Raw genomic sequence first — 57,671 nt, 5'->3', positions numbered from 1 at the left:
TGCGGCATGGCCGATTCGGCTTCTGCCACGAAGCGCATGTGCCACCCCTCCGCTTCCCCTCGTTCGGCCAAGATCGGATAATTTTGCCGAAAAGTATCGACTTCATGATCGGACACTCTCGTCTCGTACACTTTCCCTGCCAGCATGGCGCAAATGGCTTCCGGCTTGTCTTTGGCAAATACGCGACCGTTTTTCAGCAAAACGATCTCATTCGCCGCCGATTCCACATCCGACACCACATGCGTGGACAAAATAACGATCCGTTCGCGGCCAAGCTTGGTCAGCAGACTCCGAAACCTCGCACGTTCTTTTGGATCAAGACCGCCTGTCGGTTCGTCCAAAATCAGCACACGCGGATCGTTCAACAGCGCCTGCGCGATGCCAACCCGTTGGATCATGCCGCCGGAGAACGTCTTCATCTTTTTACGTTTGACCTCGCCGAGCGCTACCGCTTCAAGCAGAAGTTCGGACCGCTCCAGTGCTTCTTTCCGGCCCATCCCTTTGATTGCGGCGAGGTACTGCATATATTTGCGAGGCGTATCGTTGGGATAATAACCGAAGCGCTGCGGCAAATAGCCCAGTCGCATCCGATACTTCTCGTCTAACGCCGCGATAGATTCTCCTTCATACAAAATCTCGCCTTCCGATGGGGGAAGCAGTCCGGCCAACATCTTCAGCAGCGTCGTTTTTCCCGCTCCGTTCGGTGCAAGCAGTCCATAGACTCCATTTTCAAAAGCCAGATCTATTCCTTCCAGCGCAGGGTCGTTGCCGTAGCGTCTAGTTACAGCATGTACAGTCAGCATGGTGATTCAACTCCTTTTCTTTTGCTTTTTCCGGACTCAGGTCAGCTTTGGTTTAAAATAAAGCAAGCGTCGGGTCTGACTCACGTAAGCGGCGGCTCCCAGCACGATCAGCATCGCATACGCATATAGGGGAATGCCCGACAGCAAACTCAAATACCCATGCGGCTGCGCAATCCATAATCCGGCGTTGAGCAGCGGCCATAGACCGACCAGCCCGTAACGGCTTGCAGCCGTTCGTCCGCGCAGTTGTCCATACAGGAACATAGCGGCGAACAAAAATAGCGACGATACCGACAGCAGCACTCCGCGCAAAAGTTCGACCTGCTGCGAAGCGATCGCGATCCAACATACGAATCCGATATTCACAACCAGCGCTACGGCGGCAAAAATCAACATACGAAGCGACGCAAGTTGATACACGTTATAGCGGCAGGACATCTCCACCTGATACGTATCTCGCCTGCGCAAATCGGCAAAAAAAATAACAGCCACGGCGAGATAAAGCAAAGGCGATACGATAAAAATAAACGCGTAAATTCCGTCCGTATTGGCGTTGGACAGTACGAATAAAGCCATAAAGACCAGGATTCCCAAGCCCAGCACTAACACAAACACAATCTCCGTCAAATCCCGGAACAAATGGCGAAACCCGAGTTGACGATACATTTTGCCTAACTCGCTTGAAAAGAAAGGCGTGACCGGCAGCGCTTCGTCCACGATGGATGCGATGTGCAGACGGATTTCGGATTCGTCCGGATAATCGATATCGTCAAACGCCGGCCGTTCGCCGCTTCGAAGCTGTGTTTCCCGATGATTCTTCATGCCGCTCCTCCTTGAATTTTTGTTTGATTTTACGAATCGCCGCGTAATAGTGAGTTTTGACCGTCGAATCCGGCAAGCCCATAATCTGCGAAATCTCGGCAAAGGTCTGCTCCGCAAACAACTTCAGCCTGACGATCTCCTGGGCGCGCCATTCGAATGTCCGCAACAGCTCCAGCACACGCCCCACTTCATCGCGTTGTTCCAGCTCCAGCGTGAAATCTTCGTTCGTTGGAAATTCAAAATCGTTGATCGGATCGGTCAACTTGGCGTCCCGGTACGCTCTGGAGCGAAAATGATCAATCACCCGATTGGTAGCGATCCGGTATAACCAGGTGCGCAGCGACGCCACTTTGCCTTCAAACGAACCGATACTGCGCAGCATGCTGACGAAAATATCCTGCGTCAGATCCAAACTCTGCTCGCGCTCCTGAAGCTGACGATACACAAAAGCATAAATCTCGCGATAATAGATCGAAACCAACTCGTCGGCGGCCGCACGGTCGCCTTTCTGCTGAATCCGCCGAACTAACCGCGCCTCGTGCGCCGCAATTTTGGTTTGACTGTTTCCTTGTGTATTCTCTTTTTCATTTCTTTTTCCGTTTCTTTTCGTATTCTGCATCAAGACTTTCCCCCGACCTCCTCCCGCCGATTGCCCCAACACGTATCATCCGTCTAATCATATATGCGTGAAGCACAAGCAAAAAGTCGGAAATTTCTAATTTTATTTTTAAACCCATCAAAAAAGCCCCGACAGATCTTCGTCGGGGCTTTTAGCCAACATCATATGTGTCTCTATAAGGGACCCGCTCGCCCCCGGCGCTAGGGCATGTCTTCAAACCTCGACGGAAGCAGATTTTGCCGAATTTTCGTGCTGACCAAGGAACTTTTCTGAAGGCGTGCCGGGGCACGTCAAGGGAAAGTGACGTAGGGCAGGACGAAAAGGCGGTAAAAGATGCACGTTGGTAGGTTTGAAGACACGCCCTAGGCCGGGAAAGTCCGTAAACCAATCGAATCCCCGGAAACTTTTGTTTTTAAACGAAAGTCTCGATTAGATGCCTTTCGTTTGCGGATTAAGCCGCATGCCTTTGCCGTCTTTGCCTTGAGCTTCTTTGCCACGGGTATCTTTTCCGATCGCATCTTCGCCTGCTTCCGTCGCTTCCGAAGAAGTTTCCGAGACAACCGCCGCAGCCGTTGGCGCTTTGACCCACACCGCGATCAGGAACGAGATGGCGCACAGCACGCCGATCACCAGGAACGTAGGTTTGAATCCGCCGAGCAGCGCCGCGATAAACGAAGCGGACAAAGCGCCGAGGCCGAAGCCCTGATAGATCACGCCATAGTTTTTCCCTTGGTTTTTCAAACCGAAGAAGTCGCTGACAATCGCCGGGAACACGGTGATGTTGCCGCCGAAACAGAACGCGATCGCAGCTACGCTGGCGAAGAACAACGGATACGTCAGTGTCGCGAAGCTAAGCACCATGACCGCCGCGAAGGTGACCAGCAGTGCGCCGGAGACGACTTTCAGACGGCCGACTTTATCGGACAGCGGGCCGAGGATCAGACGTCCGGCCGTATTGAAGATCGCGATCATGGCAACCGCGTTGGCGGCTGTAGCAACGTCCAGTCCCGCGAGACGCACGCCGATGTCTTTGACGCTGCCGATCAGGTACAATCCGCTCATGCAGGCCGTGAAGAACACGACGAACAGCAGATAGGCCTGTTTGGTTTTGAGCATTTCTTTGACCGTAAAGTCTTTGACGCGAATGCCGGACGCCGAAGCGAGAGTCGCCGCAACGACCGCTTCGCGAATCAGGAACGATCCGAACACCACCATAGCCAGCACGATAATTCCCCAGATCAGGAACGCTTGCGATACGCCGTGCGATTCGATCATGGCACCGTTGATGTATTTGAAAATCAAGCTGCCCGTACCGTACGCGCCGACCGATACGCCGGACATCAGACCTTTGTGTTTAGGGAACCATTTGATCAGATTGGATAACGAACTCATATACGCCGTACCGTCCGCGTAACCGACCAGTACGCCAGCCACCAGATACAGCAGCCCGAGCGATGTAACCTGCGAAGAAAGCATCAGTCCGACGCCGAGTACGATACCCGAGGCGGCGATCAGCTTGCGAATACCGAATTTATCTTGCAGCTTACCGGAAAACAAAGTCGCAAACGCAAGGGCGAAGCTGGTGATCGAGAACGTCATCGCCGTACCGCCCAGTTCCCAACCGAATTTGTCCGCAAGCGGTTGGTTAAACAGGCTCCACGTGTAGATCGTACCCAGTCCCATCTGTACGATAATGGTGCCGATCACGATCCATAGGCGATTGACCTGCATCGAAGGGTTGTCGTTGGCTTTCGAAATGGCTGTCATCTCTATTCCTTCTCTCATTCGTTTTACGTTTCATTTGAACTTCTCTTATGGCTTAATTATAAGCTTGAGCGTTCTGTTGAAAGCGTTTTTGGAATGAGATGCCGGAAATACGGAATGAAATGCGCATCATGTGTCTTGAACGTTTTGAAACCTTTTGGTACTACTAAATCCGCATCAGTTGCCGGAATTCTTTGGCTTTGCTACGGCTGACCGGAACCTCCGCGTTCACGTCGCGCAGTCGCAGCAGATACGTGTTGTTGAACCACGGCACGATCTCGCGGATCTTCGACAGATTGACCGTATACGAGCGATGGCAGCGGAAGAACTTGTCCTGCGGCAGATTCGCTTGAAAGTCGGAAATGCTCATGTGCATCGTGTACTCTTCTTTTCTCGTGTAAACGAGCGTTGTTTTTTCCTGGGCCGAAGCATAATAAATATCGTCCGCGTCGACTACGATGATTTTGTCGTCTTTGTACAGATTGACCCGATGATTGACCGCCGCAAGAGAAGCCGGAGCTTCCGTACTTGCCGGGGACGCCTCACGGATCGCTCCGTTATGCGCGGAGATCGCTGCCGCTTCGGCTTCCTCCCGCTGCTTTTTCGCCGCAAATGCCGCTTCCAGCTTCGACAGCATCGCCGCGATGCGCGGTTCGTGATACGGCTTCAGGATATAGTCGAACGCCTCGATCTCGAACGCTTCCGCCGCATGCTCCTTGTACGCCGTCGTAAACACGATATAGGGTTTGTTCGCGAACTTGCTGACGCTTTTGGCAAGCAGCACCCCATCGAGCGACGGAATATTGATATCGAGAAAAATGACGTCCACATCGCTCGTTTGCAAAAACTTCAGCACGTCGATCCCGTCTTCGAATTTGCCGACGATCTCTACCGAGCTGTTTTTGCCAACCAGATAATCCAGTTCTTCCATCGCCAAAAATTCGTCTTCCACGATGATCCCTCTCATGCTCATTCATATTGCCCCTTTCCGACCGTAAAACCGATCACCGTACCTTTATCCGCTCTGCGAATATTCACGCCTTCTCCGTAAATCAGCTTGAGTCGCTCATGTACGTTCGACAGCCCGATTTTGTTGGACGGCATGCTGCCGCTTTGAATTCGTTCAATCACGGAGGGATCGATTCCCACGCCCGTATCTGCGATTTCGAAGCGGACTTGATTCCCTTCGTTTTTGACACGGATCGTGACGGTGCCTTTGCCTTTGTCTTTTAAAATGCCATGCACGATCGCGTTCTCGACCAGCGGCTGGATGATGAGGCTCGGAATCTTCACGTCCGTCTCGTCGTCGATATCGTACTCCACCTGAAGCCGGTTGCCGAAGCGGGCTTTTTCGATCTCCACGTAATCCTTCACCTGCTGAAGCTCGCGATGCACCTCGATCAACTCGTCGTTGAGTTCCAGATTGTAACGCAGATACCCGGACAGATTGATAATCAACTCGCGCGCTTTGTCGGGATTGAGACGGATCGACGAAGCGATCGCGTTCAGCGCGTTAAACAGGAAATGCGGGCTAATCTTCGTTTGAAGCGCTTTGATCTCGGCTTTGTCCGCCATCGCTTTGATCTGCTCGACCCGCGACACTTCCATCAACGTGGAAATGATCTGCGACAAGCCGACCGCAAGCTCGCGCAGCGAATACGTGATCTGATGGGCATGCCGATAGTAAATTTTGAGCGCACCGGTCACGATCCCTTTTTCCTGAAGCGGGATAATAATCATCGACTTGATCCATTCGTTGCGATGATCGGCATCATTGTTGCGTATCGTGATACTGCCGCTTCGGATCGACTGTTTCGTTTCCTCCGTCATGATCTCGTGCCCGATATTGTAGCGCTCCTGCCCGAAGCCCGAATACGCCAAAATGTGGCTGGTATCCGTAATCGCTACCGCGTCCGCGCCGATTTTCTGCTCGATGATCTCGCAAATTCGCAGCAGGGAGACGCTATCCACTTTACGAAAATACGGTAGCGTCTCGTTGGCGATATCCAGCGCAAGTTTTGCCTGTTTGGCGGCTACGTTTTCTTTTTCCTCCTCGACGCTTTGCACCAGCATCACGATCAACCCAATCATGACCTGGGCCAAAATCATCGGAGCCGCGATTTTGGACACGATATCCAGACCCAGCGCATACGGTTCGGCCATCCACAAAATCAACAGCATCGTCAACGCTTCGCACAACATGCCCGCGATAATGCCGTACAGCCAGCGTTTACGCTTGGCTACGCGCAAATGGATCACGCCGGAGACGCACCCCGCCACGATGCTGGTAATCAGACAGGGCAATGCGGTCACGCCTCCGATATCGATCAGGTAACGGTGAACCCCCGCAACGATGCCTGTCACGATGCCGACCCAAGGACCGAACAGCAATCCTCCCGACATGATCGCCACGATGCGGACATTCACCAGCGAACCTTCCACGCTGATGCCCATGTAAGTTCCGAAAATAGCAAATAACCCGAAGATCGCGGTAACGGTAACGAGATCTTGCGGGCGATACTCTTCTTTTTGAAACACGGCTTTAAAGCGCGGAATGCGCGTGAGCACGAATAAACACATCAACAGCAACGATCCCCGTTCAAATAACTGCAAAAAAATAGCCAGCGGATGCGTCGGGTCCATAAGAAATTTCCTCCTTTCCGTTTTCCGAAAACAAAACCGCCGGCTTGCTTGCCGACGGTTGATCAAGTAATCGTTTCAAGACTTGTACGTCCAGTCAGCTTCCTTCCGGTTTGCACATAAGCCCAGTACCTTGTCAACGTTAGAGATACTGGATTTAGTCGATCAGTTCGCCGCGGAACTTCTCTTCCTTTTCCAAATTGGCGCGCAAGCTTTCGTAAGCGGGCGATGTCCAGAAGAATGAATCTTCGACCAGCTTTGCCGCATCGTCGCGTGCCTGTTCCAACACTTTGAAGTCGGCAACCATATCGGCGACTTTGAACTCCGGCAGACCGCTTTGTTTCGTGCCGAAGAAATCGCCGGGACCGCGCAGTTCAAGGTCGCGGCGCGATACTTCGAAGCCGTCGTTGGTATCGGTCATGACGCCCATGCGCTGACGGCCCAGCTCGGACTTCGGATCGGCGATCAGTACGCAATAAGACGCATGTTCGCCCCGTCCGACGCGTCCGCGAAGCTGGTGCAGCTGTGACAGACCGAAACGATCGGCATCCATAATGACCATCAAGGTCGCATTCGGTACATCGACGCCGACTTCGACCACGGTCGTGGATACGAGCAGCTGCGTTTCCCCGGCATAAAATTCACGCATGGTTTCTTCTTTCTCCGCCGCGCTCATTCGACCGTGCAGCAGCCCGACTTTGTACTCGGGCAAAGACTCGCTCATCTGCATATGCAGATCGATCGCGTTTTGCACATCAAGCTTTTCGGACTCTTCAATCAACGGACAAATCATATAGGCTTGGCGTCCTTGGGCGACTTCGCGGCGAATAAAGCCCAGCACACGTTCCATCATTTCGTGCTTCACCCAATACGTTTCGATCGGCACGCGGCCTTTCGGACGTTCGGCAATTGTCGAGACATCCATATCGCCGAACGCCGTGATGGCCAAGGTTCGCGGAATCGGGGTAGCGGTCATCGTTAATACATCGGGATTATAGCCTTTTCGACGCAAAACGCTGCGCTGATTAACGCCGAAACGATGCTGCTCGTCCGTGACGACAAGACCCAGCGAACGGAAATTCACTTCATCTTGGATCAAAGCATGCGTGCCGATCAGAATATCGATCATGCCCATTTGCAGATCCGCGAGCAGATCTTTGCGTTTGCGTCCGGTGACGCTGCTTGTCAGCAAGCCGACGGTGATCCCGAACGGTTCGAACATTTTTTGCATCGAGCGCGTATGTTGTTCGGCCAGGATCTCGGTCGGCACCATCAATGCGCCCTGGAAGCCTGAACGAACGGTCGTGAACAGTCCGATCGCGGCGACCGCCGTTTTGCCGGAACCGACATCGCCTTGAAGCAGCCGATTCATGCACGCCTCGGAACGCATATCTTTTAAAATTTCCAATTCGACGTTCTTCTGCGCATCCGTCAATTCGAACGGCAAACTGCGCACGAACTCGCGAATCACCGAGTTCGGCGTCGTATGCACCACGCCGTCACGGCGCTCGCGATTCAGAGAACGGTATGCTTGCAGCTTAAGCTGGAACAGAAATAACTCTTCGTAAACCATCCGTTTGCGTGCTTCCTGGCCTTCGGTGAGATCACCGGGCTGATGAAGCAAACGGATCGCTTGCGGACGCGGCATCAGATCGTATTTTTTCACCAAATCTTCGGGCAGCACTTCTTCAAGCTGGCCGCCGTACTGATCAAGCGCATTTCCGATAGCTTTTCGCAACGAATTCTGTGTCAGATCGCCGCCGACCGAATAGACCGGCTGAAGCGAACCGCTGCGAATAACGCCGCGATCCGGAAACTCCGACTGCGTCACGTTCATCTGCAACCGGCGTCCGTCCCATTTGCCGGTCAGAATGATTTCGCGATCCAGCTCCAGTTGATCCTTCAAATAATTGCGGTTAAACCATACAGCGGTGAACATCGAATAATCGGCCAACACTTTACAGCTCAGTTTGGTCTTTTTGCCAAAACGCTGCACGATCGGCATCCCGACGATTTTGGCCTGTACGGTAGCTTTATCTCCGTCTTTGACATCGCCAAGCGACTTTTGACGGTAATCTTCGTAACGAAACGGGAAATATTCAATTAGGTCTTTGACGGTAAAAATGCCAACGGCGTGAAGCTCCTCCACTTTGCGAGCGCCCACACCGTTGACTTCTTTCACCGGGATTTGATCCAGGTGTATATTCATTGCGCTCTCCCTTATTTAACGGAAGGCCAGATATAGATCGCGTTGCAGCCCGGTCCGACATGCGTACCGACCACGGAACCGATATGCGAGTAGACGACATTGCCGACCTCGAAATGCTGACGCAGCAGTTCAAGGATTTCGTCGGCGGATTCAGGTTTTACCGTATGGCCGATCGCCACGTCGACTTTACCCGTATTGCCGAGCTCCTGTTTGAACAGTTCCACAACCAGAGCCAGCGCTTTTTTGCGTCCTCTGACCTTCTCTACCGCGTAAATGACGCCTTCCTTGTCAATCGACAGGATGGGCTTGATATTCAGCAAAGTACCCAGTACAGCTGCTGCACGTCCGATACGGCCGCCCTTTTGCAAATACTCCAGCGTATCGACGAGGAAGTACAAGCTTCTCGCCGACTGGAGACGCTCCACTTCGGTTTGAATATCCTGCGGCGAAGCGCCGCCCTGCGCCATCTCCGCCGCACGAACCACCATTAGACCGAACCCGTACGAAGCGGATCGCGAGTCGATCAGCGTGATATCGGCATCCTCATTTTCCAGCATCGACTTTCCGAGCGTCGCCGATTGGAAGGTTCCGCTCATGCCCGTTGAGATATGAATCGAAACGATCGGCGCTCCTGGATGCTGATCCAGCACACGCTGATACGCCTCCGTGAATTCGATCGGAGAAGGCTGCGATGTCGTCGGCAGCTTGTCTGCGGCCACAAGGCGTTGGTAGAACCCCGGCGCTTGGATATCAACGCCGTCCAGCAGCGCTTTATCACCGAACATGACTTTAAGCGGTACGACGATAATGCCGAGACGTTCGATCAGTTCTTCGGGAATATCGGATGTGCTGTCGGTTACGATAATCGGATTCATGAGGGTCACCGTCCTTTAAGTTAGGGGCAGCGGCCTAAGGCTGGCCGGAGTTCTTTTTGAAAGTCCTGTCCGATCGGTTTGAAGCCACGGCGGCTTCAATGAATCGAAAAGACTTTCAAAGCAATTCCGGCCTTTTACGGCCGATTAGGGTGTAGCGGGAAAAACGAAAGAATATGGATGCGCTGAATACGGCGCGACTCAAGCTTTATTGACTCAAGCTTCGACCGAGAACATATAATCGTACACCGGTTGGCCGCCGGTGTGGAATTCGACTTCGGCGTCCGGGTACTGTTCGGTCAGCCATTCGGCCAACTCGGCGGTTTCGGATTCGGAAGCGTCCTGGCCGGTAAGCAAGGTGATCACTTCGTCGCCGCTTTCGACCATGGCTGCCAGCAGGTTTTTGCTGGTCGTCAGGCGGTCTTCGGCCGTGGCGACGATCTTGGAGTTGAAGATGCCGATATAATGGCCGGCCGTGATGTCCAGATCGTCGAACGTGGTATCGCGTACGGCGTGCGTGATCTGGCCTGTTTTCACGTGTTTGATCGCTTCGTTCATCTGCTCCGCATTGGCTTCCGGGGAATCTTCTTCCTGGAAAGCCAACGCCGCGGCGATGCCTTGCGGAATGCTTTTGCATGGAACGACAGTAATCTGGCGTTCGCCTTCGAGCAAATCGCGGGCCTGCTGCGCGGCAAGCACGATGTTGGAGTTATTCGGCAACAGGAAGATATGTTGCGCGGACAGTTGCCCGATGGCATTCACGAAATCTTCGGTACTCGGATTCATCGTTTGTCCGCCGGACAATACAATATCTACGCCGAGGCTTTTGAAGATTTCTTCGATGCCCGCTCCGCTTGCTACCGCGATAAAGCCGTAAGGAGCCACTTCGTCAGCCGGCAAAGCCGAAAGCTCTTCAGGAGCCGGTGCCGGTGCCGGAATATCGGCGAACAGTTCCGGAGGAGCCGCTCCGTCCATGCCCGCGTGGAGCAGGTCGCGGTGCTGCTCGCGCATGTTCAAGATATGGATTTGCGTAATTTCGCCGTAACGCAGCGCGAGTGTCATGACTTCGCCAGGCGTTTTGGAATGCACATGGACTTTGACGATATCGTCGTCCGCAATAATAATAATAGAATCTCCATTGACGGACAGCGCTTTCCGGAAAGCTTCGTCATCGAAGAAATCCCGGGGCCCGTCGCCTAGTCCTCGGTTGATGAAAAATTCCATGTCATACAGGAATTCGATGTTTTCCGTTTCCAGTTGAGCCTGCGCGGACGCTTGAACATGCGAAGCTTGAGCTGCGGCAGCAGCTGCCGGAACCGCAGGCTTGGCATCCGTAGAAGCACTCGTGGCAGACGGACGAGCCGATTCTGCCGATGCCCCATTTTCCAGATAATCCAGGAAGCCTTCGTAAATATAAACAAGGCCTTGACCGCCCGAATCCACAACGCCGACCTGCTTCAACACAGGAAGCTGTTCCGGCGTGCGATCAAGCGCATATTGGGCTTTGGCAAGCACTTCGCGCATCAATTCCACAACATCCGTCGTACGGCGCGCATAGGTAGCCGCATGCTTGGCCGCTTCTTTGGCGACGGTCAGAATCGTCCCTTCGACCGGCTTCACGACCGCTTTGTAAGCCGTTTCCACCCCGATTTGAAGCGCCGCCGCAAATTGAATCGCATTCAATTCTTGGTGCGAAGCCGCATAACGGCCGAATCCGCGGAACAACTGCGACAAAATAACGCCGGAATTGCCGCGTGCTCCCATCAATAGCCCTTTGGACAAAACGGTAGCCGATTGGCCGATCGAAGCCGAGCTTCGCTCGCGAAGTTCGTTTACCCCCGCCGTCATCGTCAAATTCATGTTCGTGCCCGTGTCGCCGTCCGGCACCGGGAATACGTTCAACGCATTAACATGCTCCGCCTGACGCGAAAGTTTCTCCGCCCCGGCCAATACCATGCCTGTAAAATCAGTTCCGTTAATCGAACGCCTGCTCAATGAAAATTCCCCTTCCTAAAACCTACTGGATACGCAAACGCCGAAATTTCGGAAACGTCCGCTCTCTATTCGATGTCTAAACCTGTACGTTCACTCGCTTATGCTCGCTTGCCCATGCTTATCATGCGTGCACCGGAAACCGGGTTTCCGTCCCCCGCGATGATGTACAGGCCCTTCAAACGGTATTACCCACCCTTTGCCGGATACATACAGGTAACTCCGTTTATACTCCCACACATCATGAGCCTTTTGCAAAATCCGGGCAACGTTTCAAAGCAGATTTTGCAAAAGGCCCCACCTAATATTGTACTATAAGCTTACGTAGAAATAAATAAAGTTTTTAGAACCGTTGACGGAGCTTTTTTTGTTGTGTTATGATGTTTGAAGTGTTGTTTGATCTAAGCAAGGAGGTGTCATTCATGGCTCGCAGATGTTTTGTATCGGGTAAAAAACCAAGCACCGGCAACAACGTTTCCCACGCTAACAACCGCAACCGTCGTACTTGGGGAGTTAACGTCCAAAAGGTTCGCATCCTCGTAAACGGCAAACCGAAACGCGTATACGTTAGCACCCGTGCTCTTAAATCGGGTAAAGTAACTCGCGTTTAATCCAGATATAGACGAGAAAGCACCTTCTTTCGGAAGGTGTTTTTTAGTTTGTATCGCCCTATGTGGCATCAATGCCATAAGACTGCTTCGGAGCGCCGCACGACGTTCCTTGCACAAAATAAGCCGCAACGTTCCTGCAATGCAGAACGTTGCGGCTTATTTGCATATCAGGAAAGGTGCCACTCCCACCCAATCCCGATTCATGCCGTTCGTTTAGATCAAGCCCATCCGGTAGCGGATCGATGCGATCAATACCGTGAAGAACAAGAAATACACGACTGCAAAAACGATAAACATAATCTTCGGTCCCCGCTCTTCAAGCTTCCGGAAATACCAGACCACCAGCCCTGCGGCAAGCAGACCCACCAATGCGTTAAAAGGCACCGGCAGAAAAGCAAAAACAGCGATCAGCAGTCCGACAACCGAAGTAATCAACGCAAGCATCAGCGTGGATTTAAAATTGTTCATACGCTTTGCTCCGCACTCTCACGGATCGTTCGAATCGCTCCGGCACGGTCTGCGGCGCCGTATACGGCACTGCCCGCAACCAGTACGTCTGCGCCTGCCGCGACCACCTTCGCCGCCGTATCTGCCGCAATGCCCCCGTCTACTTCGATATGCAATCCGGTCAAGCCGAGCGAATTCGCCAGTTCACGGGTTTCGCGAATCTTTTGCACGGTGCGTTCGATGAACGCCTGGCCGCCAAAGCCTGGATTAACCGTCATAATCAGGACCAGATCCAGATCTTCCAGCACTTCGCGAATCGCCGATACCGGCGTACCCGGATTGAGCGCAACACCCGCTTTGGCACCTTGTTCCTTAATCAAATGCACGACCCGGTGCAAATGCACACAAGCTTCAGCATGCACGGTAATGATCGAAGCTCCTGCTTTGGCGAATTCCGGTATGTAATTTTCCGGATTTTCGATCATTAAGTGAACGTCGAGAGGCAGTTGGGTCAACGGTGCGATCGAACGCATAATCGGCGCGCCAAATGAAATATTCGGAACGAAATGTCCGTCCATGACGTCGACATGCAGCCAATCCGCACCGCCGTTTTCTACTTCTTGAACGTCAGCCCCAAGCTTCGAGAAATCCGCGGACAAGATCGAAGGAGCAATCAATACCATATTCAGTACCTCCGTTTTTTATCTTTCATCTCCTGGTAAAAAGCAGCGTAATGCTTATAACGGCTCTCGGCGACCTCGCCTGCTTCCAGTGCTTCGCGTACCTTGCAGCCCGGTTCATGCAGATGCGTGCAGCCCCGGAATTTACAGCCTTCCGACAGCTCGGCGAACTCCCGGAAGCAGCTTCCCAGTTCCTCTACGCCCAGCTCCAGAAAATCGAGTTGGCTGAATCCCGGCGTATCGGCGATATAGCCGCCGTTGCCCAACTCCACCAGTTCGACGTGTCTTGTGGTATGTCGGCCGCGGCCCAACCGTAAGCTAATTTCGCTTGTGAGCAAATCGAGATTAGGGAACATGGCGTTTAACAACGAAGACTTGCCGACGCCCGATTGACCGGAAAAGACGCTGATTTCGCCTTGCAGACGCTCCCGCAGCTGATCGGCTCCTACCCCCTGGGGAGAACTCGTCTCCAGCACTTCGTAACCGATCGACGCGTACAACGCCTTGGCTCGTTCGACAGATTCGCGCGTGGCGATATCGTCTTCAGCGATCAGATCCATCTTGGTCAGACAGATCAATGCGTCCAGACCTTCATGTTCGATATGCACCAGGAATTTATCGAGCAGATTGAGATTCAAGTCCGGCTCCTTGACCGAGAACACCAGTACGGCCAGATTGACGTTAGCCACAGGCGGACGAATCAATTCCGTCGAGCGGGGCTTGATCTCCGTTACCGTACCTTCTCCGTTCTCCGTTAGCGCATAGACTACCCGATCCCCAACCAGCGGCGACTTGCCTTTGATCCGAAACACACCTCTGGCCCGACACTGAATCGCAGCCGCTCCAGGCGATGCTTCGTCGTCCTTCACATAATAATAGCCGCTTAATGCTTTGACAATCAAACCTTCCGGCATGCTTCACCTTCCTTTGTCTTAAAGCGGAAGCGGGCCGGACTTTCGTCCGGCCTCGCCTGTCCGTTTGTGTATAAAAGCTTCATGATCTACCGTTCACGCGAGTCGAGACGCTTACTACCGCTCCGGCAACAACGGGCTTGCCCGAAGGAGCGAATGCCGACGGATCGCCGCCTTCTTCTCCTTCAGTCTGCCCATCGCCTTCCTGCTGCGTATCGTCAGGCGGTGTCTCCACCTGCGAACCGTCTCCATCTCCGGCTTCTGTTCCGTCACCTGTGTTACCGCCGTCCGTACTACCCGCGTCACCGCCGTTATCAGCCGGAGGATCTACAGGCGTCTGCTCTTCCGAAGGAGGCGTTTGTTCAGGCTGCTGTTCTTCCGGGAACTGCGGTTGAACGAACGAGCCGTTTTGAACGTCCGAGTAATTGACCGTATACGAAGTCACAAACTGTCCGTCACGGTATACCGACACCGCCCCGTTTCGATTAGGCGCAAGCACAAGAGATACCGGGAAAATCCGACGCGATGAGATTGTATCGGTTCCCCACTCGATTCGGTCTCCGCGTGCGTCGCTATACTCCAAACGGATTTTCGTAGCTACGCCTTCCTGCGAAGGTTCTACCGGAACCTGCAAGATAAAGGTGGTCGCATCACCCGGGATACCCGAGCTGACGACAAACTTCACGACTTCGCCCGGTTTCAGTTCGGTTCCGGCTTCCGGACTTTGACTCATAACGTTGCCTTTTTCGACCGTGAAGCTTGCTTCTTCCGTCGACGACGGCGCCAGCGCCTGACCATTGATAAGATCGAGCGCCTGTTGACGTGTCTTGCCCACGACATCCGGCACCGACTTCTCTTCAACGCCTTTGCTTACTGTCAATGTCACTGTGGCTTGATCCGGATCAAAGTCTTCACCTTGCTCCGGGGACTGCTTAATGACGGTTTCCGGGTTGGCATCGTCGAAAACTTCTTCGCGTACAATCCGGTCTTCCGTCACGCCAAGCGCTACCAAATCCCGACGCGCTTCATCGTAATTCGATTCCGTCAGTTTTGGCATCGCCGTTAACGGCTTTTCGGACCCTACGGTCAACAGCAAGGAAGCTCCTTCCTTAACCGTGTACCCTTCCAGTTTACTCTGGCGGAACACGATTCCGGCTTCGGTGGAAGGATCATACTCGTACTTCACACCTTCAACTTCCAAATTGCGTGCAGCGAGTGTGCTTCGGGCTTCTTCCTCCGTCATTCCAATCACGTTCGGAACGGTTGTTTCCGGCACGACGAATTGCGCTCGAACGTACAACACCACGATCAACACGGTTGCCAAAAACAGCAGCGTCGCACCGATAATGATCGCAGGCTTTTTCCAATTCTTTTTACCGGCCGGCTTCTTCTTGTCCGTCTTGTCTCCTCGGTGCATCTCCGAAACGGGAGGCTCGTACGAAGAAGAACGGATTGCAGGCACGACCAGCGTACGATCCGTATCGTCCACATCATCGAACTGTACTTTCTGCTCTTCACGGCGCGAAGGCAGCAGGCAGGTGTCAAGATCGCTCTGCATCTCGGCCGCCGAAGCATAACGCTCCGACGGGTTTTTGCGCATCGCTCTCACGATAATATTTTCCACGCTTTGCGGGATGGTTGGATTGAGCTTGCGCGGCTCTTCATATTCATCCTGCAAATGCTTCAAGGCTACGCTGATCGGACTTTCGCCCTCGTAAGGCAGCGCGCTCGTCAGCATCTGATACAGCACGATACCGAGCGAGTACAGGTCCGACTTTTCGCCCGCAGTCACGCCCTTGGCATGCTCAGGCGAGAAATAGTGAACCGAACCGACAACGGAGCCGGTCTGTGTGATCGTTGTCGACGTAACCGCGCGGGCGATCCCGAAGTCTGTCACTTTAACCCGACCGTTGCGGCCGATCAAAATGTTATGAGGCTTGATATCCCGGTGAATAATCTGGTTAGTATGGGCATGGTCGAGCGCGTCGCAAATCTGCGAAGCAATGCGGACCGCTTCTTCAACCGGCAGCGGCGCACGTTCCTTGATCAATTCATCCAGATCGCGTCCCTCGATATACTCCATCACAATATACTGAACCTCGCCATCCTGGCCCACATCATAAATGCTGACGATGTTGGGATGGGACAGCGATGCGGCCGACTGCGCTTCGCGCCGGAACCGGCGAATAAACTCTTCGTCGTGCATGAACTGCTGGCGCAGCACCTTGACCGCAACGAAGCGATTCAGCAGCAGGTCGAGCGCCTTATACACCAGCGCCATTCCCCCGCCGCCTACGCGCTCTACAATCTCGTAGCGGCCGCTGAACACCTGACCGATCATTGTACCCACTCCTTCGTCGCTGCATCCTGACCGACGCGCCCGTTTTCAAACAAAGCCACGGTAATATTATCGTCGCCCCCGGAATTCAGCGCCATGCGAACCAGCTTGTGCGCGCGATCATCAAGTGCTGCCCCCGGCTTGATTACCGTGCGCAGCATCTCGGCTTCCGCTACGAAGTTGCTCAGCCCGTCGCTGCACAGCACCAGACCTTCGCCTGGCTTGAGCACGATTCTTCTGAGATCGACTTTGACTTCCGCATCTGTGCCGAGCGCACGCGTCAATACATTGCGTCTGGGATGCGCACCTGCTTCTTTTTCGCTGATCTGTCCGCTTTTGAGCAACTCGTTGACTAACGTATGGTCGTCGGTCAAACGCTCGATGCCGGAAAAAGTGACTTTATACGCCCGGCTATCCCCGATATGGGCAATAATCCCTTGTTCGCCGCTAAGCAGTACAGCCACAACGGTCGTGCCCATATTGTGATACCGAATATCCGATTCGCCTTTGCGATAGACCACTTCGTTGGCATGCAGAATCGCATCGCTAAGCGCGGCTTCGCAGGCTTCCGGGGAAAGCCCCGGCTCCAGACCGCTCAGGTCTGCGACCATGGTCTCGACGGTCAAGCGACTCGCCGTATCCCCGGCCAGATGTCCACCCATTCCGTCCGCCACGATGCCCAGCGTATAGCCGCCAGGCTTGATCCGTCCGACCCAGGACAAATCTTCGTTGACATTCCGTACGTTTCCGATATGCGTTGCATGAACGGTATGAATCACCCTAACTCACCTCGCAGCCTTTTCCTGTCCTTTTTCCATATGCTTCGCACGCAATTGACCGCACGCCGCAGCAATATCGTGGCCTTGTTCGCGTCGGATGGTCGCATTGATGCCATTTTCGATCAGAATCCGTTGGAAGTTGAAAATGTCGCTACGCGATGTACGGACGTATTTGCGTTCCGGTACATGGTTGACCGGGATCAGGTTGACATGCGCCATCCGCGTCTTCAACACGTCTGCCAGCTCCTGCGCGTGCTCGGCTTGGTCGTTGACGCCGCCGATCAGTGCGTATTCGAACGTCAGGCGACGGCCTGTTTTTTCGAAATAGTAATCCAGCGAAGCCATCACGTCATCGAACGGGAAGCGACGGTTAACCGGCATCAGCTTGGAACGCAGCTTGTCGTTCGGCGCGTGGATGGAAATCGCCAGGTTGATCTGCGTGTCTTCGTCCGCGAATTTGTAGATGTTCGGAACGATGCCGCTTGTGGAAACGGTGATGTGCCGCTGACCGATATTCAGTCCTTTTTCGTGGATCATGATGCGCAGGAAAGTCATCGTCGCTTCATAGTTTTCGAAAGGCTCGCCGGAGCCCATGATGACGATGCTGCTTACGCGCTCGCCTTCTTTGTCGAGCATTTTTTGCGCTTCGACGACCTGTGCCACGATCTCGCCCGCGGTCAGATTGCGCTTCAGTCCGCCCAGCGTGGACGCGCAGAACGTGCAGCCGATGCGGCAGCCGACTTGTGTCGTCACGCAGACGCTGTTGCCGTAATTGTGGTTCATGATAACGGTCTCGATCGCGTGCTCGTCATGCAGACCGAACAAAAATTTCACCGTGCCGTCTTTGGACTGGAACTTGGTGATTTCGTTCAGCGTGACGAACGCGAAATGATCGTCCATCTTTTGACGCAACGCTTTGGATAGGTTGGTCATTTCTTCGAAGCTGGATACGCGCTTGACGTACAGCCAGTCGAAAATCTGATCGGCGCGGAACGCGGCTTCGCCGCTGGCTTTGACCCACTCGCGCAGCTCATCGAGATTATAGTCGTATATAAAAGGTTTCATGGTGTTCATTATCCCCTGTTCGTTGATTTTATTGACTGTGTTGACTTTATCGGTTTCCATCTTATCTATATTAGCACAAAAGCCGTTCATGCTAAAGAGGAACCCCTGCCGATCCGTATAGGCTTCGGCGGCGGTTCCTCTTTTTCACTCAAAAGCAACTGAACCTGTTATCGGCAATTTCGAAAAAAAACCTTAGCTTTTAACTTCTGCGACGCAGCCGTGCAATATAGAATCCGTCCGAACCGAACTGATTCGGGAGGATCTGAACGCCGGCTCCGCCTGCCTGCGGCAGAGCTTCCAATGCAGGCACTTCAAAAGGCTCCGCAATGAATTCCGCGTGATCGCGCAGGAATTCGGCAACCGCCCGTTGGTTCTCTTCCCGCTCGATCGTGCATGTGCTGTACACCAGAATCCCGCCCGGCTTCACCAGACCGGATACGGCGCTCAGCATTTGACGTTGAAGACGCGCGATCGAAGCGGCGTCGTCAGGCGTTTTCGCCCAACGAAGATCCGGCTTGCGACGAATGACGCCGAAGCCGGAGCAAGGTGCGTCGAGCAGCACGCGGTCAAACGAAGCCGGCTCGAATTGATCTTTTAACGCCATCGCGTCGCCGACACTCGACTCGATACCTGACAATCCCAGACGCTCGGCCTGTTCCATGATCAATCCCTGCTTATGCTCATGCAAATCGTTGGCAACGATACGTCCTTTGTTGCCCATTTTTTCGGCGATATGGGCCGTTTTGCCGCCGGGAGCCGCGCAGCAGTCCAGCACGCTCATGCCCGGTTCGGCTGCCAGCGCTTCGGCGACCAGCATGGAACTCTCGTCCTGAATGCTGAAGCGTCCGTCGCGGTACAAATGGTCGTTCGCCATGTTGCCGCCGCTTTCGACGATAATACCGAATCGCGACAGTTCCGATGCACGCACCGTGCGCCCTTCGTTTTCCAGCTCGCGCATCAGTTCGTCGCGGTCGGCTTTTAACGTATTCACGCGAATGCTGACCTTCGGCGGCTGATTGTTCGATGCGCAGACCGCTTCCGCCGTTTCTTCGCCGTATTGGGTAATCCAGCGTTCAACCAGCCATTGCGGATGCGAATGCTGCAAAGCAATCCGTTCCGCCGTCGGCAGGTCGTCCGGGATCGCCAGCGTATCGCCTTCGCGAAGGATGCTGCGCAATACGCCGTTGATCATGGACGCGATCCCTTGGTGTCCGCGCTTCTTGGCAATCTCTACCGCTTCGTTAACCGCCGCATGGGCCGGAATCCGGTCCAGGTAACGGATTTGATACAGCGACATCCGGGCCAGACTGCGCACCCATGGATTCAGACGCTTCACTTCGCTTTTGATAAAAAGGTTCAAAAAATAATCAAGCGTAGCTTGGCGCGCGATCGTACCGTATACCAGCTCAGTCGCAAGCCCGGCATCCGCCGGACTCAACTCGGCTTGCTGAAGCGAACGGTTCAACAGCAGATTGCTGTACGACGCGTTTTCGTCAACGCTGGTCAGTACGTTCAACGCGACTTCGCGAGCGGTTAATTCGATTTTGCGTCTGCGTGGTTGTTCGACGCCTTTTGCCGCAGGAGCCGATTGCCCACGCCGTGCGGCACCGGATAGAGCTTTTTCGCCTCTGCTTGCCGAAGTCATCGGTTGGGCTCCGCCTTTTGCGGCTTTGGCCGCAATACGCTCGGATGCGCTTGTCGGCTTGGTTCGGTTCGCCGACGCCGATGTTCCCGGCTTGGCAGCAGGCTTGAAATTCGACTTAGTGTGCAGGGCCGGCTTTCCGGCAGGATCAGACTTGGATTTTACGCCTGCTTTTGCCGAACTGCTTGTTTTCGGTTTTGCACCGCCGGACTTGGCTTCGATCCGTTTCGCTGCGCCCGAGGCATTGCTGCGGCTAAACGAGCCTTTTTTTCGATCATCCGTTTTTTTGCCGGTTGTCGACTTTTTATCGTCCGAAGCTTTTTTGCGCTCTGGCGACTTGTTTGGATCGAATCCCCCTGCGGGTTTTGATCCGCCGCCGAACATGCGAATACCCGATCCTTCCGGACTTTTCCCGTTATTCTCGCTCATCCCAGCACCGTCCCTGCCTGCATAGCCGTACCCCGAGCAAACTCGGATACAAGCATTGCCTTTTTACCGGCTGGTTGAACTTTCGTCAGCCGTACTGCACCGTCGCCGCAAGCGACAACGATGGCTTTATTGTTCACGTCAAGAACGGTTCCCGGCGCAGCTCCGGCTTCGGGTCCGTTTTCTTCGGGGCGCTCTACTTCCCATACCTTGAATACTTCACCGTTCCACAGCGTATATCCACCCGAAAATGGCGACAGTCCGCGTACCTGATTGAAAATTTGCCGGGACGAACGTGTCCAATCGATCATTTCGTCCTGGCGCGTCAGGTTAGGCGCATACGTAGCCAACGATTCGTCCTGCGGTTGCGCGTCAACCCGGCCTGCCAAAAGACGCGGAAGCTCGCGTTTAAGCAGCGCAGCTCCGGCTACGCCCATTTTTTCGAACAAAGTGCCCGACGTATCTTCGTCCGTAATCTCGACTTCCTCGACCGCGATCATATCGCCTGTATCCAGTCCCTCGGCCATGTACATCAACGTGATGCCTGTTTTGCTCTCTCCGTTGATGATCGAACGCTGAATCGGCGCTCCTCCGCGGTAAGCGGGCAGCAGCGATCCATGCACGTTCACGCAGCCAAGCTCCGGCACTTCCAGCAGCGACTTCGGCAAAATTTGGCCGTATGCCGCTGTGACGATCAGATCCGGATGGAACGAAGCCAACTCTTCGACGGCTTCTTTATTGCGCATCCGTTCCGGCTGAAGCACAGGCAGATGGTGCTTCAATGCCGCTTCTTTGACCGGAGAAGGCGTCAGTATTTTCTTGCGTCCTTGAGGACGGTCGGGTTGAGTCACAACCGCTACGATATTGCATTCCGATTCCAACAGAGCTTCCAGGCAGGATACCGCAAATTGCGGAGTTCCCATAAATACGATTCTTTTCATTTCGCTCACTCCTTTGCCGCGCTTTCCCGGACAGGTTCATAGACTTTTTCGGCCACGTCGGTAAATAAGATTCCATCCAAATGGTCGATTTCATGCTGGAAGGCACGCGCCAACAGCTCGCTGCCCGTAACCGTGAACTCTTCGCCGTCCCGGTTCAAGCCTTTTACCGTTACCGTCATGGCGCGACGCACGTCTCCGTTCAACCCGGGAATGCTCAAGCATCCTTCGATGCCGAACTGTTCGCCGCTTTTTTCGACGATCTCCGGGTTAATCATCGCGATCAAGCCGTTGTCGTCTCCGACGTCGATCACGATAATCCGCTTCAAAATACCGACCTGCGGAGCCGCAAGACCTACGCCGTCCGCGTCATACATCGTCTCGGCCATATCAGCCATAAGCTTTTGTACGTTGGGCGTAATTTTTGTGACTTCTTTTGCTCTTTTATGCAAAACCTCGTCCGGTTCTTTTACGATCATACGAATTCCCATTGCCAAGCACCTTCCTCAAACGTGTAGTCAATTCTATCTGTGTTTGCCGTGCATCACGTACCTGCCCAGCCCATAAAAAAGACGCGGAGGACCGCGTCACATCATGACCTGAGGGTCCACGTCGATGCTGATGAGCAGATCCTGCTCCTTCGCCGTATCTTCCAGTTCATCCGCGATTTCCCGCGCCAGCAGGGCAGCGTCCATTTCTCCACGCCATTTTATCATACATTGAAATCGGTATCTATTCTTGATCCGAGGAATCGGGGAGGCGATCGGCCCAAGCAAATCAAGCACGTTCGGTGCCAATTTATCCATACGGGCCAACCAACCGCGCGCACGCGCTTTTTCTTTGACCATAGCCGCATAGTTCTCCGCCATGCGCACGACGACCGGAAGCTGCTCATGCGAAAACGTCACCAGAATCAAGCGGCAGTACGGCGGATAGCCCAATTTGCGCCGATGGCCCAACTCTTCGCGCACGAACGAATGATAATCATGCTTCGAAGCGTGCTGAATCGAGTAATGATCCGGGTTATACGACTGGATAAACACTTCGCCCGGCAGATGATGTCGTCCCGCGCGTCCCGCAACCTGCGTCAGCAGTTGGAATGTTTTTTCTCCCGCTCGGAAATCCGGCAAGTTGAGCGCGGAATCGGCTGCGATGACTCCGACCAGCGTTACGTCCGGGAAATCCAGACCTTTGGCGACCATCTGCGTACCGAGCAGCACGTCGGCCTTTTTATCCCGGAATCGCTGCAAAAGTTTCTCGTGCGACCCTTTTTCGCTTGTTGTATCGACGTCCATCCGCACCACGCGAATACCGGGGAACAACTTCGCCAATTCTTCTTCGACGCGCTGCGTTCCCGTGCCGAAATAACGGATATGTTCGCTTCCGCATTCCGGACAAGTCTCGGGCACCGGTTCCGAATGACCGCAATAATGACAGCGCAGATTATTGGAACGTTGATGGAACGTCAGCGAGATATCGCAGTTCGGACATTCGGCGACATAACCGCAGGTACGGCACATCACGAATGTCGAGTAGCCGCGGCGATTAAGCAGCAGCACCGTTTGTTCGCCCCGCTCCAGACGTTGCTCGATCGCTTTATGCAAATCCCGGCTGAACATCGAGCGGTTGCCTTCTTTAAGTTCCTCGCGCATATCGACGATCTGGACGCCGGGCAGTTCGCTTCCAAGCGCCCGTAGCGAGATTTCCGCCAGTACGGGCGAGAAATGCGGATCGCTTTGCGATCTTGCCGCGTGATACGATTCCAGCGACGGCGTGGCGGAACCGAGAATAACGACCGCGTTGTGCTGTTCCGCGCGTTTGACGGCTACGTTGCGCGCATGGTATTTCGGGCTTTCTTCCTGCTTGTAAGAAGACTCGTGTTCTTCGTCCATCACGATCAGACCGATGTCTTTGAACGGCGCGAAAATCGCGGAACGGGCCCCGATCGCGACCTGTACCCGTCCTTCGCGAATTTTGCGCCATTCGTCGTAACGCTCCCCGCCCGACAGACGGCTGTGCATGACCGCGACTTTGGAGCCGAAGCGGCTTTTGAACCGTTCGACCATTTGCGGCGTCAGCGAAATCTCCGGCACGAGCACGATCGCCTGCCGGCCTTGGGCAATGCACAGTTGGATCGACTGAAGGTAAACTTCGGTCTTGCCGCTACCGGTGATGCCGTGCAGCAAGAACACGCCTTCTCGACGTGCGTTCAATCGGGCTATGACGGCATCGTACACCTGTTGCTGCTCACCAGTCAGCTTGGGCGGCTCGCTCGGTTTGAAGTCGCGGCCTGCGTAAGGATCGCGGAAGACTTCCACGTCCTCCATTTTAACCAAACCTTTTTCTTCGAGCGATTTCACGGTGCTTGCCGTTACGCCAAGGTGGCTGAGTACTTCCTTCATCGCCATCGGTACGCCGATCTGCATCAGGAACTCGAAGACTTCCTTTTGCTTTTTTGCACGCGCCGGGAAACGTTCCAGTTCTTCCTCAGCCTGCTGCGCATCTACGTTCAACGTCACGGTTTTGACCGTTTTCCGACCCATCCGATCGCGAATTTCCTGGCTTTCAAAAAGCAGTCCGCCCCGAATCAAGGCTTGTACCGTTTTCTCGCGGCCAGGGAAGTTCTGACGAAGCTGTTCCGCTTTAACCTGACCGCGATTGCGTACATATTCCAAAATTTCGTTCGCCGAAGGCACATCAGCGTTGGATGGACTGCCAAACAAAGATAGCTCATCCGTGTCTTCCGGGATATCGGCGAGCAACCGCCCGATTTCTTCATGCTCCTCGATATCGGCATCCGGCTGCGCGGCATGAATAAATCGCTCGGCCTTGCCTTTCAACGCCGACGGGATCATCGCTTGCAGCGCCATGGTCTTATGGCAAGCATATTTATCCGCAATCCAACCCCCAAGTTCGACCAGATCCTCCGGTAGCGGGGGAACCAGATCGAGCAGCTCTCGAATGTTTTTGATCCGTCCGTGCTTATATTCGCTTTCGTCCGTCAATCCAACGACGAATCCTTGCACCGTCCGGCCGCCGAAAGGTACTCCGACCCGGCTGCCGACGGCAATCCATTCTTGCATTTCAGGCGGAATCCGGTAGTCGAACGGCCGGCTTACCGCCCGCACCGGTACGTCCACGATGACCCGCGCGAAATTCATCGCACTGCTCCCTTTTCCAAACGACGCGAAGCTTCAAGCAGAATTTCGCGAGCCGTATCGTACTTGGACTGCTTCGGAAGATCGGCGATACGTCCTTCCGGGCCGAACAACCGCACGATATTGGTATCCGATCCGAAGCCGGCTCCGGTCTGCGTCACGTCGTTGGCTACGAGCAGGTCGCAGTTTTTGCGTTGCAGCTTTTCGGCCGCGTACGTGTCCAAATCATGCGTCTCGGCCGCAAAACCGATCAGGAATTGATGTTCTTTTTGCGAGCCGAGCGTTTGCAGCACATCCACGGTCTTGACCAGTTCCAGCGCCATCGTATCGCCGACTTTCTTGATCTTGCGCGGGGAACTGGACTTCGGCCGGTAATCGGCAATCGCGGCGGACATGATGAGTATATCCGTTTTGCCCCATTCGTTCAGGCAAGCTTCGTACATGTCTTCGGCAGATTCGATGCGAAGCGTCGGGATGCCTGCCGGGAGCTGAACCTGCACTTTGCCCGCGATCAGCTTGACTTCGGCGCCCAAATCTTGCGCGGCTTGAGCCAAAGCGATGCCCATTTTGCCCGACGAATCGTTGGTGATATAACGGACCGGATCGATCCGCTCGATCGTACCGCCTGCGGTCACCACGATTTTTTTGCCGGATAACGGGCCTTGTACAGAGTATTTGGCTGTTCCCGCAGAAGTCAGGTCGCCGGCAAGTCCATGTTCCGAAGCCCCTCCGGCCGTTGCAAACAACGTTTCGCCGCTTGGGTTCGCATTTTCATCCGTACTTGCGGCAGACACGAACGGTTCCGGCCCCGGATCATGAATATCGGTATCGGCCGTATCCGAACGTTCGGACGGCGCAAAGCTTTCCGCACGCGAAGTTCCGCCGACCTCGCGTTTTTCGAAGAAACGGCGCAATATTTCCACGATCGTCTCCGGTTCTTCCAAGCGTCCTTTGCCCACGTAACCGCAAGCCAGCATACCGTCGCCCGGTTCGATCATAAGGGCGCCGCGATCAACCAGCGTCTGCATATTGTGCACGACAGCAGGATGGGTATACATATGAACATTCATCGCAGGCGCAATCATCAGCGGAGCTGTCACGGCAAGCAATGTTGTAGAGAGCATGTCGTCGGCCAGGCCATTTGCCAGTTTCCCAATGATGTTTGCCGTCGCCGGAGCAACCAGCACCAGATCGGCCCAATCCGCCAAGTCGATATGATTCACGACTTTCGGGTTGTGCTCGTCAAAAGTATCGGTATGCACCGGATTGCGCGTCAGCACCTGAAGTGTCAATGCCGGAATAAACTGCTGGGCAGCGTCCGTCATGATGACCTGTACCTGTGCTCCCGCTTTGACCAACTGACTGCAAAGTGTCGCCGCCTTGTAAGCAGCAATCCCTCCGGTCACACCGAGCAAAATCTTTTTCCCGTTTAACATGCGCTTTTCCCCTCCTGAAAAAAAATAACAACCGTGAGGTTGTTAGAGATGGAGCCTTACGGCTTATTTTGCATGATCTGCCCTGCCTGTGCCGCCAGGCCGTGCGTAACAGAACCTTTACAGGTTCCGTTTGCCTTTTTGTTCTTCGACCACTTCGTTCTCGTCGCGAGCTTCCACTTTGATATAATCGCCGTAGATTTCTTCAAGCGCTACGCCGACTTGTTTGTGTGCTTTCGGGCGTTGAAGTTCCGACTCCGAACCTTCGCGAAGTTGTCTTGCGCGTCTGCTAGCCGCTACAACGAGCGAATATTTACTATCTACCTTGGTCATGATTTTGTCGATGGAAGGATACAGCATGTTTATCGTCCTCTCTGTATGTCCCCTGCTCCGGTCGCGTAAGCGTCACGGACAAGGGAAAAGCCCGGTTCTCCGGCAATCTGTTTTAAAAAAACTCACTTGGCGATACGGCAATGCTCGGCCACGATGATCGATTCGATACGCATGCAAGCTTTATCGACCTCGTCGTTAACGACAGCATAATCGTAATGACGCATCAAGGCAATCTCTTCCTCGGCCACCGACATGCGGTTATGGATCACCGATTCCGTCTCTGTGCCGCGCCCAACGATTCGATCCTTCAATTCTTTAAGCGAAGGCGGCGTCAGGAAAATGAATACACCGTCGGGGAAAGTCTCCTTCACCTTGAGTGCGCCTTGCACTTCGATTTCCAGAATGATATCGTTGCCTGCTTCGATCGTTTGCTCAACGAAGTCACGTGGCGTGCCGTAGAAATTCTCGACATACTGCGCGTACTCCAGCAATTGGTCATTCGCAATCATATCACGAAACTCTTCCTGACTTTTGAAAAAATAATTGACGCCATGCTGCTCCCCTTCACGAGGCGAACGAGTCGTCGCGGAAACCGAGTAGACAAGCCCTGGCAATCTTTTGCGCAGTGCGCTGCATACCGTCCCTTTTCCGACTCCTGACGGTCCGGACAATACAATCAATAACCCTTTAGACATAGTTCTCCCCATTATTCGTCGTTATCGTCGTCTTTGGTGGACAGTCGGTGAGCGACCGTCTCCGGCTGTACCGCGGACAAAATGACGTGATCGCTGTCGGTGATGATTACGGCGCGCGTTCTGCGGCCGTAAGTGGCATCGATCAGCATATGCCTATCTCGTGCCTCCTGAATAATCCGCTTAATCGGTGCGGATTCCGGGCTTACGATGGAAATGATTCGGTTGGCCGATACAATGTTCCCGAAGCCGATGTTAATAAGCTTGATTGCCATGTCTAGGTTTTCCCCCTATTAGTTGGTACTTTTTCTGTAAGTCGGGCCAGGCGCCCGGCCGTTATTCGAGATTGGCAGCCTGTTCTCGCATTTTCTCAAGTTCGGCCTTCATCTCGACGACATGGCTTCCGAGCGCCAAATGATTCGCCTTCGAGCCAATCGTATTGACCTCTCTATTCATTTCCTGAATCAAAAAGTCCAGCTTGCGCCCTTTTGCTTCGCTATTGCCCAGCAGCTCCGAGCATTGGTCGAAGTGACTTCGCAGTCTCGCCAATTCTTCATCAATACTGCAACGATCCGCGAAAAGTGCGATTTCCATACCCAGACGGAATTCGTCCACCACGAAACTTCCGTCCTGCAATTCGGATAATCTCTGCCTTAGCTTCGTCCGGTAATCGTCGACAACAGTCGGAGCCAGGCGAGCCAGCTCTTCATGCGCTGCCATAAGGTTAGTCAATCTTAAACGACAATCCGCCGTCAAATGATTGCCTTCCGAACCTCGCATCGAAACAAGTTCAGCCAAAGCCTGTCCCAGACCTTCCTGGAGCGCAGCCTCCCAATCTATCTCCTCTTGCTGCGCAACCGGAGCTTCTGTAGGAAGCATAACGTCCGGAAGCGCGAGCAATTCGGCGGCGCTGAGATGACTATCCATTCCATAGATCCGTTCCAACTCATGCGCCGCCCGAACATAAGACTCGGCCGCCGCACGGTTAAGCATCATCATACTTCCCGATGATTCACTTTCTCTGGTGACGTACACGTCAATCCGTCCGCGCCTGACATGCTGCTGTACAAGCCGCCGGAGACCTTCCTCGAAACTGTTCCATTCCCGGGGCATCCGAAGCACGACTTCGCAGTAGCGATGATTGACGGATTTGACTTCAAATTGAATTTTGTATCCGCCGCGATTCATGGCGGATTGACCATAACCGGTCATACTGAAAGACATCGTCATCACATCCGTTACCCTATTTTAATGGATTATGCACAGCGAAACAAGAGGGCTGGCGCGTGTTTGCGAATTCATGTTCCGGGGTTGCTTATCTTTAATCAAAGATATATACTAAAATTAATAAAGTCACTTAATTTATTTCACCTAAATTTTCTCTACTCTTCTCTTCCCAATTCCTTTAATTCTTATAAGGAGATGAACGTTATGCAATTACTCGGACAACACCATGTATCGCTCATGACCGGAAAAGCCGAACAAAACTATGACTTCTTCACTCGGATTCTCGGTATGCGTCTGGTCAAAAAATCGGTTAACCAAGACAACACGACTTCTTACCACCTTTTCTATGGCGATGCCGTCGCAAGCCCGGGAACCGAGGTTACTTACTTTGATTACCCGGGAATCGGTCCTTCCTACCCGGGCGTATCTAGTATTTCTTCAACTTCGCTCAGAGTACCCACTACGGCCTCTTTACGCTTTTGGCAAAAACGCCTGGATTCCCTCGGAATCAAGCACGGCGAGATCATTCCACGCGCCGGACGCAATACGCTGGCTTTCGAAGATTTCGAAGGTACGCAGTTGATTCTGGCCGCCGACGAAGGCGAAGCCGGTGTCGCGCCCGGCGAGCCCTGGACTGCCGAAGGCATTCCGCTGGAGCATGCGATCGTCGGTCTGGGTCCTGTCACGTTGACCGTAGCCGACGCCAGACCGACCGCTCTTGTATTGACGCAATTGATGGGATTCCGAAAAATCGGAACTTATGCGTCGCCAGCGGGAGACTTTGCGGAGATCGAAGTGTTCGCAACCGGCGAAGGCGGCTCCGGCGCGGAAGTCCATCTGGAGGCCCGCCCCGATCTGCCGAAGTTCCGCCTGGGACGCGGCGGCGCGCATCATGTGGCCTTCCGTATTCCGAACGAGGACGAATACAACAAGTGGATCGAGCGGATCGCGGCAAGCGGACTGCAAAACTCGGGACGCGTCGACCGCGATTATTTCCGCGCGTTGTATTTCCGCGAACCGAACGGCATACTGTTCGAACTGTCGACGGACACGCCGGGATTCGATATCGACGAACCGATCGAGTCGCTGGGCGAAACGCTCGGCCTCCCTTCGTTCCTGGAGCATCGCCGGGCCGATATCGAGTCCAAACTCCGCCCTCTCAAGTGGTGAGCGTGGAAAGCCTTTTTCATTAGGGGACGGCTTTGCTTCGTCGGGGAAGTCCTATTCGGGGGCAAAGCTTGGGCGCTGCGGGGGAAATTCGTTCAAGATGCTGTCTCACCCGGAAAAGTCGATTGAAATTTTAGTGGAATTTTTCCGGGTTCAAAGGCATCTTTCACTGAATTTCCCCCTCCGCTATCGCTTTGACTGAATAAGACTTTCCCGACGTCGAGCCGTTTCCATGAGAACGGCTTTTTTTATTTAGTTAAAAATAAAATAAAAAAAGCCGCAGCTTTGCGGCGGCTTAAGGTGTTGGGGAAAGGCATGAGGTAACTGAAAGCGAGAAGACGGAGAGAGAAATTCAGTTCAAGACGCCTTTGAACTTGGAAAACTTCAACTTAAAATTTCAATCGACTTTTCCAAGTGAGACAGCGAATTGAACGAATTTCTCTCGCAGTCTTCTCGCTTCCCCGCCGAAGCCCCTTCCCCGACAGCTTGATTTAAGCGGTCAAACTGCCGGTGTAGACAAAGGCTGCCGGCCCGGTCATGTAGACGTGGTTGTCGGATTCGTTCCATTCGATGAACAGGTCGCCGCCTTTGAGGGATACGGTGGCTTCGCGGTCGCTGTGGCCGTTTAGAACGGAGGACACCAGCGTCGCACATGCGCCCGTTCCGCATGCCAGGGTAGGACCTGCGCCTCGTTCCCATACGCGCATATCGATCTGCTCGCGGCTGTTGACGGTGGCGAATTCGACGTTTACTTTTTTCGGGAATAAAGGATGCTTCTCCAGGACCGGTCCCCATTTCGCAAGATCGAAGTTTACGGCGTCGTCCACATAGATCACGCAGTGCGGATTACCCATGGAGACTGCGGTGAACCGGAACGATTCGCCCAAAGCTTCGATCGGCTGATCGACTACTTGCTCGCCGTCTACGGCAACCGGGATTTTGGCACCTTCGAGAATCGGAGCGCCCATATCGACACGTACCGTTTGGGCGACGCCGTTTTCCGCATGAATCGTTAAAGGCTGTACGCCTGCGCCGATTGTCTCGATCGTGAGCGCTTCGCCCTGTGCCAGCTTGTAATCGTACACATATTTGGCTACGCAACGAATCGCATTGCCGCATTGCTCGGCTTCCGAACCGTCGGAGTTCATGATGCGCATCATGAAGTTCGCTTTTTCGGACGGCAAAATATAAACAAGTCCGTCCGCGCCTACGCCGAAGAAGCGATCGCAGACTTTCACCGCAAGCTCTGCCGCATTGGCCGGAAGTTCTTTTTCTCCATATACAATCACAAAGTCGTTGCCGAGTCCGTGCATTTTTGTAAATTCCATTATGTTGATTCCACTCCTTATCATTTTGGAAACCGGGATAGGGGCCCATTCGCAAGGTCGGAAAAGTTGACGAAAGCCCCGGTTTCGCTCAATATATAGATCATGCCGCGTTCATTTGCAGAATCAGGCCGCATAGGGGCTTCTCCGCGAAAGCTACATTAATTAAGATACCCGAACCCCCACGCGATTACTATTGATTTTCTGTGCGAAACTTTGTGTTTTTACGCGTGTGGCACTCCTACTTATATGGGTCATTAGAGAAAGAAGGTCGTTATAGATGGCATTGGACGGAATCGTTACACGAGCAATCGTCACCGAGCTTGCTTCGCTTCAAGGCGCTCGCATTGGCAAGATTCATCAACCTTCCGGCAACGATATTATTTTCCAGATTCGTTCGCGCGAAGGCAACAAAAAACTGCTGCTTTCCGCAAGCCTTACTTACCCGCGGGTGCAGTTCACCGAGCAATCGTACATGAACCCTCCCGAAGCGCCGATGTTCTGCATGCTGATGCGCAAACATTGCGAAGGCGGCGTGATCGAAAAGATCGAACAAGTCGGCATGGAGCGTATTTTGCACTTTTGGATTCGGCAGCGGGATGAAGTCGGAGACGTATCGCTTAAAAAGCTCGTTATCGAACTTATGGGTCGCCACAGCAATATCATTCTGCTCGATGCTTCGACGGATACGATCCTCGACGGCATCCACCATGTCACGCCTGCGATCAGCAGCTATCGGATCGTGATGCCGGGGTTCAACTATCAAGAGCCTCCGCAGCAGAACAAACTTAACCCTTTGGAAGCGACCGAAGAACAGTTTCAGCAGAAATGGAACGAAAATATCGTCGAACCTCCGGTTAACCGAATCGTGGACGCCTTCACCGGACTGAGTCCGCTTATCGCTCAAGAAGTTCTATACCGTGCAGGCGGAGCCGATACTCAGAACGATTCCGCACCGGACGGTGCATCCGTATGGGCTGCATTCGATGCGCTGATGAACGATGTTCGCGAAGCGCGTTTTACGCCGAGCAGCGGTCTGAACGCACGCGGCAAGCTTGTTTTCTCCGCGATCCCTTTAACCATGATCCAGGGCGAAAAGCGAACTTTCGATTCCATCGGCACCTGCATGGAGCATTATTACGGCGACAAAGCCGACCGGGATACCGTCAAACAAAAGGTCAGCGACCTGTTGAAGTTCCTCCAGAACGAACGCGGGAAAAATGTCAAAAAGCTCGACCACCTGGACAAAGACCTCGAAGAAGCCCAGGATGCCGAGCAATACCGGATTCAAGGCGAACTGCTGTTTGCGTCGCTGCACGAGCTTGAACGCGGAATGAAAGAGATTGAGCTGGTCAACTTCTATGACGAAGAACAGCGTACGATCAAGATCGCGCTCGACCCTTTGCTTAACCCGTCGGACAACGCCCAGCGCTATTTTAAAAAGTATAACAAATACAAAAACAGCCTGGCCGTCATTGACGAACAGATCAAAAAAACGCACGAAGAAATCGCCTATATGGACAGCCTGCTGCAACAGCTGAACGATGCTTCGTTGCGCGACGTCGACGAAATCCGCGCCGAGCTGGCCGAACAAGGCTACGTCCGCAGTCGCGCCCCGCGCGGTGCCAAAAAGAAGAAAAAGAACGATAAACCGACGCTGCATCTGTATACCTCGTCGGAAGGCATCGAGATCTACGTGGGCAAAAACAACCTGCAAAACGAGTTCATTACCAACCGCTTGGCCCATTCCAGCGACACCTGGCTGCACACCAAAGACATCCCGGGTTCGCACGTCGTGATCCGCAGCGGCGAATACGGCGAAGACACCCTGAACGAAGCTGCCCAACTCGCCGCTTACTTCAGCCAAGCCAAGCACTCCAGCAGCGTTCCCGTAGACACCACCCAAATCCGCCACGTCCGCAAACCAAGCGGCTCCAAACCGGGTTTCGTGATCTACGACCACCAAAAAACGCTCTTCGTCACACCTGACGAAGACTTAATCAAATCGTTGCCGAGCACAGTCAAAAACGGTTAATTCCTTTTGACCTTCCCAAAATAGTAAGCCATCTTAAAAGATCGCATACCAAACAAAAAGGTCAGTCTCCCCCTTCGGCGACTGACCTTTTTACATATCTAAACCCGCGACGCTGCCACCGGCAGCGAGCCACTCCCCACTACCGCCCCAGAGGGCGTGGTTAACGATCCGAGTGACTTCGGCTTTCCGTAGGAAAACGAGCGGAGCTACAGTCGAACGCAAGCGCCCATCGGCGCGAACGCGTGCAAAGCGTTCGACCTTTCGCGATGACCGAGCTGCTAACGAGAGGTCATGCGAAGAAGAGCGTTAACCACGCCCTCCCTATCCAGCGATGCTGCCACCGGCAGCGAGCCACTCCCCATTACCGCCCCAGAGGGCATGGTTAACGATCTGAGTGACTTCGGCTTTCCGTAGGAAAACGAGCGGAACGAAGAGCGTTAACCACGCCCTCCCCCACCACATACGCGCCCAACTCCCCATGAAAAACGACTCCTTGCCGCACCCCATGATAATCCGACCCTGCCGTCGTAATCAGCTCGTACTCATTCGCGATCTCCCGATACCTCTCCTCACCCGCTGCATCATGATCCGGATGCCGCACCTCGATCCCGATAACCTTCGCCGCTTCGATCACTTCCCGCACCAGCTCGTCATCCCCGTACAATCCCGGATGCGCCAACACCGGAACGCCTCCCGCTTCGCGAATCCAATCCGCGGCTTGCGCCGGAGTGATCCGAGGAGGAGTCACGTAAGCCGCCGCGCCTTCCGCCAAATACCGATCAAAAGCATCCCGCAAATCGACTGCATAGCCTTTGCGCACCAATACGTCCGCCATATGCGGACGGCCGACGCTTTCCCCCGGCTTTAACGGACGCCCGCCGCGATCTTTCACTTCATCCAGTGTAATGTCTACTCCAAGCTCACGCAGCCGCTGCAAAATCAGATCATTGCGCTGGTCGCGTATGCCGCGCAAACCCGCTAGCCTTTCCAAAAACAGCCCATCCGCCGGATTCACGAAATACCCGAGTACATGGATATCTTTTTCGCCCGCCCGCGTGCTGATTTCGATGCCCGGAACAAACTCCAAACCGACCAGCTCCGCTTCCTCAGCGGCTTCCTGCACGCCTGCAACGGTATCATGATCGGTTAAAGCCATTCCTTTCAATCCACGTTCCGCAGCAAGCCGAACCAACTCTTTTGGCGTATTCATTCCGTCTGAAGCGGTACTGTGCATATGCAGGTCGTATCGTGCACGGTCTGGCAGGGTATCTTTCGAGACTTGATTTTTTTGATTCATCTTATTCGTTCCCTCCCTTAGACACTTCCCCAATCTGGCGTTCGCGCAAAAAATTCAAAAAAGCGACCGCTGCAATTGGAAGTAGGGTCGACTTTAAGCGAATCGAATAAAACTGCCTTTTAAAAGACGCATCAGCAATAGGAACCGCATGCAATAGACCCAAAGCAAGCTCATGTTTCACCGAGGAAGGCGACAGCATCGTAACGCCTAGACCCGCTTCGACCGCCGATTTGACCGCTCCCGTACTGCCCAGCTCCATCACCGTTTGCAGCGCGCGCGGGTCCATGCCTTTGGCCTTCCATTCTTCCTCCATCACCTGCCGCGTGCCCGAGCCTTCTTCACGCAGCACGAAAGGGTACGCCGACGCTTCTTCCAACGTAATCGACGTTCGCTCCGCAAGCGCATGTCCGGTCGGCACGATCAAACGCAGTTCGTCCTGCATCACCGATTCGCTGATGATATCCGGATGCGCGACAGGAGCTTCGACCAAGCCGAAATTCAACGTATGCCGGGCAATCTCGTCCAAAATTTGCGTCGTATTCATCACTTTGAGCGAGATTGCGATATCCGGGTGCTGTCGGCCAAACGGAACCAATAGCGGAGGCAATACATACTCTCCGATTGTGTTGCTTGCCCCGAATTGCAGGCGCCCTTCCAACTTATGCGTAAAACGAGCCATTTCCGTATCCGTTTCCTGCATCAGCTCGATACTGCGTCTGGCAAACGGAATCAGCATGCGTCCCGACTCGGTCAGTTCGATCTTTTTTGTCGACCGGTTGAGCAGCTTCGTTCCAAAATGCTCTTCCAAAGCCTGTACCTGCATGGTAACTGCCGGCTGCGTCATATGCATCGCTGCGGCTGCGGCCGAGAAACTCCCTTTTTCCGCAACCGTATGAAAAATATGCAGCTGGTGAAAATTAAGCGCCATTCCCTCATCCTCCTCACAAAAAAAGCATGAAAATCGAAATTTTCATGCCCGGGCTTATCTATTCGATTGTGGGATATTTCCCGTACGACCGACACCCGTGTTCCACGTTTCGCTCGCTACTTTTTTTTGCGTCCGTTTTTCATCAGCGTCATTCTTCGCGAATGTCGGAGCCAAGAGTAATACGACTTCAAATCGCGCAGCTCAATGGTCTCCGACATTTTGCCAAGAAACGTCACCACGATCATTTTGTGCAGAGGGCCGCCTTCAACTGGATAAGGGCCTGTCAGCTCGCCGAATTCCGCTACAACGACAATATCGTCATCGATCAGATAAACGTCTTCTTCCTTGCGATAATACGGAAGAATTCGCTTGTTTTGCAGACACTCCCACAGCCAGGCTGTAATCTCCTCCGTACTTTTCTGTCCGCTTTCGATCCGATCGCCATAGCGGCTTTTGGCATGATTCGTAATGACGATGTCTGCCACCTTTTTGTCACCGAGAGCGATGAAAAAAGGTTCGTAAGTGCTCCATCGTTCCGTCGCCTTATCCCGCACCGTTTATCACTCTCCAGAGACTCGACTTGGTCTTTTTTATGGCCGTTGCACAAGCTGCGAATCGATCTTTGTTTGAACAATCGATACACTGTGCGTACGCCTTGGTGCATGGATCGGAGGATGCTTAAAAGTACCGGACTCATCAGCATCAAATCAAACCCGTTCCATGCACGATTATGTTGACCATATTGAATCTTTTTGAACCACAGTCAACATAATAGGTCTTTATATCTATGTATATATACCCAATATATTACATCATGCCTCTAAGTTATACAAGCTATTCAAGAAAAGCCAATTGCCACTCGCCCACGGTGCAGAAGAAGCGGCCCGAGCTGGGCCGCTTCTTCTGCTTGTCTCCGCCAATCCGGAATTCAGCCTGACAACGCCTCGGAGTCCGGAAGCTCTACAGAAGCATCCTCCGGCAATTTGCTGCCATAGTCTGTTTTCAGATCAGTCCGATGCGATCTTTCGATTTTGCGTACGTAGGAGAGCCTGCGCATATGTTTCGCCGTTTCTTCTGCCCTGTCGGCATTGAGATAAACGACGGCGTAGTGCATCCGGCGCGATACGTAATGAAGCGTTCCGTATTTCTCCAAATTACGTGCCGCTTTCAGGTCGTTGACCCACACGATATAACCGATACGTTCCGGAACCATGATGCTCGCACCTTCTTTCTGTAAATAACCGGCCGGCATCTTAGCCGCAGCCGCAGGAACCGCCGCTTCCGCAACCCTTTTTGGGTAGCGGATCATTCCCCGGTACCTTGATACTCGAAGAAACCGAATAGGCGATCGTCTCCGACATTTCAAAGAGCAGGTCGTCAAGCGCCTTTTCCGCTTCTTTAAAACGGGAAACGGCCTCGATCTCCTCCATCTCCCGTTCGACGAGCTCGACTTCCTCTTTCGCGGCGTGGAAATTCGGGTGAAAATGTCCGAAACGCTGCGTTTCTTCAAACAATTCTTTTTTGGCGTTCAACTTACCGATGAGACGCCGCACTTCCGGATGCTGTTGCATCGTTTCGCGCCAATATAAATAATCCGCAACTTCGACAGAACCGTTGATCATATCGCCCAATTCATATGCGCTCATGAGCACACAGGCCATGTCGACTGTTTCAATCTCCGATACGCTCATTGTGTCATCCCGCTTCTGTGCTGAAACTCTACCCGTTCCCACCCGGGAAGGGCAGGTACAATTATCATAGCACAACACCGAGCAGGATGTAAGCCTTTAACAGAAGAGGGGAAGGTAGAAGAACTGCCACAATGAGGTCAGAAATACTCCCTATGATTCTAGCTTTTTATCTGCAAGTGAAGCTTCGGCCATCGCAATCAGCAGCGTAGCCGACGCCATCATCGCCTGCTCGTCAAAATCAAAGCGGGGATGATGATGCGGATAAACGAATCCCTTTTCGGAATTACCCGCTCCCACGAGCATGAAGCACCCTGGCCGCTCTTGCAGATAATAAGCAAAGTCTTCGGCAGGCATAAGTGGCGTGGCCGTTTCGATCTTAAAGCCGGGTAACGCCGGCGGTGCGACGCGGAAAAACCGCTCGGCCTCTTCTGCATGATTGACCAGCGCAGGATAGCCGACCAAATATTCCACCTGTGCCGATGCGCCGTAGACTTCCGCGACATGGTTGCTGATCGTCTCGATCCGCTGACGGATCAAAGCGCGCGTGTTTTCGTCAAAAGTACGCACGGTTCCCGTAATCCGTGTTTTCTCCGCCACCACGTTTTGCGCGGTTCCTCCGCTGATCGTTCCGATACTCAAAACGGCTGGACGCAACGGGTCAACCGAGCGGCTGACGACCGTCTGAAGCTGCATGACCAGAGCCGACGCGGCGACGATACTGTCGACCGTCTCATGCGGCATTCCGCCATGCCCTCCACGCCCGGTGATATCAATGAAAAACTCGTCCGTCGAAGCCATCATGGCTCCGGCTACAGACGCTACCGTACCTAGCGGAATCGGAGTCCACAAGTGTACGCCGTACACCGCATCGACTCCTTCAAGCGCTCCGTTTTCGATCATCGGCTTGGCACCGCCCGGACAGACCTCTTCCGAAGCCTGGAACAGCAAGCGAATTTCTCCTTGCAACGATTCCCGACGATCCGCAAAATAACGTGCCACTTCGAGCAATGTCGCCGTATGCCCATCATGTCCGCACGCGTGCATCACCCCTTTGCGCCGGGACGCATATTCCGCTCCGCTTTCTTCCTCGATCGGAAGAGCGTCCATATCAGCCCGTAACGCGATAACTCGACCGGGCGACGCTCCGCGCACCGTGCCGATTAAACCATACCCGCCCAGGCCGGTACGGACTTCGATACCGAAGCTTTCCAGTTTTTCCGCGACAAAAGCCGCCGTCTCGTGCTCTTTATAGGACAATTCGGGATGTCGATGCAGATGCCTCCGCCATTCCACCATGTCCGCAAATCTGCGTTCCACTGTTTCATTCATTGTTTCAGGTCCTTTCAGTTCGGCTTGTCGCCCGCTTGTCTTTCATTGCTAAACGCTTGCTTGATACGCCTTTTCGTCATTGTAGCAAAAAATAAAAGCGTCGCCCACCGTTATGGCAGGTCTTGCACCCCGGTTTCAAAGCGATTATGATGAAAGGTGAAGTTCTAGACGGAAATTCACAGCATCATACACATAAACGGCGCTTTTCGCAGCGGCCGCCGAAGGATTGAACTTACATGAGCACAATTAGAACCAACAAAAGCAGTCAGACAGGCCGCTCAGGCGTCAAAACGAAAGCCAGGCCAACCAAAGCTCCGCCCGATTTTCAATTATTGATTCTGACGTTGATTCTAACCGGTTTTGGTCTGTTGATGGTATTTAGCGCCAGTTCGAGTTTTACGTTGCTTGGAAAAAAATTCGAATATGATCCTTTGTATTTCGCATTGCCTCAACTTCAGTACGCCGTATTAGGTATTTTCGTAATGCTGGTCACGATGATGATTCCGTACAAACGGTACAAAAAATTGTTCGTGCCTATGTTTTTTGTCACTTTTGCGATGCTTATCGTCGTGCTGTTCATGTCTCCGGTAAACGGCGCTCACAGTTGGATCAAAGTAGGCAGCCTGTTCAGTTTCCAACCGACCGAACTGGCGAAGATTACCACAATCCTGTATCTGGCTGCGCTGATTTCCAAAAAAGGAGAACGGTTCCGCGATTTAAAATCCGGCTTCATGCCCGTGATGGTGATCGTGTCCGTCGTCGCCGGATTGGTCATGCTTCAACCCGATTTCGGCTCCTGCATGATTTTGGTACTGGCCTGCTTACTCGTAATCTATGCAGGCGGGGCGAGCATGAAACATATTTTAGGCTCGATGATGATCGTAGCGATCATGCTAAGTTTGTTTCTGGGAGCTAAAACGCTGCTTACGCCGAAAAGTGCCGATGAAGCCAGCGCTAGTTCCAGTTACCGGGTCGATCGGATTCAAGCGTATCTCAATCCGTTCTCCGATCCGAAAGGCTCTACCCAAAACCTGCTGAACTCGCTGATCGCGATCGGCGAAGGCGGCGCGACAGGCGCAGGTTACGGTCAAAGTATTCAGAAACTTTCGTATCTGTCCAATCCGCATAACGACTTTATTTTCGCGATCATCGGCGAAGAATTCGGATTTTTGGGCACAGCGGCATTTTTGCTTCTATACCTGTACTTCCTGTGGAGAGGACTTCTTGTTTCGCTACGCTGCCCGGATATTTTCGGAACGTTGACCGGAGTCGGCATCGTTGGCTTGATCGGAATTCAGGCTTTTATCAATATCGGCGGTGTCACAAACACGATTCCGCTCACGGGCGTAACGTTGCCTTTCATCAGTGCAGGCGGCACGTCCCTGCTCATCACCTTGTTCAGCATGGGTATTCTGCTCAGCATCTCTCGCGATTCGAAAAAGGCAAGTCCGTCGATCAAGCAAGAATCGACGGAAACGGTAAGCGTGCCGGAACGTCGTCCCGCTTTATACCGTTCCCGGTAATCAGATGCTCACCGCGAGCAATGCGTACGATCGCTTGTACCGTTTCTGCGAATCCAAACAAAAAGGTTCTCCCCGATCACATCCGGGAGAACCTTTTTTTGCGTTGAACACCGATTGAGGCCCGACTTGATCTGCTGCCTAGCGGATACGCGAAGGCTCTTCGATCGAAATATCGTCCTTGAAAGCAACGCCTTCGACTTTGACATTCACTTCGACGACTTTCAGTCCAGTCATATTTTCTACGGCTTCACGAACATTCTGCTGAAGCATGCGACAGACTTCATGAATCGGCGTTTCATATAAAACGATGATACGCAGGTCAACCGCCGTTTCCAACTGGCCGACTTCGACGGTCACGCCCTTCTGCACGTTTTTGCCGCTTAGACGCTTCGCCCAGCCTTCCGATAAGCCGCCGGACATCGCAGCGATCCCTGGGGTCTCCAGTGCAGCCATCCCCGCAATTTTAGCTACAACATCATTCGCGATTCGTACATTTCCATTGTCCAATTGCAATTGTTCAGACATGACCATCCCTCCTTACTTCATACCTCTAGTTTAAGGGCTAACCCCCTCACAGCGCAAATGCCGTTTTTGACATTTTTCACTTTGTCGTCTGTAAATCGTTTCATAAGCCATGAAAATGACGTATATTTGGAATGGACCTGTTATATTGACTTTTACATAGCAAGTACGATTTTATTGACGGAGGCCTGACCTTATGAAAAAAATGCTTTCTCCCATCCTGCTTATTCTGACTTTTGCATTGAGCGCAGCGGGACATCTGCTCCATTGGAACCCAACGCTGGAGTTCGCGCTCTCCGCGATCTCGGTCATCTTCGTAGCCGGTTTTCTCGGCAAAGCGACCGAAAGCGTAGCCCATTACGCCGGGCAGCGCTTAGGCGGCTTTCTCAATGCCACGTTCGGTAACGCAGCCGAACTGATCATTGCGATTCTGTTGGTTAAAGAAGGATTGTTCGATATGGTGAAGGCCAGCTTGACCGGGTCGATTATCGGCAACCTGCTGCTGGTGCTCGGTCTGAGCTTGTTTGCCGGCGGACTGAAGTTCAAGGTACAAAAATTCAACGTTCCTCTTGCCGGAATGAACGGTTCGCTGATGATTGTCGCCGTCATTGCTTTATTCGTTCCCGCCGTCTTCCTGAACACGCACTCTATCGAAGGCTTGCAGATCGACACCCTCAGCCTGATCGTTGCCGGGATTCTGATCGTCGCTTATATTGCGTGGCTCGTTTTCTCGATGATTACGCACAAAGACTATTTGGCTGATCCCGTCGAAGCTTCCGCGGTAGGCGCGACAGCGTCACACAATGCGACAACGTCTTCCTCGATAGTAGCGCCCGGCAATGGGCAAACGCCTCCAGCGGAGACTGCGACGGCTGCCCACGACGAACATGCTCCTGCCTGGTCAAAAGGCCGCTCGATCCTTTATCTCGTGATCGCTACCGTCATGGTTGCCTTTGTCAGCGAATGGTTGGTCGGCACGCTGGAGACGTTCACGACTCAATTCGGACTCAGCGAGCTGTTTGTCGGAGCCTTCGTTGTCGCGATCGTCGGCAATGCCGCCGAACACAGTGCTGCAATCATGTTGGCTATGAAAAATAAAATCGGCGCTTCCGTCGAAATTGCCGTGGGCAGCAGCTTGCAAATCTCGTTGTTTGTCGCCCCCGTGCTGATTTTCGTCAGCTTTTTCATGGGTGGCCTGAGCGGGACAATGGATATTGTATTTTCAACCATCGAGATCGTCGCTATCGCTGTATCCGTATTTGTGGCCAAGTCGATTATTCAGGACGGGGAGACCAACTGGTATGAAGGTCTGCTGTTGATCGCCGTCTACATCATTCTCGGCGTCTCGTTCTTCATGGTTCGTTGAATTCGATCTGCAAAAACAGATACAAAAAAAAGCGCGTATGGAGTATAGTCTCCTGCGCGCTTTTGTTATGTCGAAGTCCGAAAGAAGCAACGATCTATTCGCTATTCCTTGTTGTTCAGGGCTTCGTAGAGAACCGCCAAATTGCGTTCCAGCTTGCTCACGATCTGCTTGCCTTCCGACTCGCCGACGAGGCCTGCACGGATTGCAAAATCAACCTGTCTGGAAAAACCGTACATTTGCGTATCCAGCACTTCCTCATAGAGAGGACAGTAGCGGGTCGCCAGATTCTCCATCTGTACTTCTATCAATTTCTCGATTTTATCTGCATCTTCCTGAAGAAGATTGGCTGCCTTGATTTGAAACTGCTCTTGCACATCAGATGAAGTCATATTTTCTCCCCCCTATGCCCGAAAGTGTGGCCGGCGTTTCTAATCTAATATTAGACGAATTTGAAGGGTAATACAAGAACCAGCTAACAAAATGTAAACGCGCACGAGCAAAAGCACCGTCCCGTTTCGCAACGGGAGGTGCTCGGTACGCCGATCGCAACGACCAAGCCCGCCTGATTCGGATCGAATCCGTCGCTTTTCAGCAAAGATTCGCCGGACCTGCCAGCTTTTTCGTAAATGGTCGCCGTACGGGCTTAGAACTCGTTTTTCGCTTATTCGGGCGCGATCACGACGTTCAGATCGTGTTTTTCGAACACTTCAACCATAGCCGCTTTTGCCGCTTCGGCGTCCGGACCGATTACATGCAGCTCATACTGTTGGCTGCTTACCAACGTCGTGAACAATCCGAGGATGCTCTTGACGTCGATGTATTTGTTTTCGGATTGAAGAACGATCGAAGAAGAGTAGCGGGACGCAGTTTGAGCGATTTCAACAACCGCTGCATTGTTTTTAGCCATTATTATCCCTCCGTCTGAGTCTCAAAATGATAACTGGTGCTCACATGTTCCATGATAACTTGTATCCGCTTTCTTATCAACCGTTTTCCGCGTTTCTGAAACCTTTTGCGTGATTTAAAAATTATTTCAAGTTTTCTGGATTCAGACATTCCAGTTCAGGAACAACGAAAATTCCGTCTTTGCGAATCAGTCTGTCGTCGAAATAAATCTCTCCGCCGCCGTACTCGGGGCGTTGAATCAGCACAAGATCCCAGTGGATCGAAGAACGGTTGCCGTTATCCGCGATCTCGTAAGCCTGACCCGGCGTGAAATGCAGGCTGCCTGCGATTTTTTCATCGAACAACGTATCCTTCATCGGCGTCAAGATATACGGATTGAACCCGATCGCGAATTCGCCGATATGGCGAGCGCCTTCGTCCGAATCGAGAATTTTATTGAGCTTTTCCGTATCGTTGGATGTAGCTTCCACGATCTTGCCGTTTTCAAAACGGAACGTTACATTTTCAAAAGTAATGCCGTTATAGACGCTGGCTGCGTTATAGGCGATGGTGCCATTCACGGAATCTCGCACAGGCGCCGTATATACTTCACCATCCGGAATATTAGCCGTGCCCGAGCACTTGATCGCTGGAATATTTTCGATCGAGAACGACAAATCCGTGCCTGGGCTCACGATGCGAACCTTCGATGTTTGGTTCATCAGCGCTTGAAGGGAATCCTGCGCACGATCCATTTTCGCATAATCAAGATTGCAAACGTCGAAGTAGAAATCTTCAAAAGCTTGCGTGCTCATATTCGCCAGCTGCGCCATGCTTGGACTAGGGTAACGCATGACGACCCACTTCGTACGCTTGACGCGCTGTTCGCTATGTACCGGATGGTTGTAGAGCGAATTGTACATCTTCATCTTTTCTTCAGGAACATCCGCCAGTTCGTTCACGTTCTCGCCCGAACGAATGCCGATGTAGCCTTGCATTTGCTTCATGCGATTCAGGTCCGTTTCCGCCCAGGTCCGAATCATGTCTTCTGTCGCATTCATCAGCATCGTGCGTTGCACCATCTTATCGGTCAGCAGCACGAACGGATTGCCGCCCAGCGCCGCGATTTCTTCCACAACAGCCTGAAGCAGGTCGCGCTCAGGTCCAATCATTTCAACCAGAACGTTCTCGCCCGGCTGTACGTTCACGGAATAACCCGCCAGTGTTTTGGCTAACTTCTGTACTCTAGGATCACGCATTCTATCTGTTCCCTCCACGAACAGGTTCCGGTCTCTGGATCGGAATCCCGCTTAAATTGAACGACGGTCAACAAAAAGCACCGCCGATGGCTTTACCATTGTAGCACTTCCCCCGCTTGAAGTCATGATTCGTTGCGGTTCCGATACAGAAAAGACGTTCCGCCCGGCTGTCCAGCCGCATCGGAACGTCTTATTTGCATGGAGAACTTGCATTCATGGGCTGAATCACTCGGCCAATGCCGTATGAATTCGATTCCGACCGCTATGCTTGGCTTGGTACAACGCCATATCCGCCCGGTAAAACAATGATTCCACACTGATGTTCGCGTTATCCTGCGACCATTCCGCTACCCCGCAAGAGACAGTAACCGAAGGTTGTGTGTCCTCTTCCACGAGGCTGCGGATACGCTCAGCTACCAGAAGCGCTTCTGCCAATGTCGTTTCCGGGAAATAGATCGCCAGCTCCTCGCCGCCCCAACGTGCGGATACATCGGTCATGCGTATCGAGCTTTTCATAATGCCGCTGATTTGCTGTAAAATAGAATCCCCGATCTGGTGGCCGTACGTATCGTTGACCTGTTTGAAGCGATCGATATCGATGACCAGCAGCGCGCCTTTGGAACCTTCGAGCTGATGGGCATGGATACGCTCGTCCAGATGGCGCCGTACATGCAGCCCGGTCAGCGTGTCGCGATTGGCCATGCGTTGAAGCTCGGCGTGCAGCGTCGCGTTGCCCACGGCCAACCCGATATGCGTCGACAACATTTGCAGCAGTTTAAAGTTTTCGTAAGAGAAGTAATGATGCTCCCGTTGAGCCAGCAGCACGGCCCCCATGGTCTTGCCGTTCGAAATCAGCGGCGCGGCAATCATGGAACGGGCTTCCGCCAACTCCATGAATCGCGAAGCGACGGAAGATTCCAGATAATCCGAAACAATCAGCGGTTCCTGCGTATGCAGCACCTGTCCCCCGAATCCGTAGTCGCGGCTGAACGATGCGCCTTCAAGATCCGGCAAGCTGCACGCCATCACATCGAAACGCTGCTCTTCCGGATTGTCTTTGACAATGCAGCAATAATCGGCGCGGAAGATACCGACCAATTCCTGGATCGCAAAAGAAAACACGTCGCTGAGCTGCAAATTCTGATTCAAGCGCTTGGTCAGCTCGTTGATCAGCAGCAGTTCGCGAATCAACAGATTGGATTGCTCGTACAGTTTGGCATTCTCGAAAGCTTTGCCTGCCGTATCCGCGACCATGCCGAGCAAACGGGTATCCATTCGCTCAGGCGGCAGATCGAGAATGAAATGGAACACTCCATATACGCCCTGATGTCCCGCAAGCGGAAGCGCAACCTCGATTCTCTCCGGATGCCCAAGATCGGGAATACGTTCGACCTCGACACTTCCTCGCATAAATGCAGTGGTACAGATGTCCCTTTTTCGCTGATCCAATAAAAAGGCCTTCAATTGGGGATTCGTGCTCTGATAATCCTGCGTCATCAACAGCTGGCAGCGCGCAGACGGATGCAGCACAAGCACGATGCGAAGAAGTTCTTCCAGCACACCGTCGACGTTAAATTTGTCATAGAGTCGCCGAACCATCCGGAACAACGCCGAATCGCCGCTCAGCGCCGTTGCTCCGGCTTGTTTGGTGTACAACGTGTCATGAATAAACGAATACTCCAGCCGCTGATAAAAGCAGGTACGAAAATGAGCGCCACCCATCTCGACAAGACGCAACATACTGGCTGCTTCGGCTTCCGGAACCGAGCAACCTAGCACAGCGAATACATCTCCGCCGCTTCGCGTGAAGATCGGAACTGCCAATGTCGCACGGCCTCGTAAATACTCACTTTCATGATGTTCCGGCGGAACCGCGACCGATTCTCGGCGCGCAAGGGACATCCATCCGGCATGCCGGGGTTCTTTTTTCAACTGGAGAATCAAATTCGGATCGCCGGCCGCGGCTTCCCCTTCATGGCTAAATAAAAACCATTCCACCTGAGGGTCCCGCAAAAATCCGGCATTCTGCTCCTGCCAATCTGCAAAGCTTTCTCGAAGCAAAGCTTCTATATAAGGAAAATCGGCTGTGCCGATGTCTACCGACTGAATCCAGAAAGATGGATCTTCGCGGGAAATGACAGGAAACAACGCTTCACCGATTTCATCGCGCCGAATTTCTTCCACGGGGTTCTTCCCTGTGCGTTCGGACATAACTTCTCTCCTTTGCCGAAAACAATACCTACTGGCATAGGAGGATATTTTCAAATCGGCTTTCTTTCGAAATTTGAAAACACCCCCTAGTGCAAAGCCCGGTTTTTTGCAAAAAAGGAAGCTGCAAAAGCCGGGCTGGAATATTAGTAAAAATACCTCCTTCCTATATTACTCTTTTCGCCCCAGTTTTGCATCTTATTTTTCACTATTTCTACTCTTTATTGGGCCTTTCGGCTCAAGACGGTTATTCTTTCATTCATTAGATTTTTCTTTTCTTTTTAGTCTTGACTCCTTCTTGTTTATCCTATAAAATTTAACGATGTATGAACGCCGGATACCTACGTATCCGGGTGTAACGGTGCGTCACCCTCACGCGTTTTGTTGCTATCGGGACAGCGGCTGAACTCTCCCGATATGAGTACGCTGATTCGTTTCTTCTATAAGATAGAGAAGCGTCTCCGGCCTGCGTACGCGAAACAAAATACGGCGCACACGCTTCCCCGGTCATTACACATGACAAAGGAGTTTTTCCAATATGGCACGTTATACAGGTCCTAAATTCAAACTCAGCCGCCGCCTCGGTATTTCCCTGAGCGGTAACGGCAAAGATCTCAAGCGCAACTTCCCTCCGGGTCAACACGGCGCTAACCAACGCAGAAAACAAAGCAACTACGGCATGCAGCTTCAAGAAAAGCAAAAGCTGCGCCACATGTACGGTCTGGGCGAGAAGCAATTCCGCACACTGTTCGCAAAAGCGCAAAAAATGCAAGGTATCGCCGGCGAGAACTTCATGTTCCTGCTGGAAAGCCGTCTGGACAACCTCGTTTACCGTCTGGGCTTCGCTAACTCCCGCGCAGGCGCGCGTCAGTTGGTTGCTCACGGTCACGTAACGGTTAACGGTAAAAAAGTCGATATCGCTTCTTACGCTGTAAGCCTTGGCGACGTAATCGGTCTTCGTGAAAAAAGCCGTGGCCTGTCTTCGATCAAAGAAGCTCTGGAAAACCGCAATCACGTACCAGGTTATGTTGAGTACAATGAAGCGGCTCTGGAAGGTAAATACCTTCGTTTGCCTGAGCGCGCAGAATTGTCGCAAGAAATCGATGAAAAGCAAATCGTCGAATTCTACAACCGTTAATCGCAAGTCCTCTAAATACCCGCAAGCTTCGTGCTTGCGGGTATTTTTTATATCCGGTAGCTTTGCATGTAACTTGGGCAAGCTACCCGCTTCTTTTCCGGCGTTTTTTTTCCCGGTCTGCATAAATCCCTCCTTCTTAGGCCCTCCTCCCCATTTCATATGCTGTTTTTCTTGTTTTTGTGCTATAATAAGCCCTGTCCAAAAGGAGGAAGATACGCCAATGGCTGATGAGAACAAAAAGCCCAAAAGTAAACCTCCCGTCAAGAAAAGATCTTTTTTCCGCAAAACGCTGACCTTCTTTAAATGGGTCATTATTCTCGGTTTTGCAGCGGTTCTTTTCGGAGGAGGCGCGGCAACGGGGTATATCACCTCTATACTCAAAGACGAGCCGGTGCGCACTCGAGCATCTATTGAACAGGCCATCGATGAGAACGCGATTACGGGCTTCGCTTATTTTCGGGACAGCTCCCCGATCGGTCAACTTCGTACTGACGAAGATCGCAGGCCGGTCGTTTACGACCAGATTCCAAAAAGCGTCATTGATGCACTGGTTTCGATCGAAGACAAAAGCTTTTACGAGCATCCCGGCATTGATACCAAGGGTACGCTTCGCGCCGTTAAGCAGAAGCTGCTCAACGAACCGGTACAGACCGGCGGCAGTACGCTCACCCAACAGCTTGCGCGCCGGGTATTCTTAAGTCTGGATAAGACCAATGATCGAAAGATCAAGGAAATTCTACTGTCTCTGCGTATGGAAAGGTTCTTGTCCAAGGAAGAGATTATGACGGCTTATCTGAATAAAATGCCGTTTGGCAAAGGCTCCGCAGGCTACAACCTGTTTGGCGTGAAAGCAGCAGCCAAAGGCATCTTTGGCTTGAGTGATCCCTCGCAGCTTAATCTGGCCCAAGCGGCTTACCTGTCAGGACTTCCTCAGCTTCCAACTACGTATTCCGCTTTTGATAGCCAGGGTAAGTTTAATGAAAAAGGCTTCAAAAATGCGGTCAGCCGCCAGCATCGCGTTTTGGAAAATATGCTGGAGGACGGCAAAATCACGCAAAGCGAGCATGATGAAGCACTGGAGTTCGATCTGCAAAGCTCTTTGGCCGGTCAAACTCCGAAAGCGTATGCGACTTATCCGTATCTGATGGCGGAAGTCGAACGCGAAGCGACCAAGATCATTATGACGTTGCAAAATCCAAGCGGTGATGAAACGTCCAGCGAAGGCACTTCTTCCTATGAAGCCGCCAATCAAATGCTGTTGACCGGCGGTTATCGCGTATATACGACGATCGACCGGGATATCTACAAAACGATGCGCAGTGTGGCGGAAAACCCGTCCAATTTCGGCGCAGCCGATCCAGGCGGATTGCCTCAGCAGCTCGCCGCAAGCCTGGTTGATCAAAAAACGGGCGCGGTCATCGGCATGATCGAAGGACGCAGCTTCAGCACGCTGGAGATGAACCTGTCCACTCAGATGAAACGCCAACCGGGTTCGACGATGAAGCCGATTGCCGCTTATTTGCCTGCGCTGGATAGCGGACTGATTCAACCGGCGGGGGTCGTGGACGACGCGCCGATCATTTTGCAGACCGGATCGACGTACCATATCCCGAAAAACGCCAACGGGCGTTATCAAGGACTGGTCACCGCGCGTTACGCGCTCAACCAATCGTTGAATATTCCGGCGCTCAAGCTGTTCAACGAGAAAGTCGGGATCGATAAAGCCTGGGCATTCGCCAAAAAACTAGGCATCACGACGATTACCGATACCGACTACAAAGCGCAAACCGGCGTGCTCGGCGGTATGAGCCAAGGCGTAACCGTCAAGGAATTGACAGGTGCCTACGCCTCCATTGGCAACGGCGGCGAATTCAACGAGACTTATATGATTGAGAAGATCGTAGATTCCAAAGGCAATATCGTGTACAAACACCAAGTGAATCCAAGTCGAGTATTTTCTGAACAAACCGCTTACCTGATGACCGACATGCTGGAAAGCGTAGTCAGCGACGGAACAGGTAATGCACGCGGCAGCAGTATCCCCCAAATGTTTAATCAATACGGGAACATTGCTGTAGCGGGCAAAACAGGTTCGACCCAAGATTACGGCGATGTATGGTTCATGGGCTTTACGCCCGATGTGACACTTGGCGTCTGGGCTGGCTACAATGAGCCGGTGAACACGATGAATGACGACAAAGGGCGCGCACGTATACTATGGGCGACGATCATGAACGAATTGACGGCCTCGCGTCCGGAGTTGTTCCCAACCAAGACGTTTACAGAGCCGGAAGGCATTGTAACCAAGACCGTTTCAGGATTCAGCGGCAAATTGCCAACGGAACTAACGGTTCAATCGGGCAAGCTCGTCACGGATATTTTTAATGAAAAATATGTGCCGACCGATTACGACGACGGTCTCGTCAATGCCAAATACATCGTCTATAACGGCGTTAACTATGTCCCTCACCCGGAAACGCCGGACGATATGGTTTTGCAGAAAGTAACGGTTAACCGCGAGAAACCGATCAACGAATTGATTATCGAACTCAAAAACGCTTTGTCCAAAATGAGCAATGCCCAACCGCTGGATTACTATATTCCAGCCGATGCGGGTGTCGACATGCCAAAGGAAGTCGATCCGCGCAATGACGACGGCTCTGCCCCTTCCGCTCCGGTCAATGTGTGGATGAACAACGCCGGAACGGCGATCGCGTTCACGGCCAATTGGGAAAGCGACGTTGTCGGTTATCGCCTGTATAGTTCGTGGGACGGCGGCGGCTCATTCCAATACGCCGGAGCCGTTCGAACCGGAGATTTCTTGCAATTCCAGATCTCTCCAAGCTCCGCGATTCATTACGTGGTCGCCGTCGATGTAGCCGGCAATGAATCGGCCCCGAGCCGAACGGTAGGAGCCGTATACAGTCCTCCGCCTTCAACGAACGAAAATACGGAGGTGCCTGAAGATCAACCGGTTGTCGAAGGAACCGTAGTTCCGAACGAACCTGTAGAAGATCCGGCGGCAGACAGCGAGGCGACGGATCAGGAAGAAGGACAACCGATCGGCGAACTTGGCGGCGGAAGCAGCGAACAGCCCGAGCCGCCTGTCGAAACCCCGGTTGAAGAAACGCCTCCGGCCGCCGTGACGGCTCCGGTAGCTCCTGAGCAACCTCAGGGCAGCGCTTCGGCTTCCGGTGTTCAGTTAAGCTGGAAAGCCTCGGAAGGCGCTACGTCTTACACGATTTATTACAGCGCGGCAGCCGACGGTCCATTCACGGCAATCGGAACTTCTGCTTCGGCTTCGTTTACGTACACGGCTCAAGCACCGTTTGAAGCTTTCTTCAAAATCTCGGCTTCCAACGAAGCCGGTGAATCGCCGCAGTCGCAGACTTTGCACTCGGCAAGCCAATAAGAGTCATCGCGCTGGAAAAAGGATCGGCACTTTTCTTTTCCGCCAAGCGTAAGATTTGATTTCATGAAAAAAGGCTGTTCCTTCACCGACGTTCGGTGCTGGAACAGCCTTTTTCTTTTCAAACCGAATCGTCAGCCCAATCTTTCAACATGGCTGCCACGATTGCGACAGAAGTAATCGAAAACACTTGGGTAAAAGCCTCAAAGCTATCCGGGGCCTCGCCGTTTGCCTTGTCCGACATTGAACGAATAATGACATGCGGCAACTGGTTCATCCGGCAAACAACGACCTCCAGGCCCTTCAAACGGCCCTGCTATTCATTCGGAATGGTCTAGTCGTTTACACGAGCAACAGACAGACGGAGAATCGTTTCATGCGGCAGGATAACCTGAGCGTTTTCCACGTTTTCCTTTTTCATGAGCTTGGTCAACAGACGCATGGCCACCGCACCGATATCATACATCGGTTGAGCAACGGTTGTCAGCTGAGGACGCACCATCGAAGCCATATGAATATTGTCGACGCTGATGATGGAGAAGTCATCCGGAACTTTGTACCCTTCGTCCTGAATGCTATGAATCGCACCGATTGCCATTTCGTCTGTCGCTGCGAAGATCGCAGTTGGCTTATGCTTGAGGCCGAGGAAATACTTCATCGCTTCCACACCGGACTCGTAACGGTAATTGCCGATCCGAACCAGGTCTTCCTGATACTCGATACCCGCAGTTTCCAGCGCGCGCTTGTATCCTTGGAAACGGGAGTAACCGTTTGCCGGATCTTGCAGCGTACCGCTGATCATCGCGATTTCACGGTGCCCATGACGCACAAGCGTGCTTACTGCATCAAATGCAGCCGCTTCGTGATCGATGTCGACGGACGGAATCGTACCGTTTTCATCTTTGGTCGCGCAAAGAACGATCGGCACGGATGCCGTCTGGAACGCTTGAACATGATCTTCGGTGATCGTTCCGCCCATGAACAGCAGACCGTCCACTTGCTTTTCAAGCAACGTATTGATGACGCGAATTTCTTTGTCTTTCTTTTTGTCGGCATTACATAAAATAATATTGTAATGGTACATGTTGGCGATATCTTCGATGCCGCGTGCGATTTCAGCGAAAATCGAGTTCGAAATATCAGGAATGACTACACCGACCGTTGTCGTCTTCTTGCTTGCCAGACCGCGTGCAACCGCATTCGGACGATAGCCGAGACGCTCAATCGCCTCGTATACCTTTTTGCGGGTTTGCGGCTTTACGTTAGGGTTGTTGTTTACGACCCGGGAAACGGTGGCCATCGAGACTCCCGCTTCACGCGCCACATCATAAATAGTTACCGTCACATCTTTTCTCTCCATTGCCAGTAAATTTTTCAATCAGGTTTCAATGAATTACTTTCAAGCTTTCATTAGTACCATGATACGATAAATTTGCTTGGTGCGCAATGTTAACGCTTCACTTTTTTCCAAAAAAGGCGACTGTCCTAGGACAGTGCCTCTTGCAAAGATGCAGACGTAATCCGCGAATGTGAAGTGTTCCAGACCGCACGGCCATCTTTCAGCAAGATCGCTTGCGGAGAAGCGTGCTCCACGCCAAGACGATCCGCCGCTTCCAGCGATACTGGGCGGTCCTCAACAACATGAATCAGAACGTAGGAAGCTTCCTCGTTGGGCGATCCTTCCAGATAACGCTTTGCTTCCGCGTAAGCTCCTGCGCTGATTGGGCAACGCGTACTGTGTTTGAACAGCAACACCGGCTTCTTTTCCGACTCGCGGATGGCGGCCTCCAGCTCTTCACTGGTCGTAATTTGCGTGAAAGTGCTCATGAGCCAGTCTCCTTTCCATTTTGCGACAGTTTCGGATACAAGTACGTGATATCAGCCTTGCTTCCCATATCAAATTTCAGTGTAACAATCAGGCAAAACGAAGTCAAAAAAACGCGTTTTGCCTTTTCTTTTCATGCCGGGGAAAAACGGGCTTTCTGTCCGTTGACGGACGTTTGTTCCGTGAGCTGAGCCAGACGCGCCTCGATCTCTTCCATCCAGGAACGATCGCCAACATCATTCGCGCAATGGTATAAATCCAGCAAAGTATTGATACGCGCTGCACAGTTTTCTTTGACTTCTACCTCAAGAGCATCCTTGGTGTCGACTTCGCTACAGGTAAAGATCGTATACACGATGTGGGCCAGCTCATTAAAATCCGTGTAATCCAAGCCGTACGGCTCTCCGTCAAGCGGCAGGTCCCGCAGCAGCGCGCCCATGTCGCCTTTAAGCTGCGGAAGGATCTGTTCATGTTCGCATTTCGGGCAAATCAGAACCGGCACGTTGTCGATGCTGACATGCTTTTTGTAATCGACGAGCCGAAAATCCAGATCGTATCTTTGTCCGCAGTTGCAATGTTCCAGCATCCAACAATCCCTCCAACATTGATAGTTTGCACCTCATCCTAGGACGTAAAGGCCGAGAAAATACGAAAGGAACATGGTTAATAAGATCTATTGCAATAGATTCGCTATGGCTTACGCAAATTCCTGCTTGTTTTCCAAATTAATTAAGCGCTTTCAAAAAATATTCTTGATCTCTTTTTTCTTCGTTTTGCAGACATCCCGACAGACTGCTACAATGGTAAAGGTTACGGATTAATCTTTTTAAATCACTTGCCTATCAGGGAAAGGAACGGTGAATATGCGTCTCAACGGAAAAAAAGTCATTGCTTTGGTGGATGAGGAATTCGAAGATTTGGAGTTGTGGTATCCAATCTACCGGGTACGTGAAGAAGGCGCCGAAGTTCATCTGGCCGGAGCTGAAAAAGGAAAAACGTATATCGGGAAGTATGGCGTGCCTGCTACGACAGATTACGCTTTCGACGAATTGGACAGCGCGGATTACGACGGAATTTTAGTTCCCGGCGGATGGGCCCCCGACAAGCTTCGCCGTTATCCGAAAGTATTGGAATTGGTTCGCGAGCTTCATGAAGCCAAAAAGCCGATCGGGCAAATCTGCCACGCCGGCTGGGTGCTTGTGTCCGCTAAAATTCTCGACGGCGTAACGGTCACTTCCACGCCAGGGATTCGCGACGATATGGAAAATGCCGGCGCGATCTGGAAAGACGAAGCGGTCGTGACGGACGGGCATATCATTTCCGCGCGGAGACCGCCGGATCTGCCTCCTTACGGCGTCGCTTTTTGTGACGCGTTAGCGGGGGAGTAACATTATCAAAAGCGTCCTTTTTTGAAAGGGCGCTTGGGATATTGCCGGAGTTCCTATTCGTGGGGGAAGCTTGGGGCGCTGCGGGAGAAATTCGTTCAATTCGCTGTCTCACTCGGAAAATGGATTGGATTGGAATAAGGAATTTCCCGAGTTCAAAGGCGTCTTGAACTGAATTTCTCCCTCCGCTTAGGCTTCTCGCCGGAATAAGAACCTGCGGATATGCCTGCGCCCTTTCAAAGGGCGCTTTTTTTGTGGGGAGTTTTAGTGGGAAGGGAAAGAAAAAAACAGGGAAGGCGAACCGAAGTGTTCGCCTTCCCTGTTTTGGATTTCATCTTCATTTGATCGTTTTTTGCAAATAAGTACGTTTATCCACTTATTTCGTTCAACTTGTGTCGGTTCGAGTAACTGCATACTGGCACTTATTCGATGGCCGCTCGCTTCGGCAACTTCGATCATGCAATTCTACAACCCGCGTTATTTGCCAGATCTCCAAGTCGTACGCTTAAGGGCTCACGGGAGTGACGAAATCGGATAGGAGACGTTCGATTTCGCCGGAGCGGGTGAGACGGAAGCTTTGGCGGCCGGTTTCGCGAGCCGATGAAGCGGTTGTGTTCAGGACACGGTGTTTGACGCGCAAAAGGGACTGGGGAGACATGCTGAGCTTGCGGATGCCCAGTTCCAGCCAGATCGGGATTGCGCGTTCGTCGCCCGCCAGTTCGCCGCAGACGCTGACTTCGATGCCGCGGTCCCGGGCGGCGTTGGCAGTCATGCGCAGCATGCGTAGAACGGCGGGGTGAAACGGGTGATACATATGTGCGATCTGTTCGTTCATTCGGTCAACGGCCAGGACGTATTGGACCAGATCGTTGGTTCCGATACTGAAGAAATCGACCTCTTCCGCCAACAGATCGGCGATCGCGGCAGCGGCCGGAACTTCGATCATGATGCCGACGGAAAGATCGGGATCGTAAGCTTCGCCCCGCTCGTCGAGTTGGGTCATCGCTTTGCGCAACAGTTCTTTGGCTTGCCGTACTTCGTCGACGGAAGAAATCATCGGGAACAACACGCGGACTTCGCCGAACGCGCTGGCTTTCAAGATCGCCCGGAGTTGGGTCAGGAAAATGTCCGGGCGGTCCAGGCAGATACGAATGGCGCGATAGCCCAGGAACGGATTATCTTCTTCCGGCAAAGCAAAGTAGTCAAGCTGCTTGTCCCCGCCGATATCCAGCGTGCGGATCACGACCGGATGGCCGGCTGCGCGCTCCGCGATGCGGCGGTAAATATCGAACTGTTCGTCTTCGGTCGGGAATTCGGAACGGTCCATGTATAGGAATTCCGTGCGGAACAAGCCGACGCCTTTGGCTCCGTGCTTTATCGACGTTTCCAATTCTTTGAACGAGCTGATATTGGCCGCCAGCGTCAACTGCTCGCCGTCGCGCGTGACCGCATCGACTTCGGCCAGCAGCTGAAGCTGTTCTTTTTTCCGCTGAAGCTTCAGACGTTTTTCTTCGTACACGCGTTGGGTTTCTTGATCGGGATCAATAAACAGCTTGCCTTCGTCTCCGTCGATCACCAGCAATTCGCCCGTTTGGAATGCTTCTTCGCGCTTGCCTTCAAGCCCGGCGACAAGCGGAATCCCGATTGCGCGCGCCATGATCGCCGAATGCGAAGTTTTACCGCCAATCAGCGTCACGATCCCCAACACATGGTTCGGATTGAGATGCACAAGCTGAGACGGCGACAGTTCTTTGGCAACTAAAATGTAAGGCTGCGTATCGGAAGGAAGCTTGATCTCCGGCGCGCCCAAAAGATGCTTTAGCAAACGATTGCCCACATCCTTGATATCCGCGGCACGTTCCTTCATGTATTCATCGTCAAGCAGATCGAACATGGTAACGAAGTGATCGATCGCTTCCTTGACCGCCACTTCCGCTGCTTTGTATTGCCGTTCGATGATTCCTCTGATTTCACTCATGAATACCGGATCTTCCAAAATGGCCAAATGGGCATCGAAAATACTCGATTCTTCCGGTCCTACCATTTCTTTAACTTCTTTTTTCATATCTTCGATCTCGCAGCGGGATGTGCGGATACCCTCAGTCAGACGTTCGAATTCGCGTGTCAGATCGACAACGTCCATCTTCTGGTCCGGGATATCCCACTCCCATGTCGGCAGAACGAACGCTCTCCCAATCGCTACGCCAGGTGCGGCCCCGATACAGGTAATCATCGTCCTCCCCCTCCCGTTTCTCTGTGTTTGATCGTGCTCGGACTGAAGCCCATTCATTTAGAACCTGTCTCCTTGTCATAGAGCACGACCGACATGACCGACCCTTGTCCTTTTTTGACCGCTTTGAACGGCGCAAAACTCCAAGACCGCACACGTTCCGGATTTGTAATTAACATCGGCGTTGCCAGCGATTTTGCTTTTTCACGCAGCAGCGGCAGGTCGAAACGGATCAATAGCTGTCCGGGTTCGACGATGTCCCCTACTTCAACGAATGCTTCAAATGCGCCTTCGATATGCGAAGTGTCGATGCCGATATGCAGCAGCACGTCAACCTCTTCGTTTGTGCGAATGCCCAGCGCATGCTGCGTCGGATAAATATGCAGCACCGTGCCCGCCACCGGCGATACCAGTTCATCTTTTTCCGGTATAAACGCAACCCCGTCTCCAACCAGCTTTTTCGCAAAAATCTGATCCGGCACTTCGTCAAGCGGCATCATCCGGCCTTGCATCGGTGATGCGAACAAAACGTGATCCAGCTCCCGGTCGATCAGCTTGTTGATTTCTTCGCGGATCAGCTCGGAGTACGTGCCGAATACCACCTGCACGTTGCCCCCGCCCAATCGGATCAAGCCGGCCGACCCTAGCGATTTGAGCGCGTGCCCGTCGACTTTGCGATCGCTTTTGACCGTCAAACGAAGCCGCGTGATACAAGCCTGCACCTGAACGATATTTTCCCGTCCACCCAACGCCTGCAAAATCAACGGTGCGCGATACGGAATGTTTCCGGCCCAATCTTCGAGCGTCGAACCTTCCTCGCGTCCCGGCGTCGGAATCTGGAACTTGCGAATCGCCCAACGGAACAATACATAATAGCCAAGTCCGTACACGATTCCTATCGGAATCAGCAGCCAGCCGTTCGTCGACAAATGGAAGTTTAGCACGAAGTCGATCAAGCCGGCCGAATACGAAAAACCGTGATGGATATCGAGCGCATACGTTAGCCACATCGCAAATCCCGCCAGTACGGCGTGCAGCGCAAAAAGGAACGGCGAAGCAAACAAGAAGGCAAACTCGATCTGTTCGGATACGCCGGTCAATAAACAGACAAGCGCAGCACGGACGAACGTCTTGCGTACCTTCGGCTTCAAGTCTTCGCGCGCTTCGTGAATCACCGCCATCGCCGTTGCTGGCAACGCAAACATCATGATCGGGAACAAGCCCGCCATGAACACTCCCGCTGTCGGGTCGCCGGCGAAGAATCGTGGCAAGTCGCCCTGCACAATCATACCGGAAGCCGTCTCGTAGGAACCGAATTGGAACCATACCACATTGTTAAGCAAATGGTGCAGCCCGAAAGCCGACAGCACCCGGTACAAAATCCCATATACAAACAAACCGAACCCGCCCGTAGAACGGACCTCCAGATTCAAGAAATCAATAAGCGCCTGAAGAATGGGTCCGACTGCCAGCATGGCAAAAGCGAATAACGCCGATAATAGCCCCATAAATAACAGGACAAAGCGTGATCCGCCAAAAAACTGGATGGTCTCCGGAAGCTTGAAATCTTTGAAGCGGTTGTACAATGCACCGGCAATCGCGCCGAGCAAAATACCGATCAGCGTCGTCGGCTGAATCTGTCCGCTTGCAAAATGATCGATAACCCGTTCATAGATGGTCATGCCCATCAATGCCGCCAGGCCGGCATATCCTGCCTGGTTGGCAAGCCCGAGCGCTACGCCCACGGC

At 52.8% G+C, this 57,671-nt stretch carries 50 protein-coding genes (2 of these 50 running past the window's edge); 8 read left to right on the top strand and 42 right to left on the bottom strand.

Translation table 11 applies throughout. From position 1 onward, the window contains the following. The 9 genes from WKI47_RS10925 to WKI47_RS10885 all read right to left on the bottom strand — a co-directional run. Nucleotides 1-803, bottom strand: the 5' portion of a protein-coding gene (locus WKI47_RS10925; RefSeq protein WP_340227156.1) for an ABC transporter ATP-binding protein. Its footprint begins 133 nt before the window's first position; only the first 803 of its 936 coding nucleotides appear in the window; the start codon lies at nucleotides 801-803; its stop codon lies beyond the left edge, outside the window. Nucleotides 804-839: 36 nt separating this feature from the next. Continuing rightward, nucleotides 840-1,625 (bottom strand): hypothetical protein, encoded by a 786-nt coding sequence (locus WKI47_RS10920; protein WP_340227155.1) that lies wholly within the window; start codon nucleotides 1,623-1,625, stop codon nucleotides 840-842. After that, nucleotides 1,573-2,244: an RNA polymerase sigma factor gene (locus WKI47_RS10915; protein WP_340227154.1), complete on the bottom strand. Its 672-nt coding sequence runs from the start codon at nucleotides 2,242-2,244 to the stop codon at nucleotides 1,573-1,575. Before WKI47_RS10915 ends, WKI47_RS10920 begins: the two co-directional genes overlap by 53 nt. 429 nt (nucleotides 2,245-2,673) lie before the next feature. Next, on the bottom strand, nucleotides 2,674-4,011 hold the full coding sequence (locus WKI47_RS10910; RefSeq protein WP_340227153.1) for an L-lactate MFS transporter: 1,338 nt from the start codon (nucleotides 4,009-4,011) through the stop codon (nucleotides 2,674-2,676). 163 nt (nucleotides 4,012-4,174) lie between these two features. After that, a complete protein-coding gene (locus tag WKI47_RS10905; RefSeq protein WP_340227511.1) occupies nucleotides 4,175-4,975 on the bottom strand; it encodes a LytTR family DNA-binding domain-containing protein in 801 nt (266 codons plus the stop codon). A 2-nt stretch (nucleotides 4,976-4,977) separates the two neighbouring features. Further along, entirely contained in the window at nucleotides 4,978-6,651 is a 1,674-nt protein-coding gene (locus WKI47_RS10900) for a sensor histidine kinase (RefSeq protein ID WP_340227152.1), read from the bottom strand. A gap of 154 nt (nucleotides 6,652-6,805) precedes the next feature. Next, complete coding sequence (recG, locus tag WKI47_RS10895; RefSeq protein WP_340227151.1) at nucleotides 6,806-8,857, bottom strand: ATP-dependent DNA helicase RecG; 2,052 nt, start codon at nucleotides 8,855-8,857, stop codon at nucleotides 6,806-6,808. Nucleotides 8,858-8,868: 11 nt separating this feature from the next. After that, entirely contained in the window at nucleotides 8,869-9,732 is an 864-nt protein-coding gene (locus tag WKI47_RS10890; protein WP_340227150.1) for a DegV family protein, read from the bottom strand. Nucleotides 9,733-9,945: 213 nt separating this feature from the next. Then, on the bottom strand, nucleotides 9,946-11,724 hold the full coding sequence (locus tag WKI47_RS10885; RefSeq protein ID WP_340227149.1) for a DAK2 domain-containing protein: 1,779 nt from the start codon (nucleotides 11,722-11,724) through the stop codon (nucleotides 9,946-9,948). A gap of 419 nt (nucleotides 11,725-12,143) precedes the next feature. Between WKI47_RS10885 and rpmB the strand changes: the two genes are divergently transcribed. Continuing rightward, complete coding sequence (gene rpmB, locus WKI47_RS10880) at nucleotides 12,144-12,332, top strand: 50S ribosomal protein L28 (protein ID WP_084778233.1); 189 nt, start codon at nucleotides 12,144-12,146, stop codon at nucleotides 12,330-12,332. A 213-nt stretch (nucleotides 12,333-12,545) separates the two neighbouring features. Here rpmB and WKI47_RS10875 read toward each other — a convergent pair whose 3' ends face one another. From WKI47_RS10875 to WKI47_RS10805, 15 genes are all read right to left on the bottom strand, one after another. Then, a complete protein-coding gene (locus tag WKI47_RS10875) occupies nucleotides 12,546-12,800 on the bottom strand; it encodes a hypothetical protein (RefSeq protein ID WP_340227148.1) in 255 nt (84 codons plus the stop codon). Next, nucleotides 12,797-13,462 carry a ribulose-phosphate 3-epimerase gene (gene rpe / locus WKI47_RS10870; protein WP_340227147.1) on the bottom strand — a complete coding sequence of 222 codons (666 nt, stop codon included), beginning with the start codon at nucleotides 13,460-13,462 and terminating at the stop codon, nucleotides 12,797-12,799. Before rpe ends, WKI47_RS10875 begins: the two co-directional genes overlap by 4 nt. Nucleotides 13,463-13,464: 2 nt before the next feature. After that, a complete protein-coding gene (gene rsgA, locus WKI47_RS10865; protein ID WP_340227146.1) occupies nucleotides 13,465-14,373 on the bottom strand; it encodes a ribosome small subunit-dependent GTPase A in 909 nt (302 codons plus the stop codon). A 79-nt stretch (nucleotides 14,374-14,452) separates the two neighbouring features. Beyond that, nucleotides 14,453-16,711 carry a Stk1 family PASTA domain-containing Ser/Thr kinase gene (gene pknB, locus WKI47_RS10860; protein WP_340227145.1) on the bottom strand — a complete coding sequence of 753 codons (2,259 nt, stop codon included), beginning with the start codon at nucleotides 16,709-16,711 and terminating at the stop codon, nucleotides 14,453-14,455. Continuing rightward, nucleotides 16,708-17,487 carry a Stp1/IreP family PP2C-type Ser/Thr phosphatase gene (locus WKI47_RS10855; RefSeq protein ID WP_340227144.1) on the bottom strand — a complete coding sequence of 260 codons (780 nt, stop codon included), beginning with the start codon at nucleotides 17,485-17,487 and terminating at the stop codon, nucleotides 16,708-16,710. The genes pknB and WKI47_RS10855 overlap by 4 nt, the downstream gene beginning before the upstream one ends. A 6-nt stretch (nucleotides 17,488-17,493) precedes the next feature. Next, nucleotides 17,494-18,552, bottom strand: a complete 1,059-nt coding sequence (gene rlmN / locus WKI47_RS10850) for a 23S rRNA (adenine(2503)-C(2))-methyltransferase RlmN (protein ID WP_340227143.1) — start codon at nucleotides 18,550-18,552, stop codon at nucleotides 17,494-17,496. Nucleotides 18,553-18,751: 199 nt separating this feature from the next. Further along, nucleotides 18,752-20,197, bottom strand: a complete 1,446-nt coding sequence (gene rsmB / locus WKI47_RS10845; RefSeq protein ID WP_340227510.1) for a 16S rRNA (cytosine(967)-C(5))-methyltransferase RsmB — start codon at nucleotides 20,195-20,197, stop codon at nucleotides 18,752-18,754. 422 nt (nucleotides 20,198-20,619) lie between these two features. Continuing rightward, complete coding sequence (gene fmt, locus WKI47_RS10840; protein ID WP_340227142.1) at nucleotides 20,620-21,561, bottom strand: methionyl-tRNA formyltransferase; 942 nt, start codon at nucleotides 21,559-21,561, stop codon at nucleotides 20,620-20,622. Between the two features lie 5 nt (nucleotides 21,562-21,566). Beyond that, nucleotides 21,567-22,049 carry a peptide deformylase gene (gene def, locus WKI47_RS10835; protein ID WP_340227141.1) on the bottom strand — a complete coding sequence of 161 codons (483 nt, stop codon included), beginning with the start codon at nucleotides 22,047-22,049 and terminating at the stop codon, nucleotides 21,567-21,569. A gap of 96 nt (nucleotides 22,050-22,145) precedes the next feature. Then, complete coding sequence (priA, locus tag WKI47_RS10830; RefSeq protein ID WP_340227140.1) at nucleotides 22,146-24,719, bottom strand: primosomal protein N'; 2,574 nt, start codon at nucleotides 24,717-24,719, stop codon at nucleotides 22,146-22,148. Further along, nucleotides 24,716-26,152, bottom strand: a complete 1,437-nt coding sequence (coaBC, locus tag WKI47_RS10825; protein WP_340227139.1) for a bifunctional phosphopantothenoylcysteine decarboxylase/phosphopantothenate--cysteine ligase CoaBC — start codon at nucleotides 26,150-26,152, stop codon at nucleotides 24,716-24,718. The genes priA and coaBC overlap by 4 nt, the downstream gene beginning before the upstream one ends. A 117-nt stretch (nucleotides 26,153-26,269) precedes the next feature. Continuing rightward, nucleotides 26,270-26,509: a DNA-directed RNA polymerase subunit omega gene (gene rpoZ, locus WKI47_RS10820; RefSeq protein WP_340227138.1), complete on the bottom strand. Its 240-nt coding sequence runs from the start codon at nucleotides 26,507-26,509 to the stop codon at nucleotides 26,270-26,272. A 95-nt stretch (nucleotides 26,510-26,604) separates the two neighbouring features. Beyond that, nucleotides 26,605-27,177 carry a guanylate kinase gene (gmk, locus tag WKI47_RS10815; RefSeq protein WP_037289618.1) on the bottom strand — a complete coding sequence of 191 codons (573 nt, stop codon included), beginning with the start codon at nucleotides 27,175-27,177 and terminating at the stop codon, nucleotides 26,605-26,607. A gap of 11 nt (nucleotides 27,178-27,188) precedes the next feature. Continuing rightward, nucleotides 27,189-27,449, bottom strand: a complete 261-nt coding sequence (gene remA / locus WKI47_RS10810) for an extracellular matrix/biofilm regulator RemA (protein WP_005548256.1) — start codon at nucleotides 27,447-27,449, stop codon at nucleotides 27,189-27,191. A gap of 61 nt (nucleotides 27,450-27,510) precedes the next feature. Continuing rightward, nucleotides 27,511-28,398, bottom strand: coding sequence for a YicC/YloC family endoribonuclease (locus WKI47_RS10805; protein WP_340227137.1), 888 nt, complete (start codon nucleotides 28,396-28,398; stop codon nucleotides 27,511-27,513). Nucleotides 28,399-28,605: 207 nt separating this feature from the next. Between WKI47_RS10805 and WKI47_RS10800 the strand changes: the two genes are divergently transcribed. Continuing rightward, entirely contained in the window at nucleotides 28,606-29,571 is a 966-nt protein-coding gene (locus WKI47_RS10800) for a ring-cleaving dioxygenase (RefSeq protein WP_340227136.1), read from the top strand. A gap of 488 nt (nucleotides 29,572-30,059) precedes the next feature. Here WKI47_RS10800 and dapF read toward each other — a convergent pair whose 3' ends face one another. Further along, nucleotides 30,060-30,896, bottom strand: a complete 837-nt coding sequence (gene dapF, locus WKI47_RS10795) for a diaminopimelate epimerase (protein ID WP_340227135.1) — start codon at nucleotides 30,894-30,896, stop codon at nucleotides 30,060-30,062. Nucleotides 30,897-31,173: 277 nt separating this feature from the next. Here dapF and WKI47_RS10790 point away from each other — a divergent pair, with 277 nt between their 5' ends. After that, the gene (locus WKI47_RS10790; RefSeq protein WP_340227134.1) at nucleotides 31,174-32,928 is read left to right on the top strand and encodes an Rqc2 family fibronectin-binding protein; all 1,755 of its coding nucleotides are present in this window, start codon (nucleotides 31,174-31,176) and stop codon (nucleotides 32,926-32,928) included. 382 nt (nucleotides 32,929-33,310) lie between these two features. On the opposite strand, the gene WKI47_RS10785 is transcribed toward WKI47_RS10790, so the two are convergent. The 6 genes from WKI47_RS10785 to WKI47_RS10760 form a co-directional block, all read right to left on the bottom strand. After that, nucleotides 33,311-34,225 (bottom strand): PHP domain-containing protein, encoded by a 915-nt coding sequence (locus WKI47_RS10785; protein ID WP_340227133.1) that lies wholly within the window; start codon nucleotides 34,223-34,225, stop codon nucleotides 33,311-33,313. A 1-nt stretch (nucleotide 34,226) separates the two neighbouring features. Beyond that, nucleotides 34,227-35,153: a selenium metabolism-associated LysR family transcriptional regulator gene (locus tag WKI47_RS10780; RefSeq protein ID WP_340227132.1), complete on the bottom strand. Its 927-nt coding sequence runs from the start codon at nucleotides 35,151-35,153 to the stop codon at nucleotides 34,227-34,229. A gap of 116 nt (nucleotides 35,154-35,269) precedes the next feature. Continuing rightward, nucleotides 35,270-35,707, bottom strand: coding sequence for a hypothetical protein (locus WKI47_RS10775; RefSeq protein WP_340227131.1), 438 nt, complete (start codon nucleotides 35,705-35,707; stop codon nucleotides 35,270-35,272). A 374-nt stretch (nucleotides 35,708-36,081) separates the two neighbouring features. After that, nucleotides 36,082-36,366, bottom strand: coding sequence for a YlbG family protein (locus WKI47_RS10770; protein WP_340227130.1), 285 nt, complete (start codon nucleotides 36,364-36,366; stop codon nucleotides 36,082-36,084). A 40-nt stretch (nucleotides 36,367-36,406) separates the two neighbouring features. After that, nucleotides 36,407-36,844 (bottom strand): YlbF family regulator, encoded by a 438-nt coding sequence (locus WKI47_RS10765; protein WP_340227129.1) that lies wholly within the window; start codon nucleotides 36,842-36,844, stop codon nucleotides 36,407-36,409. A 150-nt stretch (nucleotides 36,845-36,994) separates the two neighbouring features. Then, nucleotides 36,995-38,173: a M20 family metallopeptidase gene (locus WKI47_RS10760; protein ID WP_340227128.1), complete on the bottom strand. Its 1,179-nt coding sequence runs from the start codon at nucleotides 38,171-38,173 to the stop codon at nucleotides 36,995-36,997. A gap of 236 nt (nucleotides 38,174-38,409) precedes the next feature. Between WKI47_RS10760 and ftsW the strand changes: the two genes are divergently transcribed. After that, entirely contained in the window at nucleotides 38,410-39,696 is a 1,287-nt protein-coding gene (ftsW, locus tag WKI47_RS10755) for a putative lipid II flippase FtsW (protein WP_340227127.1), read from the top strand. Nucleotides 39,697-39,834: 138 nt separating this feature from the next. Here the strand turns inward: ftsW and WKI47_RS10750 are convergent, their stop codons facing one another. Next, the gene (locus WKI47_RS10750) at nucleotides 39,835-40,221 is read right to left on the bottom strand and encodes an Asp23/Gls24 family envelope stress response protein (protein ID WP_340227126.1); all 387 of its coding nucleotides are present in this window, start codon (nucleotides 40,219-40,221) and stop codon (nucleotides 39,835-39,837) included. Between the two features lie 193 nt (nucleotides 40,222-40,414). On the opposite strand from WKI47_RS10750, the gene cax reads away from it, so the two are divergent. Beyond that, entirely contained in the window at nucleotides 40,415-41,584 is a 1,170-nt protein-coding gene (cax, locus tag WKI47_RS10745; RefSeq protein WP_340227125.1) for a calcium/proton exchanger, read from the top strand. Nucleotides 41,585-41,685: 101 nt separating this feature from the next. On the opposite strand, the gene WKI47_RS10740 is transcribed toward cax, so the two are convergent. The 4 genes from WKI47_RS10740 to WKI47_RS10725 form a co-directional block, all read right to left on the bottom strand. Next, nucleotides 41,686-41,973, bottom strand: a complete 288-nt coding sequence (locus tag WKI47_RS10740) for a YlaN family protein (RefSeq protein ID WP_037289645.1) — start codon at nucleotides 41,971-41,973, stop codon at nucleotides 41,686-41,688. 272 nt (nucleotides 41,974-42,245) lie between these two features. After that, the gene (locus WKI47_RS10735; protein ID WP_340227124.1) at nucleotides 42,246-42,491 is read right to left on the bottom strand and encodes an HPr family phosphocarrier protein; all 246 of its coding nucleotides are present in this window, start codon (nucleotides 42,489-42,491) and stop codon (nucleotides 42,246-42,248) included. A gap of 121 nt (nucleotides 42,492-42,612) precedes the next feature. After that, nucleotides 42,613-43,728, bottom strand: coding sequence for an aminopeptidase (locus WKI47_RS10730; protein ID WP_340227123.1), 1,116 nt, complete (start codon nucleotides 43,726-43,728; stop codon nucleotides 42,613-42,615). Nucleotides 43,729-43,953: 225 nt separating this feature from the next. Continuing rightward, nucleotides 43,954-45,939, bottom strand: coding sequence for a sensor domain-containing diguanylate cyclase (locus WKI47_RS10725; RefSeq protein ID WP_340227122.1), 1,986 nt, complete (start codon nucleotides 45,937-45,939; stop codon nucleotides 43,954-43,956). Between the two features lie 535 nt (nucleotides 45,940-46,474). Between WKI47_RS10725 and rpsD the strand changes: the two genes are divergently transcribed. Beyond that, on the top strand, nucleotides 46,475-47,074 hold the full coding sequence (rpsD, locus tag WKI47_RS10720; RefSeq protein ID WP_037289653.1) for a 30S ribosomal protein S4: 600 nt from the start codon (nucleotides 46,475-46,477) through the stop codon (nucleotides 47,072-47,074). 220 nt (nucleotides 47,075-47,294) lie between these two features. Further along, entirely contained in the window at nucleotides 47,295-50,486 is a 3,192-nt protein-coding gene (locus WKI47_RS10715; protein WP_340227121.1) for a transglycosylase domain-containing protein, read from the top strand. Nucleotides 50,487-50,604: 118 nt separating this feature from the next. Here WKI47_RS10715 and WKI47_RS10710 read toward each other — a convergent pair whose 3' ends face one another. From WKI47_RS10710 to WKI47_RS10695, 4 genes are all read right to left on the bottom strand, one after another. Beyond that, complete coding sequence (locus tag WKI47_RS10710; protein ID WP_340227120.1) at nucleotides 50,605-50,760, bottom strand: hypothetical protein; 156 nt, start codon at nucleotides 50,758-50,760, stop codon at nucleotides 50,605-50,607. 57 nt (nucleotides 50,761-50,817) lie between these two features. Continuing rightward, nucleotides 50,818-51,828, bottom strand: a complete 1,011-nt coding sequence (ccpA, locus tag WKI47_RS10705) for a catabolite control protein A (protein WP_340227119.1) — start codon at nucleotides 51,826-51,828, stop codon at nucleotides 50,818-50,820. A gap of 140 nt (nucleotides 51,829-51,968) precedes the next feature. Further along, on the bottom strand, nucleotides 51,969-52,310 hold the full coding sequence (gene ytxJ / locus WKI47_RS10700; protein ID WP_340227118.1) for a bacillithiol system redox-active protein YtxJ: 342 nt from the start codon (nucleotides 52,308-52,310) through the stop codon (nucleotides 51,969-51,971). Nucleotides 52,311-52,441: 131 nt separating this feature from the next. Then, nucleotides 52,442-52,894: a hypothetical protein gene (locus WKI47_RS10695; RefSeq protein ID WP_340227117.1), complete on the bottom strand. Its 453-nt coding sequence runs from the start codon at nucleotides 52,892-52,894 to the stop codon at nucleotides 52,442-52,444. A gap of 277 nt (nucleotides 52,895-53,171) precedes the next feature. Here WKI47_RS10695 and WKI47_RS10690 point away from each other — a divergent pair, with 277 nt between their 5' ends. Continuing rightward, nucleotides 53,172-53,696, top strand: coding sequence for a type 1 glutamine amidotransferase domain-containing protein (locus tag WKI47_RS10690; RefSeq protein WP_340227116.1), 525 nt, complete (start codon nucleotides 53,172-53,174; stop codon nucleotides 53,694-53,696). A gap of 502 nt (nucleotides 53,697-54,198) precedes the next feature. Here the strand turns inward: WKI47_RS10690 and ptsP are convergent. Both ptsP and WKI47_RS10680 read right to left on the bottom strand, forming a co-directional pair. After that, nucleotides 54,199-55,926, bottom strand: a complete 1,728-nt coding sequence (gene ptsP / locus WKI47_RS10685) for a phosphoenolpyruvate--protein phosphotransferase (protein ID WP_340227115.1) — start codon at nucleotides 55,924-55,926, stop codon at nucleotides 54,199-54,201. A gap of 53 nt (nucleotides 55,927-55,979) precedes the next feature. After that, nucleotides 55,980-57,671 carry the 3' portion of a glucose PTS transporter subunit IIA gene (locus WKI47_RS10680; protein ID WP_340227114.1) on the bottom strand. The gene runs 186 nt beyond the window's last position, so the window shows 1,692 of its 1,878 coding nt (coding positions 187-1,878); the start codon falls outside the window, past its right edge; the stop codon is at nucleotides 55,980-55,982.

Origin of the sequence: Saccharibacillus sacchari (assembly GCF_037722395.1) — a bacterium.
In the GTDB taxonomy this organism is placed as follows: domain Bacteria; phylum Bacillota; class Bacilli; order Paenibacillales; family Paenibacillaceae; genus Saccharibacillus; species Saccharibacillus sacchari_A.
Note: the sequence above shows the minus strand (reverse complement) of the source record. Positions and strands in the feature narration are given on the sequence as shown.

Bases quoted from the DNA above. Each gene is read 5' to 3' on its own strand.
- WKI47_RS10920 (WP_340227155.1), bottom strand. From the start codon at position 1,625: ATGAAGAATCATCGGGAAACACAGCTTCGAAGCGGCGAACGGCCGGCG.
- WKI47_RS10915 (WP_340227154.1), bottom strand. From the start codon at position 2,244: ATGCAGAATACGAAAAGAAACGGAAAAAGAAATGAAAAAGAGAATACA.
- WKI47_RS10910 (WP_340227153.1), bottom strand. From the start codon at position 4,011: ATGACAGCCATTTCGAAAGCCAACGACAACCCTTCGATGCAGGTCAAT.
- WKI47_RS10905 (WP_340227511.1), bottom strand. From the start codon at position 4,975: ATGAGAGGGATCATCGTGGAAGACGAATTTTTGGCGATGGAAGAACTG.
- WKI47_RS10900 (WP_340227152.1), bottom strand. From the start codon at position 6,651: ATGGACCCGACGCATCCGCTGGCTATTTTTTTGCAGTTATTTGAACGG.
- recG (WP_340227151.1), bottom strand. From the start codon at position 8,857: ATGAATATACACCTGGATCAAATCCCGGTGAAAGAAGTCAACGGTGTG.
- WKI47_RS10890 (WP_340227150.1), bottom strand. From the start codon at position 9,732: ATGAATCCGATTATCGTAACCGACAGCACATCCGATATTCCCGAAGAA.
- rpmB (WP_084778233.1), top strand. From the start codon at position 12,144: ATGGCTCGCAGATGTTTTGTATCGGGTAAAAAACCAAGCACCGGCAAC.
- WKI47_RS10875 (WP_340227148.1), bottom strand. From the start codon at position 12,800: ATGAACAATTTTAAATCCACGCTGATGCTTGCGTTGATTACTTCGGTT.
- rpe (WP_340227147.1), bottom strand. From the start codon at position 13,462: ATGGTATTGATTGCTCCTTCGATCTTGTCCGCGGATTTCTCGAAGCTT.
- rsgA (WP_340227146.1), bottom strand. From the start codon at position 14,373: ATGCCGGAAGGTTTGATTGTCAAAGCATTAAGCGGCTATTATTATGTG.
- pknB (WP_340227145.1), bottom strand. From the start codon at position 16,711: ATGATCGGTCAGGTGTTCAGCGGCCGCTACGAGATTGTAGAGCGCGTA.
- rlmN (WP_340227143.1), bottom strand. From the start codon at position 18,552: ATGAAACCTTTTATATACGACTATAATCTCGATGAGCTGCGCGAGTGG.
- rsmB (WP_340227510.1), bottom strand. From the start codon at position 20,197: ATGACTTCGGCAAGCAGAGGCGAAAAAGCTCTATCCGGTGCCGCACGG.
- fmt (WP_340227142.1), bottom strand. From the start codon at position 21,561: ATGAAAAGAATCGTATTTATGGGAACTCCGCAATTTGCGGTATCCTGC.
- def (WP_340227141.1), bottom strand. From the start codon at position 22,049: ATGGGAATTCGTATGATCGTAAAAGAACCGGACGAGGTTTTGCATAAA.
- priA (WP_340227140.1), bottom strand. From the start codon at position 24,719: ATGAATTTCGCGCGGGTCATCGTGGACGTACCGGTGCGGGCGGTAAGC.
- coaBC (WP_340227139.1), bottom strand. From the start codon at position 26,152: ATGTTAAACGGGAAAAAGATTTTGCTCGGTGTGACCGGAGGGATTGCT.
- rpoZ (WP_340227138.1), bottom strand. From the start codon at position 26,509: ATGCTGTATCCTTCCATCGACAAAATCATGACCAAGGTAGATAGTAAA.
- gmk (WP_037289618.1), bottom strand. From the start codon at position 27,177: ATGTCTAAAGGGTTATTGATTGTATTGTCCGGACCGTCAGGAGTCGGA.
- remA (WP_005548256.1), bottom strand. From the start codon at position 27,449: ATGGCAATCAAGCTTATTAACATCGGCTTCGGGAACATTGTATCGGCC.
- WKI47_RS10805 (WP_340227137.1), bottom strand. From the start codon at position 28,398: ATGTCTTTCAGTATGACCGGTTATGGTCAATCCGCCATGAATCGCGGC.
- WKI47_RS10800 (WP_340227136.1), top strand. From the start codon at position 28,606: ATGCAATTACTCGGACAACACCATGTATCGCTCATGACCGGAAAAGCC.
- dapF (WP_340227135.1), bottom strand. From the start codon at position 30,896: ATGGAATTTACAAAAATGCACGGACTCGGCAACGACTTTGTGATTGTA.
- WKI47_RS10790 (WP_340227134.1), top strand. From the start codon at position 31,174: ATGGCATTGGACGGAATCGTTACACGAGCAATCGTCACCGAGCTTGCT.
- WKI47_RS10785 (WP_340227133.1), bottom strand. From the start codon at position 34,225: ATGAATCAAAAAAATCAAGTCTCGAAAGATACCCTGCCAGACCGTGCA.
- WKI47_RS10780 (WP_340227132.1), bottom strand. From the start codon at position 35,153: ATGGCGCTTAATTTTCACCAGCTGCATATTTTTCATACGGTTGCGGAA.
- WKI47_RS10770 (WP_340227130.1), bottom strand. From the start codon at position 36,366: ATGGTTCCGGAACGTATCGGTTATATCGTGTGGGTCAACGACCTGAAA.
- WKI47_RS10765 (WP_340227129.1), bottom strand. From the start codon at position 36,844: ATGAGCGTATCGGAGATTGAAACAGTCGACATGGCCTGTGTGCTCATG.
- WKI47_RS10760 (WP_340227128.1), bottom strand. From the start codon at position 38,173: ATGAATGAAACAGTGGAACGCAGATTTGCGGACATGGTGGAATGGCGG.
- ftsW (WP_340227127.1), top strand. From the start codon at position 38,410: ATGAGCACAATTAGAACCAACAAAAGCAGTCAGACAGGCCGCTCAGGC.
- WKI47_RS10750 (WP_340227126.1), bottom strand. From the start codon at position 40,221: ATGTCTGAACAATTGCAATTGGACAATGGAAATGTACGAATCGCGAAT.
- cax (WP_340227125.1), top strand. From the start codon at position 40,415: ATGAAAAAAATGCTTTCTCCCATCCTGCTTATTCTGACTTTTGCATTG.
- WKI47_RS10740 (WP_037289645.1), bottom strand. From the start codon at position 41,973: ATGACTTCATCTGATGTGCAAGAGCAGTTTCAAATCAAGGCAGCCAAT.
- WKI47_RS10735 (WP_340227124.1), bottom strand. From the start codon at position 42,491: ATGGCTAAAAACAATGCAGCGGTTGTTGAAATCGCTCAAACTGCGTCC.
- WKI47_RS10730 (WP_340227123.1), bottom strand. From the start codon at position 43,728: ATGCGTGATCCTAGAGTACAGAAGTTAGCCAAAACACTGGCGGGTTAT.
- WKI47_RS10725 (WP_340227122.1), bottom strand. From the start codon at position 45,939: ATGTCCGAACGCACAGGGAAGAACCCCGTGGAAGAAATTCGGCGCGAT.
- rpsD (WP_037289653.1), top strand. From the start codon at position 46,475: ATGGCACGTTATACAGGTCCTAAATTCAAACTCAGCCGCCGCCTCGGT.
- WKI47_RS10715 (WP_340227121.1), top strand. From the start codon at position 47,295: ATGGCTGATGAGAACAAAAAGCCCAAAAGTAAACCTCCCGTCAAGAAA.
- WKI47_RS10710 (WP_340227120.1), bottom strand. From the start codon at position 50,760: ATGAACCAGTTGCCGCATGTCATTATTCGTTCAATGTCGGACAAGGCA.
- ytxJ (WP_340227118.1), bottom strand. From the start codon at position 52,310: ATGAGCACTTTCACGCAAATTACGACCAGTGAAGAGCTGGAGGCCGCC.
- WKI47_RS10695 (WP_340227117.1), bottom strand. From the start codon at position 52,894: ATGCTGGAACATTGCAACTGCGGACAAAGATACGATCTGGATTTTCGG.
- WKI47_RS10690 (WP_340227116.1), top strand. From the start codon at position 53,172: ATGCGTCTCAACGGAAAAAAAGTCATTGCTTTGGTGGATGAGGAATTC.
- ptsP (WP_340227115.1), bottom strand. From the start codon at position 55,926: ATGATTACCTGTATCGGGGCCGCACCTGGCGTAGCGATTGGGAGAGCG.